Genomic DNA, 57,671 nt, shown 5'->3' with positions numbered 1-57,671 from the left:
CAATTTTTAAAACAAATGGGCATTATGATCAAAGTAATGGTATGATAGCTTAGTTAAATCTGAACGACTAGTCATGGAGTGATTATATGGGTGGAAAAAGTAAGGGTGGCGGAACCGGCAGAGGTACGGGAAGTAAAGGCTGGACACGCTGGAACAAAACGGCGAAGCCTGTAAGGAGAAAAAGCGCTGCTACCAGTGCACCAGGAAATACAGCGGCAGGAGCTGCAAAAGGCGGCGCTGCCAAGCCAATTGGTAACAGAGGCGGAAGAAGTAAGTAGGCCGAGCATGTATAGGGTTGTTTTTAAAAGGCTAACATCTGATTACGTACGCATAATCAGATGTTTTTTTAGTGGATTAAAGACGTACCGCCTGTATTGATCCATATTTCTCATACTACAACGTAAAATAGGTGAATCATGCGAATTAACAAGTACATTAGTGAGACAGGATTCTGCTCACGTCGGGAAACGAACAGGCTGATTGCAGCAGGGCGAATTACAATTAATGGCAGCGTATGTGAAGCGGGCGCGGAAGTAGAGCCACTGGATATCGTGTTGATCGATGGGATGCCTATTCCGATTAATCATAGTGAACCCGTATATTTGGCATTAAATAAACCTATCGGCATTGTATGTACGGCAGCAGAGCAAGTGGAGGGCAATATTATTCGTTATGTCAATTATCCTTCACGTATTTTTGCCATTGGCAGGCTGGATAAGGCGTCAGAAGGGCTCATTTTATTAACGAACGATGGAAGCATTGTCAATCAAATGATGCGTTCCGAGCATGGTCATGAGAAGGAATATGTGGTGACTGTAGACAAACCTGTTACAGATGAATTTACACAGACCATGTCTCGTGGCGTTGAAATATTGAACGTCATTACCAAACCGTGCAAGGTTGATCGTATAAGCGAATACGAGTTCCGTATTATTTTGACACAGGGTCTAAACCTGCAAATTCGTAGAATGTGCAAGGCTTTGGGCTACAGGGTGCTTAAGCTGGAGCGTGTTCGAATTATGAATATTACATTGGATCATCTGGAGCGTGGGCAATGGAGACATCTTGAGAAGGAGGAACTGGAGCTACTTCTCGCTAAATTGCAATAATGAGTATAACAAAAGTTTATTTGAAGGCAATATGTTCATACAGCCAACGCAACTTAGTGATACTTTTTACGTAATTTCAACGAGCCGCCTAATTTACCCACCAGCCATAGCACAATAGGAAACACAATACCGAAAATCATGGCGTAAAAAGGCCATACTGAAAAAAACTTGTTTATAAATTGCATGTTTGGCCAAATAGAATGAACCATTGCTATTGCGATTAGGATCAAAGGAACTAAGAGAGAGTTAGCGTTTCGAAGGCGAAAAGCATCTGCAAGCCCTTGTGCTGAAACATATAAAAGCAGTGCGAGTCGGAAAAAAATAGTGACAAACCAGAACACTGCAACGAAAATTTCAAACCGTTGAAGAAACTCTCCGCTACTGATTGTTCGGTTAATAAAAAAAGTAGGAAATGTTAAATTAGATACAACACCTTCACTCATCACGGCGATTATTTGTAGAACCATGAGAAAATACATGCCGCCGCTAATCAGAGCAGATGTTATCACTGTCTTTCTCCACTTTTTTGGATCAGGGATGTACTGTGCAAAAAAAAGATACAGAAATGCCTCAAGATAGGGAAAGGCAAACAAATTGAACGAAGCGAGAAGGATAGGGTTCAAACCATACTCAAAAATAGGGAGCACATTATCTATTTTGCTCTCAGGAAGAAGGGTAATCCTGACTAAAAGATACAGAACAAGAAGGAAAAAAAACAGGATTTCCCCACAACGGCCAATTACAGCTGGGCCTGATCGAACGGCGAAATAAATGACTATAAGCATGATGAAATATATGGCGTCGGGGGGAGTTTCAGGCATAATAGCTATCGTGATAAAGTCGCCTAGATTTCGAAGCGTCATGATGAACACAAGAAAGGGAAAGAAAAAAATGAAAACGATACTGATCGTTCCGCCCAAGGGTCCGAAGAGGCAACGGAGATACTCTACGAAAGATTTCCCCTGTATTTGCCTAGCGATGGAGGTATATAAAGGTATCAATAACAGATAAAACCCTAAGGAGACTGGGATGGAGAGCCAGGCATCTTGTTTAGCGGCAGCGGTAATTGCCGCTGGGAGTACCAGATATGCGCTTCCTATTTGATATAATGCAAACCACATAATAGCTTGTCGAACGGTCAAGTTGGAATTCACCCTAATACCTCCTTAAGATAACATTTCTGTAAGTAACCGACTTATCGGTTGAAATAGGATTTGAATGCCCGTTAGTGGAGTTGGCAGTTTAATGCTGGCGATCCGTAGGATAATCAATATAACGCCTATAATCAACAATATTGAGCTGAATACAATTTCACGTACATATTGTTTCTCTTTAAATTTTTTAAACTCATACAACGATGTTAAAATGGAAGTTACGAGAATCACATAAAGCATATGCATTCACTCCTGATTGTGTATTCCCATATCAATTGGACTAGTGATGTCTCCGAACCGAACTAAACGATAATTGAGCTGAATATCCACTTTAAGTGTTTGGAATTTTTGTGGCCAATCCTCTTTCCATCTATGCCATTCACGCGGGAATTTGCGGTGAAAAGCTTCTCCAAACCCGAATATATCGGAACCGATTTGTTGTGCGTGCGAAATGCCTTTCTTCAAAGACTGTTGCAGATGCTCTTTAGCTGATTCTTGAAGATCTCTAAATGTCTCTTCATTCTTAGGGTTGGCATTACACGAGATTGTTCCGATATTGGATTCTGTATCCACAATAAGAGAAATACGCGGCTCATGGTCTATTATTTCTGGATGTATTTTTACTTTGGAACGGATTACTTCAACAACAAATTTTCCTTTGGAATTCGGACAATCGATGGAAGCTACGGTACTGGAAACACGGTTGGATATATAGGTAAATGCTTTACTTTGTGAATCATCCATCCAATCGATAAGTCGATCGCCCTTGAAAACACCAATTCCAGTGAAAAAATATTTAACATGTTGAGGCGACTTTGTCACATTATCAATAGTCAGACCTTTTTCTACGTTTGTCAGTCGAATACCGGTGAGAACTGGTTCAATGCCATCCTCCGTAAATTTCTGCAAAAGATCTTTTACATTGACCGCGGAAGTTGGAGCCCATGCTTTTTCAGAAATCTTTAATGCTTTATACATATCCATTGCAGGCAAAACCTCGGTTGGAGCTACAAAAGTAACGGCCTCCTTTGCCGAGTTTTCTCTGACAACGGCCAAATAGAAATCAGGCCGAACTTCATGATCACGGAATAGAAAGTCCAGCGGCTCCTTGATTCCTTTTTTTGCGGTTTTCTCATCAAAAATGACAAACTTTAAGTGAGACATATACATTTTGCGGGACGATTCCGTTGTTAATTTTCGAATAGCCTCAAATATGGTATCGGCGCGTTTGGAAAAAACGATCGTTGGCGTCCGTTCCGTGGGGGAATTCTGAGACATTTTCGATGGGTCAACCACCTGTAAACTGACTTCATATTGGTCATCAACAGCATCAATGCCCAGAGCCATCACGACGGAAATTGCGCTCAATTCCTTACTATTCCAACAACCCGTAAGAAACACCATTAGCCAGATGCACATAAACAGTAATAAAATGGTGGATCGATACGAATTCATGATGGTCTACTCCTTTAGTTTTTGCGATGTTTTTTTGTCCTATATGGAAAACGCAATATTGCGTCCCTCTGCTCTGACGATTTGTAATTGGCAAAGGGGCTCAAATACGGTACACCGAATGAATGAAGCCCATTCAGATGTACAAAGAGCATAAGAATACCAACAGTCAACCCGTACACACCAAACATAGCGGCTATGCCTATGAAGGCGAAACGTAATATCCGGATTGGAATGGCAAAGGTGTACGAGGGAATGACAAAGCTGGAAATGGCCGTTATTGCAACAACAATGACCATAACAGCCGAAACGATGTTTGCTTCTACAGCTGCCTGGCCGATCACGATGGACCCGACAATAGAAACGGCTTGACCAACCGTCCGTGGCATACGAAGGCCTGCCTCCCTCAGAATTTCAAAAACCACTTCCATGATCATCGCCTCAACAAATGCGGGAAACGGTACTCCTTCACGTTGCGCGGATAAGCTTAATAATAAAACGGTTGGAATCATATCCTGATGGAATGTCGTTAATGCGACATAAATGGCCGGAGCCAACATACAGATTGCCAGGCAGATGTACCTTAATATTCGAATGATACTACTGTAAACAAAGGATTGATAATAATCTTCTGCGGATTGAAGGAAATCTGCAAACACCGCAGGTGCAAGGATGGCGAAGGGAGATCCATCCACAAATATCGCTATTTTCCCCTCCATAATTCCTGCTGCAATGGAGTCTGGGCGATCTGAATTGTAAAAGAGCGGAAATATCGTGAGTTGTTTATCATGGAGACATTCTTCCAAATATTCGCTTTCAAGCACGCCTTCTACATGCATGTTCTTTAACTTGGATATCATGTCCTGCACCTTTTTGGGGTCAGCGACCCCATGTAAATACATGACGGATATATCGGTCTTAGTTTTTTCGCCAACTTTCATGGTAGTTAGACGTACTCTTGTATCCTTCACCCTTCGGCGAACCATAGTCGTATTCGTACGTAAAGTTTCTGTAAACGCTTCTTGCGGACCTCTGACCACTGGCTGCGTCTTCGAGTCCGAAATGCTGCGTTCTTCCCATCCAGGCAAAGAAATGACCAATCCTTCATCCGTATCGTCCAGTAGGAGGAGAAGACCACCTGAGAGAATTTGATCCAAGGCATCTTCAAAGTTTTGAGTGAAGCTTGCTTCACCAATGTCCAAAATTGCGTTTTTCAATAACGGTAAAGTGATCTCGTCAGAGGAGACACGATCATGCAACGGACGGATCACATTGTCCTGTACCTTTTGCATGTCAGTCATTCCGTCCAAATAAAAAAGAGCGGCGTGTTTATGACCAGCTGTGATTTCACGAACAACAAAATCCGAACTGTTACCCATGAAGTCACAAATGAGCTCGATATTCCGGCATAATTGTCTTGAAAATTTGGTATGTAACTTCATTGTTACCCTCCTCAGATTCGTAGTATTAACAATAATCCGAAATAATACCACAATAATCCATGATTAATTATTCAAACAGGCTACAGATGACTATCCTTTTTTGGAATAGTTTACTTGTGTAGTATAATATTTTTGACGGATATTCTTTACTGTCAATTCATTTAAACATCCAGATAGAGAGGGATTTGATCATGCTATTCATTACAAAAAAATTGATCGACAAGCTAGCAGAACCTCATAGAGAATCTGACATGCTCATCTGCTATTCAACTCCACAGAGCTTTTCGGCTTATACAAGTCGAGCCATATTACTCTTAAATAATGATCGGATTATTATCCTTTTCCTCAATCTATTTTCCACAAAAGTAGTACAAAAAGTTGAATATGAAATAGCTGATTTACAAGAACAAAAATATCATTCTGGACACCTGTCTTCTGCAGTATGGTCATTTAAAATCAAAGGCCAGCACAGTAGGTTCAGGATAATCAAAAAAATTCTTACGCTTGGCTCTATGCAAAGAGATTTTCTAAATTTCTTGCAACAAAATATCTTAAACTAGCGACCGAGTAGATCGGTAATTCCTGTCTGTCTAAGGCAGAGGCACTGGAAGTACTTAATAAGGATAAGTGATGAAGGTAATATTCGGTGTTTTTTTGTTATATATCATTGAAGGGAGGAATTCTACATGAATGAACTACATATAAAAAGCGATGGAATAGAAATCTGTAGTGAGAGTTTCGGCGAGCGAGTTCATCCAGCAATATTACTGATTATGGGCGCTCAATCCTCACTGATCTGGTGGGAGGAAGAATTCTGCCAGCGTTTAGCTGATACAGGTCGTTTTGTCGTTCGTTATGATAACCGAGATGTCGGATGTTCTACAACTTATGAACCGGGTCAACCTGACTATACTTTCGAAGACATGGCAGATGATGCGATTCGAGTTTTGGATGCTTATAAGATTGAACAAGCGCATATCGTAGGGATGTCTATGGGCGGAATGCTGACTCAGATGGAATAAAATGAATATATTAAGAAAAATGGAAGAAGGAAAATGTTCAATAGATGAGTTAGAAAATTTGTTGGAAGAGAAAAACCCCATAGTTTTATATCATGCAATGGCACATATCGGAAAAGAAGGCATTCGTACAGAGAAAATAATAAAAAAATTAAGTGAATTATCTTTAAAAAGGGAACCTCAATGTAAGCTGATAGGCCATTACAAGGTGGGAGACTTAGCAATAGCTACTATGATAAAACTTGGAGAAAAAGAGAATGAAATATCTGGATTTAAAATTTTAGATGATTTTGAAAAAAAGATGGTTTTCCGTTTTTTTGATGAAGTTGAATGGTAAGGACTCCTATTCATCTGGATAAATGTACTCAGTTCAAAACTTATTTCACCTCAAACGAAGAGGAGAAATAAGTTTTTTTATATTTAAATGGAGAAAAAACAAATGAACAGGATGCTTAATCAAGCAGTAGTTACATTAGACTTGTACTCTCAAACGTTTGCCAGGGCAAAAGATACGTGAGCGAACTGATCGTTCATAACGACTAGGGAACTTAGTACCAAAATAGCAACTGTTTATTAAATATTTGAAATTTCTATTCAGTATTATAGTCACCATGTTGACTATAATACTGAATGTTGTTATTATGATTATAGTCACCATGGTGACTATAATCATAATAAGAGGATATAATCATGGAATATGCTAAAGCAATTAGAGAGTTACATTTAATGCAGCAAACTTACACTGCTTTTTTTTCCGTTACTAACAAATTGCAAATACAAGGCGATAACTATTTTGAGAAATTAACATCACGACAGTACATGATCATGCTGGCAATAGCTCATTTGTCAGAGGATGAAACGACACTTGTTAATATTGCAAGAAAGTTAGAAACAAGCAAACAAAGTGCACAAAAGCTTATAGTTAATTTAGAGAATAAAGGATACTTGATTACGACACCGAGCAAACGGGATAAACGTGCCATTAACGTAGAAATCACGGAATTAGGGAAAAGAGTCATGCTGGAATGTGGTGAGAAAGCAATATGCCTAATGGCAGATATTTTTAATGAATTCACAACTGAAGAATTAGAAGTGTTATGGAGTTTATTGAAAAGAATATATGGTACTCACAACGAAGAGTACGTTGGTTTTGAGGAAGATGTAAATTATAAATTTGAAGACTTGGAAGAGTTTCAAGAAGCACAACTTCGAGCTTTAGATAGTTTTATTTTACGAAGAAAACATATTTAAGCGTGGAATTGAAATAGATAACATTTTTCCATCAAAATTCTTTACTACTTTTGGAGGTTGCGAGATGAAATTACAAGTACAACCGAGAATTTCACTAATTGATGAAAAAATCGATTTTTGTGTCACAGGGTTACCACCAGAGAGTAAAATAAAAATAACTGCATCCATGCATTTTCCTTGGGCAGTTAGTGAAAAGTTTCAGTCATTTGCTTGGTTTACTGTGGATTCAAACGGTAGTGTTGATTTATCGAAACACAAACCTGATTCTGGAACTTATGATTATATAGACAGTATGGGGCTTGTTGCTTCTTTACAGAAGATTAATAGTGAGGGAGGAAATATCGCTCATAATATTTCAATAGATGATAGTTTATTTATTGACATAGTATGTGAAAATGGACAAGATCGAGAATGCATGAGACTAGAGCGTATGTTTAAGTTACCGGAAGTGAAAAGACATCAGATTACTGATGAATTCGTGGGAGAGTTGTTTTATACTGAAAACTCAAATTATAAAACGATTGTAGTATTGGGTGGATCTGATGGTGAACGAAGGGGTCTTTCGCTTTTGTCAGGACCATTGGCATCTAGAGGTTTTAATGTTTTAACCGTTGGATATTTCAATGAAAAGGGATTGCCTAAAAAGCTTGAGGAAATTCCTCTTGAATATTTTGAAAAGGTGTTCTCTTGGCTTAAAAGGAATCCATTAACACGTACTAATGAAATATATGTACATGGTACATCTAAAGGTGGAGAATTGGCGTTACTTTTGGCATCACGCTATAATTTCATTGCTAAAGTTGTGGCTTCTGCGCCTCATGCATATTGTTTTCAAGCGTTGGATGGTTTGATGAGTGGTAAAAATGTTTCATCATGGTCATATGAAGGGAGATCATTACCATTTATACCAGTTGATAATGACATTTTTTATGAGCATCATCGTCATTGCTTAGATAAGAATATCCCTTTTGGGTTTACTACTACATATAGAAAAAGTGTGGAAAGGGCAAGAAATAAAGAGGAGGCTCGAATAAAAATAGAGAATGCAAATGCAAATTTATTGCTGATTTCAGGTCAGCAAGACAATATATGGAATACTCACGATGCATGTGTAGAAATAATGAGTATTTTGAAAAAAAACAATTATAAATACAAATATAATCTTTTAGACTATAACGATTTAGGTCACTCATTACCAATACCGTTTATTATACCTTTAAGCGAAACGTTGAACTTAAAAATGGGTGGAGGCGTTTTTACTTGTGGTGGTACTTTAAAAGGAAATTCTTTTGGTCAATCAGATTCTTGGCAGAAAACAATAGAATTTTTCATGAATTAGGGCGTGTCTTCAAACTCAGGCAAGCCAAACCATAATAGTGATCATATTTTAGGATGAATTAGCGAATTTTCTTTCCGGGAATCATCGGAATAGCCTGTTGTTCCTTCAAAAACATGCGAATAGCATGGATAGCATACGCGCGGTCGGCGAACACTTGGGATGAACATTCCGGGATTATTCGTTCTAGGCTCCATGTTTTTTTCGATAAATGCTAATAATGGAAGGAGAACGGTGTTTTATCCCAGTCAGAATATTGATTTTCGATACAAAAGCCGTGGCTCATTAATAAACGCTGAAGCGTGTCATTATCAGTAAAGCGACATGCAATCAATCATGGAACGTGACCCAGTGCATGATCTGGTTACTTGAATCATACGACTGTGTCCCAGATACCTTGACTTTAATTCCATCCTTATCGATAAATTTTCCCCAGATACTTTCCTCTTGGTTGGATAAATCGGTTCCCAAGGGGGTTCGTGTTTCAAAAACAAACAACCCATTTGGCTCTAGGTGCTTGTAGACGGTTTCGAATAAGGCTCGTTGATCCTCCTCCCTCAAAAATGCCTGGAATGCATTTCCTGCCAAATATATCATGGGAAAACGCTTTTCGAAATCGAGTGTACGAGCATCAGCTTCAATAAAATCCACAGGCAAACCTTGAGCTTTAACCCGCGCATATTCAAGCATCGATGAATAAATATCAAGACCTGTTATATGTATCCCCGATTTTGATAAATGAATGGTTGTTAATCCTGTACCACATGCAAGTTCCCAAACTTCGCCTGGATTCAATCTAGCAATATCAAGATAGAAATTGTATTTATTAGTCTCGCCACCAAATTCAAGATCATAATTAATCGGGTCTCGATACTCTTCAAGATTATCGTGATCTATCAATACAAATCATCCCTTCACACAATGCAGATTTATTTAAATCATCCTTCATTGCACCGTTTATTTATCGGTCTTGCGATATATAGAAACCTTGATGAAGTTCTACGAAAACGTACTGACGAGCCAGCATTTTTAAATCAAATTAAGCCGCTAATTTAGCAGATCGGATGAGGCAATCTTATCGTCTTTTCATATGAAAGGTTTACCATTATCTTGACTGAAATCATAGTTTTATAGTTTGAAGACACGCTCTAGTATAAGAGCCGAAAAGTTCGCTCCCGATTTACCATCAATAGAAAGGAATGACACTACTGAGGGATGCCATAACCCGATTAAAAAGTGCTGATTTGCGTATACGTGATGTAAAGGGAGAGCTTTATATTGAAGAGAGATAAAAGGAGATAGTTTGAAATATGAAAAATATAATGGATGTTAGTTTGGCTTTTGAGTTAAAAGATGAAGGAACAATCATAGTAGGAACAAACAAAGAATTGGATCATTTAACCTACCCAGAGATAAAAAAAATCATAGGAAATAAAATTCTTATTAAAAATACAGATCAAAATGAGACGGTATTAAACGTTAGCTCTATTCAAATTTCAACTTCAATGGCTGAAAGGAAAAATATTGGCATATGTATTGGTAAGTTAGTATCTCCTGATCTTGTTCAAGTGGGGGCAAGTATTTATAGTTTGGAAGATTAATAGAGAAATTAACACTATGCATGTTTTGGTCAATACTTTCGTAAAAAGGCGGTTTCCCCTTTTGGGGAAACCATACATTATACATAATTGATTTAAATATTTATGCAATATCAGCATTAACAATACTCTGAATTTTTTTATGTGAAATACTTTTAGTGTTTATCCATCTTTGTTATATGAACTTCTTCGTTTCATTAAATGCTAACTCCCTGTGGCCTGCTTCGCAGTGTTGCTCACCCTCCGTTTCTTTAGTAAATACTGTTAAACTGTAACTTTATAATTCTTGGGTAAGTCCTAATATCTGATCATGTATATCTACATTACTTAATCCCCCGTGATAACAAACCACCGATGCAATGTCGAGACCTAAGTACTTTTTCAATGAGAGACAAGCTGCATTCATATCCGGTGTGGTCGGAGCATGAATTCCTCTGAGAATCCCGTTTTCACTGTACATCGAATCCCCGGCAATGAGAATCTTACTTTGCTTTAAATAAAGGCTGATATGACCAGGGGTATGTCCAGGAGTATGGATGACTCGAATTGTTCCGCAAAACGGCAGCTCCTGACCGTCTATTAAGGTAGCATCCACTTGGCCCTTTGGAGGATTCTCAAGGTGACTATCTTTGAAAAGAGGGATCTCCCCCTGAATATATGGCTTATCCAGCTCATGTGCATATGCTTTAATATTGTTGCCACACTCCTGCAAAATCTCAGGAAGACAACCTATATGATCCACATCCTGATGTGTCAAAATCACAGCTTTTAGTTTGTCGAACGATACGCCTACCTTTTCCATAGCCATGCGTAACTCTTCAATTTGTCCAGGGAATCCTGTATCTATTAAAACAGCCATTTCTTGATCCCACAAAAGAATGGGGTGAATCCTATGCCCACGAAAATCTAGCTGAAGCATTTCTACTCCCTGTGAAATTTCCATAATATCGGGCCTCCGTAAAACGAAATTACCACCCATGAAAATAGGTTCAAGGGGCGAATCCAACTCTGTGGCGTTGCCGTTCCTTAATGTCAATGGATACGGTGCGAATAGATGTAATAGGAATAACAAATGTCTGATATTGCGTAAGGTATTTTACGAACTTGTCGTCAATCTGATCCAATATTCCGTCGCATACATTTGTCCCATCTATAAAATGAATAGTTACTTCCTTACCTTGTAAGCTTGCTAACATGATATCACCTCGTTTGTTTTCTTGAAGTTTCTTGCCGGATCATTGAAATCTTGAACATACTCTACAAAGAAGTTATCACTTGATTAATAACACCATATTCGAGTGCCTCCTGTGCGGACATGTAAAAATCCCGGTCCATATCTTTTTCGACTTTTTCAAAAGATTGCCCGGTCCGTTCAGCTGTGATACGGGTTGCCTTTTCACGAGTCCATAAAATTCGTTTTGCGCTGATCGCAATATCGCTGGCCTGGCCTTGTGCGCCGCCGTGCGGCTGATGGATCATAATTTCACTGTTCGGCAGTGCAGAACGTTTTCCTTTGGCACCAGCCAGCAAGAGGATGGCGCCAAACGAAGCAGCAAATCCCGTACATATCGTATGCACCTCGGGTTTGATGTACTGCATCGTATCATAAATGGCAAATCCTGCGGAAGTAGAGCCACCTGGGCTGTTGATATACATGTAAATATCTTTTTCCGGATCTTCTGCCGCCAGGAACAACAATTGAGCAATAATACTGTTAGCCAATTGATCGTCGATGGTTGCCCCTACAAATACAATACGATCCTTTAACAATCTGGAATAGATATCGTACGATCTTTCACCTTGAGCAGTTTGCTCCACAACATAAGGAACATAAACACTCATTTTTCATACCCCCATTTTCTTGGTTCAGTTGATTTCTTCTTGTAAACGAACCGAGACCGTAAAAAGATACGGAGTTTTAATGGGAAAAATGATTTGCGTATATGGTGTAACTTCTATAACCCCTTGTTCGTTTACAATGAAGGTAGCAAATGGCTTTGCTTTAGCAGAGGGCAGAATATGACCGTAGAGGAGAAGGCCTATGAACATAGAAGATTCTGTACAGATGACAGACAATTCAGTGAACATCCACAACTTTGATGAATTACAGGCGGTCCTGAAAAGTTACTGTCTGTCGCTTACGAAATCAAATTGGGATGCGGAAGAATTGGCGCAGGACACTTGGGTAAAAGCATTAGGAAAGTTAAATAAATTCGAGCATACAAATCCCAAGGCACTGTTGATGCGGATTGCTAAAAACACCTGGATTGATGATATACGGAGAAAAGCAGTCTACACTCGAATATTGAATAGGGAACAAGCGAAAGTAACTGTACCGGATCATGGATCTTTTGAAATCGAGATCGCGTTGCAGTCCTTAATGAATCATTTATCTCCGCTTCAGAGAACTGTTTTTTTGCTGCGAGATGTGTTTGGATATTCGATTCGTGAGACATCCGACATGCTTGAAACAACGGAGGGAGCGGTAAAAGTTGCACTTCATCGGGCACGAAAATCGCTAGGAGCAGTTCAGGAGGAACTCTTAAAAGGCGAATTATCCTTATCAGAAAGTGAAAAATCGAAAACTTTTCTAAGGGCATTAACGGCTGCATATCAGATGGGAGATATTGCAACTTTGGTTATGCTTTCCTACCAGGATGTAATAGAACCAGAAGTTATGATCAGTATCGTCAATAATAAGTTGCTCTGGAGTCACGTCTCAGCAAAACAAGCGAATTTCGATACCATAAGTATGATGGCGGCGTAGTTTTTCTTACCATCGTAGTATCATAGGATAGAATCACAAAGAATATTTTCATAAGGAAGACAACAACAAGCTGTTTTAAGCGAGGATAAAGTAATGATAAAGCAAAAATTGAAAATCGAGGGCATTCCGGCAATTTTGTGGGGTGGTGAATCAGATAAGATATTTATAGCTATCCACGGTAATATGTCAAACAAGGCAGATGATGTGATCGTTATATTTGCAGAAGAAGCAACGGCACAAGGGTATCAAGTCATTAGTTTTGATTTGCCTGAACATGGTGACCGCAAAGAAGAAACCTACGTCTGTAAAGTTCAAAATTGTGTTCATGATCTTGACATCATCATGCGTTACACACAAAAGCAATGGCATGAAATTAGTATTTTCGCTTGTAGCATGGGTGCGTATTTTAGTTTACTTGCTTATCATCATCTCCCACTAAAACAATGTCTGTTTCTTTCTCCAGTGCTAGATATGGAGAGAATAATGAAAAATATGATGACATGGTTCAGTGTAAGTGAGGATAGATTAAAAGTTGAAAAAGAAATATCTACACCCATTGGGCAAACACTTTATTGGGATTATTACTGCTATGTTAAATCGCATCCAATTGATACATGGAATAAGCCAACTGCCATACTTTATGGCTCTGAAGATGACTTGTGTGAATATGACGTCATATCTACGTTTGCAAGCCGATTTCATTGCCAGCTAAAAGTGATGGAACGTGGAAAGCATTATTTTCACACCAAAGAGCAACTACAGTTTTATAGACAGTGGTTGAAAGAACATTTAACCGCAAAATAAGCATATGGGAAGCAAGGAGTTGATCTCGCTGCTTCCCATTTAACGTACCTTCCAGCGCCGTATTTATCTTCAAAAGGTTACAAATAAGTAGCTGGTAAGTGAGTGTTTGAGATTGGAAAAAAGTTAAACCATGAGAAAGAGAATGATTTAGTATTATTGATAACGATGCAAGAAGCCATCAACTAATTTGGCATTTGTCATCTGAATTACAGACTGATCTTCCAGTTCCTCGGCCATATCATCATCTGTCATGGACACGAAAAAAATAATATCTTCTTTGGATTGGCCGAATTGAGTAAAAAGTACATCGTCGGTTTCTTTAACTACCTTGGCTATAATTTTTATCATTTCATCTTTATAGTCCAACACATTGTCGGTTGCATACAGAAATTTGCTAATATGATTGAGGTGTGCTGTATCGCCATATTGATATTCGCTTAATCCCCATCTGTAATAAATTTCATCTTCCTTGCTGTTGCACAGGTCTTGGGCTTTCATGTTTGTGATATGTCTAACAAGTGATTCCTCCGTATTAACAGCTAGAAACAAGGTGACAAAATCGCTGTCTGTGCCAAACGCGCAAGCGTAAACTTTTTCATCCTTCACTTCTTCCAGTATGCTTTTGAGATCTTCCAAAAATCCTGCTCTAAATCTTTCCTCAAATTCACTCAGAAAATTGCTCATCTGGTTCATATACTCCTTTATGAGTTTTATGCTTGATTATACTTTACTATTATTAGCACGACTCGTGTAGCCTACCACAATTATAGGAACTTGGATTGGTACGAAACAAATAAGCCTAGAACCTTTCCAGCAGTTGGTTTAGAAATTTTGGTGTAGCATTTTGGATTGAGCTATTGGTTGCTCAGCCAATAGCAAGATTTACAATGAAAAAAATATATGCAAGATAGGCGTTCGTCTTTATTCTTACTGGGCCGTTAAAATCAGTGGGCCGTCCTGCGTAACTGCAATCGTATGCTCATATTGCGCCGACAACTTGCCGTCGGCCGTTCTCGCCGTCCACTGATCGTCGTCGATCGTGATACGGAACGTACCTTCGTTGATCATTGGTTCAATCGTAAACACCATGCCTTCCTTTAACCGAGTGCCTTTGCCAGCTACGCCGATATGCTCGTAGCTCGGCTCCTCGTGCAGGCTCCGCCCGATCCCGTGCGCGAGCAGATCGCGTACGACCGAAAAACCATTTGCTTCCGCATGCTGTTGAATCGCCGAAGTTATGTCGCCGAGCCGTCCTCCGGGGAGTGCTCGGGCGATCCCCAGATCCAAGCATTCCTTTGTCACCCTCATTAATTTTTGCGCCTCCGGCCGGATATTGCCCACCGCATAGCACCAGCACGAATCGCCGAACCATCCGCCGTATTCCACAACGATGTCGAGCTTCAGCAAGTCGCCGTCCATAAGCACCTGGTTCGAAGGAATGCCGTGGGCCACCACATCGTTGACAGAAATGCAGGTTTCGGCGGGGAAACCGTTGTATCCTTTTGTAAACTGCTTGCCGCCCAGCTTGGTGATATGTCTGGCAACAAAGTCATTGATTTCCCGGGTGGTGATCCCAGGCTCGATCAGTTTAACCACCTCGCGGTAGCAGTCCGCAACGATTTGGCTCGCCGGTTTCATCTCTTCGATTTCCCTGGGTGATTTTAAAATGATCATCTTTGTCTATTCGCTCCTTATTAATTCTATAATTTTAAAAAACGGACGATATCTCTGGCCTCCTCGTGCAGCTTTCCTCGGCGAAGCGAAAGCGAGGCGCAGCCGACCAAGGCAGCCAGTAGCATTTCCGTGCGCTGTAGCCGATACGGCGGCTCCGCCGCGTTTCCGCCGGAAGCGGTAGTCCCGTCCGCCGCACGATCGGTTTCCAGCAGCGCGGCAAGTGGCGCGAGCACTTCCCGGCGAAAGGCGGCCGAGAGCGGGGCCGAGCGCCCTTCAGGCAGCGAGGCAAAGCCCTCACCGGCCAACTTATGCAGCAGGTACAGGGCGTGGTCCTCCGCCCAAAGCTGCAGCAGCCGGACGCCAGCGGCGGCGACGGGGCCAAGCTCTGTGGCAGCGGCCGTTTCGCGGCTTCCGCTTTGGGAATCCGCGACAGCCGAGTTCCCGGTGTCCGCCGCCGCAGCCAAGCCGAAATGCCCGCCTGCCGGCATCTTCTCCGAAGCCGAAGCGGGCGGGGCTTTCGGTTGAGCCTCAAGCGGGGTCTCCAGCCATCCCCCGGCCCGCTCCAATGCGTCCCATAGCAGATCGTGGAGCAAATTGCCCTTATTGCTGTAATAATGGTATACCGTGCCATAGCCGAGTCCTGCCTGCACGGCGACATCGCGGATTTCCAGTAAAGGCCCTTTATTCAAAAACACATCGGCAGCGGCTTTCCGGATTTGCGCCAGACGCCGCAGCCGGATCTCTTCGTTTTGTTCCTTTGTTCGTGGAGACATCTTGTCCGTTCACCTCTTTTATTTTTGACCTACTATTATGTCAATATAAAACATTAGCTTGCGAATAACAAGAGTGAGCAAACAAACGTCCCGGCAACACCTCGTAAACGGATGAAGATCAGGTGAGTAGAGTTATGCTATACTTGCGAAGTAAAAGGGGGTGCCTACTGATGGAGAATCTATTGGGATTGTCTGTGACTTCTTACACTCATGCAAAGCCAATTATTAGGAAAGCGTTACTTTGTATGGGGCGAAACAATTTTTTAACGCTGAATAAGCTTTTTTAATATTTTTGGCTTTGCACCTTATTTTAAAAAGAATCAAAATAAGGAGCGAGCAAAATTGAGATATACGAATGCTACAAAAGTTTTACCTCAAAAACTAATTACGGAAATTCAAAAATATGTTCAAGGAGAGACTCTGTATATTCCTAAACCAAAAACGGAGTATATGAATTGGGGCAGTTTGAGTGGCGGGAGAAGGTTGCTTGAACAGCGAAATACCGAAATCAGAAATGCTTTTCAAAATCGCAGCAGTATCGAGCAATTAGCTAAGGAGTTTTTCCTTTCTACCGAAACCATTAAGAAAATTGTGTATTCACATAAAAAGTAGGGGATACACTGGTGAATATCGATCGATATTCAATTAAGTGAACATAAATAATACCTAATTTACAAAGTGGCGTGGTACTATACTCGCGTCAATGAATTTAATTTTGGCCTCATCCAGATTCCCAAATACTTTTTTGCATTTCAATTTCTATTTCAAAGGCTGTACTTCATTTTTACATTTATTATTTTTATGTCAAAAATGATTCTAACTCGTTGTTTTCATTTATAGAGCTTATTTTAATCTTTAAAATATGAATATAAACGACAGCAACAACGGATTTGGAACGGTGCCGATTCTGAATAAATGAAGGGAAACATGTGTTGATTCATTATCGTTGAAACAAGAAAGTGGGGAAGATTTATGGGGGCGCAAAAAAGTAGAAGCAGACATCTGATTGATCCAGAAATTATCAGTGCAGTTGATTTAATACCAACAACCGACCTTACCAAATCTACACTAATGGAATCACGTAAAAACCAATCTCAAATGATGCAACAATTAGATGTAACACAGATGTTCCCTGTTACATTGGAAAAAAGGGTTGTGCCAAGTTATTTTAACGGTCCAGATATTCAAATAGAAATCATTAAGCCCAAACAATCAAAGCATAATAAGATGCCTCTATATTATTCGATACATGGAGGCGGGATGGTCTTAGGAAGTCCAGTCGTGGATCGTCCTGCTAATGCAGCTCTTGCTGCAGAACATGGTTTCTGTTGTGTATCTGTGTACTATCGCCTAGCGCCAGAGCATGTACAGCCAAGTCAGTTACAGGATTGTTATTCGGGCCTAAAATGGTGTATTGAACATGCGGAAGAGTTAGGGATAGATACTGAGAAAGTTGCCGTCGGGGGCAGTAGCGCTGGTGGCGGTTTGGCGGCTGGCTTAGCTTTGTACATTCGTGATCAAAAGGAATTCGAAATCCATCATCTAAGATTAATGAGGCCAATGCTAGATGACCGCACAAGTATCGCACCGGAGCATCCATACGCAGGAGAGTTTATTTGGACAAAACAAAGCAATTATTTTGGCTGGAAATCTGTATTGGGGGTTGAACCGGGTTCCGAGGAGGTAAGTGAATATTATGTGCCGGCCCGTGCCAAGTCTTGGGCCGGGTTGCCACCGACTTATATAAATATAGGTACCGTTGATTTATTCATTGATGAAGCCTTATTTTTTGCTAAACAACTGGTATTTGATGGTGTCTTAGTGGAATTACATGTCTATCCCGGGTACCATCATATGTCTCCCGCTTTTCCAAATGCGCATTTTTCAAAAGAAGGAGCTAGAACAAGTGAATACGCCTTACTGAAAGCTCTGAAGATATTTGATACAAATTCTAATGAGTATAATACTAAACGCTAATAAGGTACGATTGCAGTAAACAAAGCACTGTTGGAGAATATCCATCAGTGCTTTTTCATACCTACTTATGACCTGAACACATAATTTATTGATAGATTCGGTTGAGAGTCATTATATTTTTTCTACTCTTCCGACTTTTACCACCCATTTAGGGTAAAATAATACCAAGCATAAAATCCAACTATGGAAGTGGTGATGCCCCATGTCAACGAGCAGCAAACCGAATAGATTAGCCAAGGAAAAATCACCGTACCTATTACAACATGCTTACAATCCGGTAAACTGGTTCCCTTGGTCAGATGAGGCTTTTGAAATTGCCAAGCGTGATAACAAGCCAATTTTCTTGTCGATTGGCTATTCGACTTGTCATTGGTGTCATGTGATGGAGAGAGAATCTTTTGAGGATCAAGAGGTAGCTGAGGTATTAAATCAGGATTACGTATCCATTAAAGTGGATCGAGAGGAACGTCCGGACGTGGATCATATTTATATGTCCATCTGTGAGACGATGACGGGGCATGGGGGCTGGCCGCTGACGATTATGATGACGCCGGATCAGAAGCCTTTTTTTGCGGGTACGTATTTGCCAAAGGAGCAGAAGTTTGGGCGTGTCGGACTTTTGGAGTTGCTGGGTAAGGTGGGAATCCGATGGAAAGAACAGCCGGATGAGCTGATGGAGCTGAGTGAGCAGGTACTTACCGAGCATGAACGACAGAACTTGCTTGCTGGTTATCGCGGAGAACTGGATGATCAATGCTTGAATAAAGCTTATCATGAATACAGTCACACCTTCGATCATGAATATGGTGGCTTCGGAGAAGCACCGAAGTTTCCTTCTCCACATAACTTGTCTTTTCTGCTGCGATATGCACAACATACGGGGAACCAGCAGGCACTGGAAATGGTAGAGAAGACGCTGGATGCGATGTCACGGGGCGGAATCTACGACCATGTAGGCATGGGATTCTCAAGGTACTCAGTGGACGAGAAATGGTTGGTGCCGCATTTTGAAAAAATGCTGTATGATAACGCTTTGTTGGCCATCACGTATACAGAAGCTTGGCAGATGACAGGCAAAAGACTGTACCGACAGATCACTGAACAAATTTTTACATATATCGCAAGAGACATGACGGATGCAGGAGGTGCCTTTTATTCAGCAGAGGACGCGGATTCTGAAGGAGAAGAGGGGAGATTTTACGTCTGGAGCGACTCTGAGATAAAGGCTGTACTGGGCGATGAGGATGCCTCTTTTTTCAACGACTTGTACGGAATCACACCTTACGGTAATTTTGAAGGTCACAACATTCCAAACCTGATTGATATCAATTTAGAAGCCTACGGGAACAAGCATGACTTGACCGAGCCAGAACTGGAGCAGCGGGTCAGTGAGCTAAAGGCCAAGCTATTTACTGCCAGGGAGCAGCGGGTTCATCCTCAGAAGGATGACAAGATTTTGACCTCGTGGAACGGGTTGATGATTGCTGCTTTGGCCAAGGCGGGGCAAGCTTTTGGAGATACCAGATATACAGAGCAAGCTCGAAAGGCAGAGACGTTCTTGTGGAACCATTTGAGACGGGAAGACGGACGCCTATTGGCACGGTATCGGGATGGTCAGGCAGCTTACCTCGGCTACGTAGATGATTATGCTTTTTATGTGTGGGGTTTGATTGAGTTGTACCAGGCGACCTTCGATGTACAATATCTGCAGCGGGCACTGACGCTTAATCAGAATATGATTGATCTGTTTTGGGATGAAGGACGGGACGGGTTATTCTTTACCGGATCAGATAGCGAACAATTGATATCCAGACCCAAAGAAATTTATGATGGTGCGATTCCGTCGGGTAACAGCATTGCGGCCCATAATTTTGTGCGACTTGCGCGGCTAACGGGGGAAACTCGATTGGAAGACTATGCTGCCAAGCAGTTTAAGGCTTTTGGCGGGATGGTTGCTCATTACCCCTCAGGCCACTCAGCGCTGCTCAGCGCGTTGTTGTATGCGACGGGAAAGACGAGTGAGATTGTCATTGTAGGTCAAAGGAATGATCCGCAGACTGCCCAGTTCGTTCAGGAGGTTCAAGCTGGTTTTAGGCCAAATATGGTTGTTATTTTTAAGGATAAAGGACAGCCAGAGATTGCAGAAATAGCTCCTTATATCCATGATTACGATCTTGTGGATGGCAAACCAGCCGTATATGTGTGTGAACATTTTGCCTGTCAGGCACCTGTCACCCATATCGACGACCTTAAGGCTATGCTGGATAGAATAGAATAGAATAAAGCGAATTTAATCCCCTTGCGGGTGGAGCATATGGTGATTTTCGATCAATGACCTTATGTGTGCCACCTTCAAGGGGATTATTTTATGTAAAGAGGTAGGTATAGTGTAGTGAAACTAACATTTTCTTAACATCTACATTGCATTTTTTTTAATAATTTTTAGGTATATTATATCAAAGAACCGGTTCCGTTTAGCCTTGTGGTGTTCAAAAATAAGTACATATACCTATTCATTTAGCGTGTTTATATCTTTTTATATCCAAGCATTTCAGCAGGAGATGTGAAAAAACGTGAAAGGGAATCTGTCGGGTGACTGCCATCATAGACAAGACGAAGCGGCTCACCATAGGTTACGAAATTCAGGCGATGAAATGGAGATGCTAAGTAATGAAGAAGTTTTCAGGGGAAAAATGGAAGATAACAAGGGTACTCAGCAAAAATTTTAAAACAAAGCTAATGGTGGCCTTTATTGCCTTTCTGATCATACCATCCATGATTGTGGGGGCTCTTTCGTTTGAGAGCGCTAGTCAGCAGATTCGAAACCAGATCGAAGAAAGTGCCGAGCAGGCTATAATTCGTACTAATTTTATTATTGATAGTACTATTGAACCCAAGCTACATGATGCAGAATATTTTGCAGAAAGACTAAAAGGCAATCGGGTAGAGACCGAGGAACAAGCGGCTAAACTGAAAGAGTTGTTTAAGCAATATGCTGCACTTCACCCAGAAGCAGAATCCATCTATTATGGTACGAAAGACGCTAAACTTACAACCTATCCACCAAAGCAATTACCAGATAATTATGATCCACGTATTAGACCTTGGTATGATGAAGCGATAAAGGGAAATACAAAGACAGCGATTAGTTCACCTTATCTTTCGGCAGACTCAAAGCAGATGACGGTTACGGTGTCGAGAGCAACGACAGATGGATCCGGTGTTATTGGTATTGACCTGAAAATTAGTGGTATTAAAGAGACATTGAACAATATTAAAGTAGGTCATGAAGGTTATGCCATATTGCTGGATAGCAACCATACTTACATTGTTCATCCAACGAAGGCAGCAGGCGCCAAAATTACAGATATTGAATCACGCATGTTTCAGAGCGACACAGGTGAATACGAATATAAATATGAAGGTCAGCCCAAGTATATGAACTATGCGACCAATAAGCTGACAGGCTGGAAGATAGGCGGAACGCTATATTTATCTGAAGTTGATGAAGCAGCTCAGCCGATTTTGTTCAGCACTTTGCTTACTATTGTCGGTTGTCTTGTGATTGGTGTTATTATTGTTTATTTCCTAATCCGTTCCATCATCAAACCGATTTTAAAGCTTAAAGAACAGGCGGTAAATGTGAGCGCAGGAGATCTGACACAGGACATTCAAGTCATGAGCAAGGATGAGATTGGAGAATTAGGAGCAGCTTTTCAGAATATGCAGCACAACTTGCGATCCGTTATTCAGAACGTAGGAAACAGTGCGGATCACGTCGCTCTTTCTTCGAATGAGCTGACGATAAGTGCGGAACAAACCAGCGCTGCAAGTGAGCAGGTATCCCAGGCTGTGCAAGAAATTGCTAGCGGTGCGGAGAAGCAGACTACGGGGCTGGAAAATAATTCGGTTGCACTGGATGAAATAGCACAAGGAATCACCCGAATTGCTGAACGCTCGACTTCAGTAGCGGAATTGGCCAGACGTTCTGCCTTGCAAGCTGAGGAAGGACGAAAATCTGTGGAGCAGACAGGCGAGCAGATGAATTCCATTCACCAGTCAGTAGAGCGTTCCAACCGGATGATTCAGACCTTGCAAGCCCGCTCTCATGAAATTGGAGAAATTACGAAGGTCATTGGCGATATCTCCAATCAGACGAACCTGTTGGCCTTGAATGCAGCTATTGAGGCTGCCAGAGCAGGTGATCATGGTAAAGGCTTTGCCATCGTTGCGGATGAGGTGCGCAAGCTGGCAGAACAGTCTCAGAGTTCTGCCACCCAGATTGCCAACTTGATTGGCGAAATTCAGCATGAAACCGAAACTACGGTGGAAACGATGGATAGGGTCACGACTGAGGTGAAGGACGGACTACAGATTTCCAAAGAGACCATTGTGAAGCTGAATCATGCGATGGAAGGCATTCGGGAGACTACGCCTCAGATAGATGATGTTGCCTCGATTGCCCAGCAAATATCAGCTAGTGTACAAGAGATTGCAGCAACAGCCAGTGAGCTAGCGACGATTGCAACCGGTAATGCCGCCACATCTGAAGAAGTTGCCGCCTCCTCACAAGAGCAATTGGCTTCTATGGAGGAAATTTCGGCTTCTGCTCAGTTGCTTTCCAATATGGCTGCTGATTTGAAGGTGATGGTCAGTCGTTTCAAATATTAAATACGAGCTTGAACCTTATGGAATCTATAGTACAATGAATGCTCGGGACAGTTCTTTAAGCCTTATGGCATAAGGAATCTGTCCTGAGTTTTTTTATATTTCCGATACAGCTTCTGGCAACATATGAGAGATTACAAGGAGGACGAACACTTGGTTCGAGATTTATTGCTATATACGATCGTGATATTATTGTTAGTTTTGATTTTTCAGCGTCAGCTCATTCGTCAGGCGATCACAGGCGTATTTTATGGACTGGCAGGAATTCTGTTCTTTTATTTTGGCATAAGTGATAGAACACTGCTGACCTGTGTGTTGGAAATAGGGATTGGTCTATTGTTCATGACTCTGTTTGGGCAGGCCCTAACCCCCACCAATTATACATATGGACAGCGATTGTTGGACAAAAATCATGATCTGCTAACTTTACTTCGAGTTCAACCTGGCTTTACCTTCAGGCTGGAGAAAAGGGGTGATGAATTTTATTATATGCTGCTTGATGGTGAATTGCTGGAGCGTATGGATCTGAATCTGCAAGTCAATTTCAATAAATGGGAGCATGTGAAGCGTATTGGGGATATTTTGGAGCTTTCCTCTGAAACACTGGAGCAGCTTACCGAATACTACAAACAGGCTTGGTTCGGGGATCGGACCGTATTTGAATTGGAGTTTTGGGAATATTTAGCTTTAATTACCTTGCATCCTGTCAGGGTCGACGGGTTCACCAGATATGTCATCGGTCATGTATTGGATATTACGGAGTATAAAGCTTCCGAGCAGAAAAGAAAGGAGATGAGTGAATCTAACCATGCAAAAAGCATTTTTCTAGCTCATATGAGCCACGAAATTCGAACGCCGCTGAATGGCATCATCGGGCTCTCAAAACTGTTGAGTAAGACTCAACTGACTGACGTTCAAAAAGATTACCTCCACAAGCTGCTCGCCTCCTCGCGTACTCTTTTAGACATGCTCAATAATGTATTGGATTTTTCCAAGATAGAGGCTTGTAAGCTGGAACTGGAAAGGGTCGAATTTGAGTTGGAAAACATGCTTCGGCATCTCGCAGATACTATTGGGACTTTGCTGGAACATAAAGAAATAGAGGTCGTTTTTATAACAGACCCGGAATTGCCGAAAAGCTTCAAGGGAGACCCGCTTCGAATGGAGCAAGTACTTTTAAATCTTATGACCAACGCCATTAAATTCACGGATCAAGGGCATGTTTTGTTACAGGTAAAAATGGTAGGCCAGCAGGACGGACGAGTGAGTGTCACTTTTATGGTAGAAGATACGGGCATAGGCATTTCCAAGACGGAAATGGACAAGCTATTTGTCCCTTTTACCCAAGTGAGTACATCAACCCACAGATATGGGGGTTCCGGGCTGGGTTTGGCTATTAGCAAGCAATTGGCTGAAGCTATGGGCGGTAGCGTAGAAGTAAAGAGCTGTTTAGGAGAGTATAGTCAATTTTACTTTAATGTGGAGTTGGATATCGGGGATTTAAATGCAAGAAGCACGCAGCTAGAGAAACCAAACGGCAAAGCCTTAATCATTGCACAGCATAAACTGGTGAGCCACAGCCTAAACGAATTACTGCAAGATTTGGGACTACAAACACTCACCGTTTCATCCTTTCAGGAATATGCAGATGCTTTTCAAAAGGGCGAACATTTTGATTTTGTTATGATTGATATGGGGATGGAAGGCTTTAGAGAACTTGAATCATGGAGGCATTGGTTTCATATACTGGATAAGCAAATGACTCAGGTCATTGGGCTTACAACCGTGTTCCAGTTGGAAGAAGTAGCCGCTGAAGCTACAGAACATGGGGTGGATGCCTTTTTGTCTAAGCCAGTAACTCGGAACGCTCTTCTGGAGGTGCTCCGCTTTAGCCACGAGCAGGAAAAGTCAGTGTCGGTAGATCATCATAGTCTGGAAGTTGTTGCAACCATGAATTTGCAATATGAAGTAGGGGTCTCAACACAAAAGTATCAAATCCTCATAGCGGAGGATAACGAGATTAGCCAAGTAGTGATAACCGAGTTTTTGGCAGAGCGCGGTTTTGAGGTAACGATAGTCACAAATGGAAGAGAAGTAATAGAGTTACTGGAGCGATGTTCCTGGGATATGGTGCTGCTTGATCTACATATGCCGGAAATGGATGGTTTTGAGACGGCCAGACATATTCGAAGAAACAGGGCTTTTAACAGACTCCCCGTTATCGCTTTTACCGCGGATGCTGTGCAGACTCAACAGGAAATTTGTCTTCGTGCAGGCATTAATGACGTACTGCTCAAGCCTGTACATAAATTGACCGCAACAAGAATATTAAATAGCTGGATCCATTTAGCGTGGCTGCAAGAATTACATGGCATTCACGCGGAGAAGGCGATAGCCAGTATGGATGGCAAGGTGTATATTTTTCAATTTGCCCTACATAAATGGATACAGGAATACCAGTATCTTGATAAGAGAGTTGTGAGAAAAATGGATAATGGTCAGTTATCCTCTGCTCTTCGATTAATTCACTCGCTGAAGGGAGGAACGGGGAATCTGTGTGCGACTGAGCTGCTGGCAAAGGTGATAAAGTTGGAGAAAGCATTGAAGCGCAGCAATGAAACCTCAGGGGGAGAACTGTATCCAGACTGGAGAGAGCAACTGAGTATAGTTCAAAAGGAGATTAATCAAATTAAATCATCCATTCCCTGGATCTAACTGTGTTATTGCATAAATTTGTAGCCGATTCCCCAGATGGTCTTAATCAATTGTGGTTTCTTGGGGTCTTTTTCGATTTTTCTGCGTAAATGGTTAATATGTACGTCCACTGCCCTCTCATTAATAAAGGAGTCTGTGCCACGGAGAGCCTGAATCAAGGCATATCTACTAAATACAATTCCTCGGTTCGAATAAAAAAGCTTCATCAGCTCAAATTCCGAATAGGTCATCTCTACCATCTGGCCATTAACGATAACCATTCTTCTCGCCAGATCCAAAGAAATGCCGTTTTCAGGTTCAGCTTCAGGTGAAATTTTTCTTCCTTGCAAGCGTGTGATTTTAATCCGACGGAAAAGAGCCTCGATCCTTGCTTTGAGCTCCTGCATACTAAAAGGCTTGCAAATATAATCATCTGCTCCCAACGTAAGTGTACGAATGCGCTCTGAAATGTTGTTTTCTGTCGAAATCACGATGATTGGCACGTCCGTATGCTTGCGTATCAGCGGGCAGGGATTCACGCCATCCAAATCTGGAAGCAACAGATCTAGCAGAATAATATCGGGCTGTTCTTTATCGAGTAGGGCAATTCCCTCAGTTGCTAGTTCCACTCGAGTAACGTTGTAGCCTTCCCCTGTTAAATATAAGGAGAGAGTGTCACCCAGCATATTATCATCTTCAATAATCAAAACATTAGACATGATATGTTTCCTTATCTATTTTTAAATTTTAGCAAGTTCTTTTGATAGAGTAAACTCCTTTGGACAGTCTGTCAAAAACTCAGTTTTACTCTGGAAACCCAGTAGCCAGACAGTTTTGATATATATCTATTTGATATGAAAATGTACTTTTTTTGAGATTTATCACTATAATACGACATTTTTCATATCTATTTAACAATATACTGCAAGAACATAACCTTAAATTACAAAAAATTAACAAAAGATCTCAGAAACATGCATTGACTTTAAAGAAAATTATGGTATTTTATTACATAGGAGTTGACATCCTCTGACAGACCCCTTAGAAAAACCCACTATATTAATCTTCCATTTATCTGCTCTTAATATGCATCTCTGTATTCTTTTGTACTCTATATGTTCTTGTGATCGTACTCATGATTTTGTGGTGTGGATATCCCATTGTGAGTTCAGACTGTCTACTCATTTTAGATTACATATTTACACTCTTTTGCATTTTTTTGCTTTCCATGCTTGTGTTTTTCAAAAATCAGGTCAGCGGGAGGACGAATTATTATGAACACATTCGAAACACTGGAGTCCAATGTAAGATCCTATTGCAGAAGTTTTCCAGTTGTTTTCAACAAAGCGAAAAATGATGTTTTGTACACGGAGGCAGGAGAGGGATATATTGACTTTTTTGCCGGAGCAGGGGCTCTAAATTACGGGCATAATAATGACTTTATGAAAAACCGGTTACTAGATTATTTAACCTCCGATCGGATCATGCATGGTCTGGATATGTACACCACGGCCAAGCAAGAGTTTATGGAGTCTTTTTCCGAGCGTATTCTCCAGCCTAAGGGCTTGAATTATAAGCTTCAATTTTGCGGGCCAACGGGAACCAATGCGGTGGAAGCAGCACTGAAACTTGCGCGTAAGGTGAAAAAAAGAAATGGCGTTTTTGCTTTTATGGGCGGTTTCCACGGTATGTCGCTGGGTAGTTTATCTATTACCAGCAACAATTCCATGCGAGAGAGCGCAGGAGTCCCACTGAATAATGTTACCTTTATACCTTATAACAGCACGTTTAACGGAATGGATACGATTTTGTACATGGAACAGCTTTTAACAGACACTCATTCTGGTGTGGAAAAGCCTGCTGCGATTATTTTGGAAACGGTACAGGCTGAGGGTGGTATTAATATCGCAGATAACGAATGGCTGCGTGAGTTGCGACAGCTGTGCGATGATCACGATATTTTGCTCATTGTTGATGATATTCAGGTCGGTTGCGGCCGAGTTGGTTCGTTCTTCTCGTTTGAGCGAGCAGGAATTGTTCCTGATATGGTTGTCTTGTCCAAGTCGATCAGTGGATACGGTCTGCCAATGTCTTTGTTGCTACTTAAGCCAGAACTGGACATTTGGAGTCCAGGTGAACATAACGGCACTTTCCGTGGGAATCAGCTAGCGTTTGTCGGAGCCAAGGCAGCGCTGGAGTTCAGAGACACGGTAGGGCTAGAAGCACAAGTGAAGGAAAAAGAGGCTTTTGTTCAGCAGTTCTTGCGTGAACATATCCAAAAGATTGATCCACTCATTGAAATTCGCGGCTTGGGACTGATCTGGGGAATTGATGTGACCCATCTGGGAGAAGCCTTCGCCAAGGAGGTAGCAACTCTCTGCTTTAGTAAGGGACTTATTATTGAGCGAGCTGGGCGTAACGATACGGTGCTCAAAATTATGCCTGCATTAACGATAAGTATGGAGAACTTGAGCAAGGGTTGCAACATTATTAAAGAAAGCATGGCACAGATAACCAGTAACTTGGTTACGCTGTAAATGTAATTCCATTAGCAAAACCCCTTGGTTGGAGCAGCCGTCTGCTGTAAGGTAAGCAGGTGTGTGCCACCTTCCAAGGGGTTTTTTGTGAAAATTAAGAAATAACCGCCTGCGCGTATTTTAGTGCAGATTGCTCCAACTGCTCATCTGTCAAAGTTGCGGCACCATACTGCACGAAATAAGGAAGCAATTTAACACCAATCATATGGCCTGTAGCTTCAAAAGGTCTCAACAGTTCTTCGATCGTGTATCTGTTTCGTCCGCCATGTTGATAGTTTTCCTCCACGCTGGCAGCGGACAAGGCGATCAACAACTCTTTGCCCTGTAGCTTGCCACCTTCGCTTCCATAAGCCCACCCGTAAGTTAAAACCTTATCCAGCCATTTTTTCAGCAGGGGAGGACTGCTATACCAGTAAAAGGGGAATTGCAGAACGATACGATCATGCTGCTCTAGCAGTTTCTGCTCATGGGCAACGTTGATTTGCTCATCCGGATATACTTCATACAGGTTGTGAACGGTCACGCTGGATTGCTTCTTGAGTTCTTGCATCCATCTTTTGTTAATACGAGATTCCGCAAGATCAGGATGAACAACAATAACGAGTGTTGACATGTAAAACCATCTCCTCAAAGCTTATTTTTCGTAAGTAAATAACCATTACGCATGTAACGATTTTAGATTCAACCCACAAAATTGTCAACTCTTCTCAATTTTGAGTTCTACATACAAAAAACTCCGACAATCTATGCCGGAGTTGCATTAAATGCATTTTTTACATTAAGCGATATGGTCAAGAGCAACAATTTTATTTTTACCGGAGCGCTTGGCTTGATACAGATAGTCGTCTGTCTCCTGAAAAAATACATCTTTGTCTTTGTTCATATCCTCGGTATAGCTTTTTAATCCAATGCTTACGGTTACAGAAACGATTTGCATTTTCTCCTGAAAGGTCATTTTCTCCACTTCACGCCGAATGTTCTCCACAATCTGATAAGCTTCCTCAAAAGTATGCTCGAACATTAAAATAGCAAACTCCTCGCCGCCATAGCGGGCCGGAATGTCATTCGCTGTAATTTGCTCTGTGATGATTTGCGAGATGCCTTCCAAAATTTTATCTCCAAACTGATGTCCGTAAGTGTCATTGATCTTCTTGAAATTATCAATATCCACTAACGCCAGATGGATGATCGCTCCTTGTTCGGCATATTCGAGTGCTTTTTCATAAAAGTTTTGAAAAGACAAATGATTATAAAGCTTCGTCAAACCATCGGTCATAGACATTTTGCTGATAATCGCGTTGCTGATCATTAATTCCTGCTGGGCGCGCTTTGTCTTGTATAAATCCACTAACAAATCGCGGCCGCTGGCCTGAATAATAAGGGCAAGAAAAGTAGACATAATTAAAAATGTTGGAATCGCCACGATATCAAAGTCTGACAAATAGCTGCGGAATGATCCATCTATTGCTAGCAATAGAAAAAAGACGATCACTTGCAGTGCAAAAGAAAGCCATATCAAGCGACGATTGAAAAACAGAATCGAAGAAAAAATAGGCAACAAGCACAACGCTGGAATAATCCGGATATCATAGTTTAGGCGAATAATCATCCAACAAATAACGGTGCTTGCCATAAATAGAATCGCGAAAGAATACCTACTAAATTTAAAATGTGCCAGCTCTGCAAGTAAGTTGGATCCACTCATGATTAGTGTGGGAACAATAAGGACCCCAACGTAAAATTCATAAGGCGAAGCGGGATAATCAAGGAATAAGTAGCTGCCCAGCTGGACGATAAAATGTACGGTTATAATCATCCAGTAAAGTAATAACATTTTGCGCACCCAGCGGGCTTGCTTTGTTCTGTAATCCATGGTTTGAGTAAGCCGTTTTGTCTTGTTCATGATGTCACCACACTTAATGTATCTATAGCCATTCTCGTATTATAAGATACTATGTGGTGAAGTTGAAGCTAATTTTTTTGAAGGGCATGAACTCGTTTAGCCCAGCAACACTTTTACCTGGTGAATAGTTCCATCTCCTGCAACCGGCAGAATATTATTCGTTAGAACAGTGCCATCTACGGTAACTGTAGCTACACCTTTGGAGACGTGTTGCGGATTCGTGATATGAATCACATAGGTGTCGCCACGGAAGACGCGGGTGACTGTGAATTCTCCCCAAGATTTGGGGATGCACGGATCAATACGCAGACCGTCCCATTCCGGCTGAATACCGAGGATGGATTGAGTAATAGCTATAAAATTCCATGCCGCAGTACCTGTCAGCCAGGAATTTTTGGCTTCACCTTCACGAACCGCATCCTTACCCGCGATCATTTGAGCATACACATATGGCTCGGTACGATGAATGTCGCTGATGTCCTCTAGATAAGCGGGAGCAATTTTGCTATACAGCTCGAAAGCGCGATCCCCGCGTCCTATGACAGCTTCTGCCATCATAATCCAGGGGTTATTGTGACAGAAAATACCTGAATTTTCCTTGTAGCCAGGAGGGTAAGAAGAGATTTCACCTAGGTTCATATAGTAGCGGGAATAAGGCGGATGTTGTAGTACAATGCCGTAGGGAGTTTCCAGTCGATCACGTGTAGAGTCGAGAGCTTTATGAGCGAGACCTTCTTTAACGCCAATTCCTGCCATTACACAGAAGCCCTGAGGTTCTATGAAAATTTGCCCTTCTTCACAATCCTTGCTCCCTATTTTGTTACCATAATGGTCGTACGCACGTAAGAACCATTCCCCGTCAAACCCATGCTCCAATGTGGCTGTTCGCATACGATCCACATGTGCTTGAGCTGTGGCTGCTTCTTCATTCAAACCTCTGCGCTTGCAAAGCTCAATAAAATCCGGCCCAGTATATACGAATAGTCCGGCGATAAACACAGATTCGGCTATTCGGCCCTCCAAATTCTGTGTCGTCTGATAGGACTCATCTGGTGTAGCGGAAAAACAGTTGAGATTGAGACAGTCGTTCCAGTCAGCCCGGCCAATGAGCGGAAGACCATGGGGACCTAGATTGTCTACAACATGGTAAAAAGAACGCTTCAAGTGTTCAAACAGCGAAGCGGCACGATCTACATTGCCGTCAAAGGGAACTTGTTCATCCAGAATGCCAAAGTCTCCAGTTTCTTTAATATACGCTGAGGTACCGACGATAAGCCACAACGGATCATCGTTAAAGCCACCGCCAACCTCGTGATTTCCTTTTTTGGTCAACGGTTGGTACTGATGATATGCTCCGCCGTTTTCAAACTGAGTAGAAGCAATGTCGATAATCCGCTCCCTTGCCCGCTCCGGTATTTGGTGGACGAAGCCGAGCAAGTCTTGATTTGAATCCCGAAAACCCATACCACGTCCAATACCGGATTCAAAATACGAGGCCGAACGTGACAAATTGAATGTAACCATACATTGATATGGGTTCCATATGTTCACCATTCGGTTCAGTTTGTCGTCATGACTTTGAAGGGTATACTTGGACAACAGATCGTTCCAATAACTTCGTAGCTCACTCAATGCTCGTTCCACATCGGTTTCATCCGCAAACTGCGCGATCATGGCATGAGCCCGTTTTTTGTTAATAATACCCGGAGACTCCCATTTCTCTTCCTCTGGGTTTTCCACATAACCGAGTACAAAGTTACAGCTTGTTTCTTCGCCAGACTCCAGTGTGATCTCAATGCAATGCGATCCGATAGGGGACCAGCCGCTGGCTATCGAGTTAGACGCTTGCCCTGCGGTGATGGTTTGGGGCTGATCCAGTCCATTGTAGAGACCCAAAAATGCTTCACGGTCTGTATCATAGCCCGCCAGCGGACGATTCGCAGAGAAAAAAGCATAGTGATTGCGGCGTTCGCGGTATTCCGTCTTGTGATAAATGACAGAATCCTGTATTTCAACTTCGCCTGTGTTCAAGTTACGCTGAAAATTGGTCATATCGTCATAGGCGTTCCACAGGCAAAATTCAACGAATGAAAAGAGTTTGATCTTTTTAGTTTGTAACGATGTGTTCTGAAGCTTGACCTGGTGGACCTCGCCGTCAAAGGAAAGGGGCACAAAAGCTAGTTGAGTAGCCCGAATACCTCTGCGTTCACCCATAATTGAGGTATAGCCAAGCCCATGACGGCATTCATACTGCTCCAACTCTCTTTTAACCGGCATCCAGCCCGGAGTCCAATAATCTCCATCATCATAAATATAAAAATAGCGACCGCCATTATCAACAGGAATATTGTTGTACCGATAACGTGTTAAACGACGTAAGCGAGCGTCTCGGTAAAATGCATAGCCGCCGCCTGTATTGGAGATCAGTCCAAAAAATCGTTCATTACCTAAATAATTTATCCAGGGATATGGGGTTTGAGGGGTGTGGATAACATATTCTTGGTTGGCATCATCGAAGAAACCATACTTCATGGCGCAGGACTCCTCTCAAATTGGAAAATAAAAGACCCAACACATGATTATATTCAAACATTCAGCAGTTCTTCCTGAAAGAAGACATTTCCTGCCTTAAACAAAATGTGCTTGAATTCGTCAACCTTCTTTTTCGAATTTGCAAAATATTTGAAATGGGTAAATATACCTTTTTGTGCTAAACTAAAAAAGTTAGGATTTAGCAAGACAGGAGGTTGCAAGAATGGCACCTATCACATTATTTTTCATCCCGTATGCAGGTGGATCGGCATCAGTCAGCTTCAAGTGGAAAAAGCTGCTGCTCCCACAGATTAAACTTGTCCCTTTGGAATTGGCGGGCAGAGGTATTCGTTCTGGTGAACCGCTAAAGGATAGCATTGAGGAGATGAGCGAGGATCTGCTGCACCAAATCAGCCAAGAGTTAGTTCCTGGCGATCCTTATGCCATATACGGTCACAGCATGGGAACAATGATTGCGTTCGAGCTGTATTATAAGCTGGTGGCCGGAAGATATGGGAAGCCGGCTCATCTATTTGTTTCGGGTGGACGAGCACCGCATGTCCCGAGAAATGTCCCGTGGTTACATGATCTGCCCGCAGATCAATTTAGAACACATTTGCGACGGTACGGTCAGCTTTCGGAAGCCATTTTTGACAATCAGGAATTGTATGACTATTTTATGCCAGTATTAAGAGCAGATTTCAAAGCTGTCGAGATGTATAAGTATATGGATAAAGATACGCCTTTACATTGCCCTATCACCGCCCTGACAGGACTGACCGACAACACGGTGACCCTACAAGATGCGGAGGCGTGGGCACAGCATACGGATCAGCAATTTCGTGTGTTTACCTTTGAAGGAGGACACTTTTTTATTCATGATGAAGTAGAACGAATTACAAACATTATCAATGAGTCTTTGGAGCTGAGTACAGTGACTAGTAGAATACAAAATTAAAAAAGAGGTGATTTTTAGTGACAGTAGGTGTATTGGCACATTTGTTTGGCAAGTTGCCTTATCGTGAGTTGGCTGCAAAGGTAGGTGAAGCGGGCTTTACTCATGTTCAGCTTGCTCCATGGAGAGCGATCAGCGATGTCGATTTTAATAAACCTGGCAAGTTCAGTCCAGGATTAGCATCGTCTATCGCAGAGGAATTTCGTAAGCATGGGGTATCCATATCAGTGCTCGGTTGTTATTTGCATTTTTTTGTACAGGATGAGGAATTGTTACGTGAGAATGTAGAGCGTTTCAAAGAGCTGATCCGATATGCGGGTCTGTTAGGAGCACCAATGGTCGCAGCTGAAGTCGGACGCAATGAGGACGGGACCCCTTATTCGGAACGGGACTGGAGAGTTGTAAAAGAAGTTGTACGAGAATTAGCAGATGAGGCGGAAAAATGGGGGGTATTCGTAGGATTGGAAGCTGCTAACGATCACTTGGTCGGAACAGCAGCAGAGCTTGCTACCTTCTTGGAAGAAGTGCCCTCTTCACACATTGGCGTTGTGATTGATCCGGGTAATTTGCTAAAAACGGAAAATCTGGCCCGACAGGATGAGATCATCCGCGAAGCTTTTCAGCTGCTGGGACCTCGGATTATCGCAGCGCATGCCAAAGACCGGCGTCTGTCACCATCAGGTGAGATCGAGACCGTACCGCCGGGTTTTGGTGACATGAACTATGGTCTATATATGGAACTGCTGGAGCAGTACAAGCCAGGGGTCCATATTATTATGGAAGCTGCTCAGGAGCATGAGATGGCTCAATCCAAACGCTATATCGAAGGTCATCGGATTGCGGCTCAGAAAGAACAACAAGTGCAAACGAAATCATAGACACTTTCATATTCATCAATAATTCGGCCATGATTCAGGAGACTTGGAAGCGCCTACTTTTCCAAGTCTCTGTTCATTTGTTTAGCCTTGCATTACCGCCACCATCACCATCACCCAGCTTGCCAAAAAAGCCAGCCCGCCAATCGGGGTGATGGCTCCAAGCTTTTTCACACCAGACACACTAAGAACATACAGACTGCCGGAAAACAGGAGAATGCCCACCAGCATAACCCAACCAGCGATTACAATAAGAGAAGAATGGGCCAGGTTGCCTGCAAGAACTCCCAGCAGTAACAAACCCAAACCGTGAGCAATTTGATATTGAATTCCTGTCTGGAATATGCTCATCATGTCTGCAGAAAGTCTTTTTTTCAACGCATGCGCCCCGAATGCTCCCAGAGCTACAGCTAAAAACATCACAATACAGCCAAGCAACAGCAACACTTTCATGATTTAACGCCTCCTTGTGAAATAGTACCGATTCCTATCGATTTCGTCAATTTTCCTTGTGCAACTCTAAACATATAGAATTTTTCGACTCTCATTTGGCAACTAGTGTGGTATATTCTTGCCAGGGCCAATGTGAAGCATTTGGAGCTATGGACAGCGTGTCCTCCACCTTTATTACGGGAAAGTGAGGTGATGGCGCTGTCTTTTTATGCTGTCGTTTTTCGGAACCAAATTTTGAGTAAAGCCAAAATTGATAATGGAGAGGATGAATGCAAAAGTGATCAGTAGAAAATCAGTGTTCAGAAAATCTGTCTCTATGGTCATGTCAGCCATTTTGGTACTTCCGTTAAGCTTGGGCTTATTTCAGGCCGAACCCGACCGTGCATCAGCCGCAACCCCTGAATCGACACGCTTTCTGCAAATGTATAAACAGCTAAAGGACCCGGCTAGCGGTTACTTTTCAAAAGAAGGTATCCCTTATCATTCCGTTGAAACACTCATGAGCGAGGCTCCTGACTATGGACACTTAACGACCTCGGAAGCATACAGCTACTGGATGTGGCTGGAAGTTCTCTATGGTCATTATACCGGGGATTGGGGTCATTTGGAATCAGCCTGGGACAACATGGAGAAATATATCATTCCTGTTAATGAGGGTGACGGTAAGGAAGAGCAGCCTACAATGAGTAACTATAACCCGAACAGCCCTGCCACTTATGCCGCAGAATATCCGCAGCCCGATCAGTACCCAAGCCGTCTGAGTGGTCAGTATGGTGCTGGCAAGGACCCGCTGGACTCTGAGCTGAAGGCAACCTATGGCAACAATCAGACCTACCTGATGCATTGGCTGCTGGATGTAGACAATTGGTACGGTTTTGGCAATCTGCTGAATCCGTCGCATACGGCGACCTATGTGAACACTTTCCAGCGTGGAGAACAGGAATCGGTCTGGGAGGCCGTACCGCATCCATCGCAGGATAATCACAAGTTTGGCAAGCCTAATGAAGGCTTTATGAGCCTGTTCACCAAGGAAAATAATGCTCCTGCACAGCAATGGCGCTACACGAATGCCACGGATGCGGACGCACGGGCGGTTCAAGCCATGTACTGGGCGAAAGAACTGGGTTACGACAACCAGGTATATTTGGACAAAGCGAAAAAGATGGGAGACTTCTTGCGTTACGGCATGTACGATAAATACTTCCAGAAAGTAGGAAGCGCTTCCAACGGAAGTCCGATTGCTGGTACGGGCAAGGATGCCAGTCTTTATCTAATGGCATGGTATACGGCTTGGGGCGGCGGGCTAGGCCAAAGCGGCAACTGGGCTTGGCGTATTGGTGCAAGCCATGCGCATCAGGGCTACCAGAATGTCGTTGCTGCATATGCGTTATCCGATAAGGATAGCGGATTGATTCCAAATTCACCTACGGCAGGACAGGACTGGGCGACCTCGCTCAAGCGCCAATTGGAATTTTATACTTGGCTGCAATCTGATGAGGGGGCCATTGCAGGTGGAGCAACGAATAGCTGGGATGGCGCCTACAAGGCGTATCCCTCTGGTACGAGCACTTTTTATGGCATGGCTTATACAGGGGCTCCTGTATACCAAGATCCACCGTCCAACAACTGGTTTGGAATGCAGGCTTGGCCTGTCGAGCGGATTGCGGAGCTGTACTATATTTTAGCCAAGAAAGGCGACACTTCGTCTGAGCAGTTTAAAATGGCTAAACAAGTGACTGAAAACTGGATCGAATGGTCCAAGAGCTATGTATTTGCCGACGAACGGCCTGTAACTGACGCGCAGGGATACTATTTGGATGCACAAGGCAAGCGTATTCTGGGTGGCAAAAATCCGAAGGTAGCCACTACAGCAGCTAAAGGTGAGTTCTGGCTGCCGAGCAATCTGGAATGGAGTGGCAAGCCTGAGACTTGGAGCGGATTTGCCAATCATAAAGGGAATGCCAATCTTCATGTAGTAACAAAAAATCCAGGACAGGATGCAGGAGTGTTGGGCAGTTATGTGAAAGCGCTGACCTTCTTTGCTGCCGGAACAAAAGCTGAAAAAGGAGACTACACCGAGTTAGGCAAGGAAGCCAAAGATCTGTCCAAAGCCTTGCTTGATGCAGCATGGGGCTATAACGACGGCATAGGAATTACAACGAAGGAAGCACGTGAGGATTATTATCGTTATTTTACTAAAGAAGTATATATCCCGAGCGGATGGAGTGGCAAGACGGGGCAAGGAAACACGATCCCAGGCACAGACGCTACACCGTCTGATTCGGCCAAGGGCGGCAATGGTACGTATTCCAGCTATAGCGACATCCGTCCTAATATCACCAAAGATCCGCAATGGTCCTATCTTAAAGACAAATACACGAGTTCATGGAACAAACAGACCAAGAAATGGGATAAAGGTGCACCAGAATTTACGTATCACCGTTTCTGGTCCCAAGTAGATATGGCAACTGCTTATGCAGAGTATGACCGTCTCATTAATGATAGTGGACCAGCCGAACCTACAGCTCCTAAAGCTCCGTCAAATGTGAAGGCAAGTGCAGGGGATGCACAAGTTACACTAACTTGGAGCAAAGCGACAGGTGCTGATAGCTACACGGTTAAGCGCTCCACAACCAGTGGTGGCCCGTATACCACGGTAGCAACGGTAACTGACGCCACTTACAAGGATACAGGGGTGGTGAATGAAACCATTTATTATTATGTAACAACTGCAACAAACTCCTTAGGAACCAGCCCGGATTCTGCTGAGGTCAGCGCCAAGCCAACAGCAGCGCCGATTCCGGCAAAGGGAGATGTAATTGCCCAATACCGTGTGGGCGACACCAACCCGGGAGATAACCAGATTCGACCACTCTTCCGTGTCGTAAATAAGGGGAAAGAGGCTCTGGATCTGAAAAACGTTAAGCTGAGATACTACTATACCGTAGATGGCGATAAGGCGCAGGAGTTCCACTGTGATTATGCGCAATTAGGCAGTAGCAACATTCAGGGACGTTTTGTGAAACTGGATAAGGCCGTTAATGGGGCAGACTACTATCTGGAAATTTCCTTTGGAGCCGGTGCGGGAAGCCTGGCAGCTGGAGAAAATACGGGAGATATCCAGATTCGTATGAACAAGTCAGATTGGAGCAACTATAACGAAAGCGATGATTTTTCCTATGATTCAACCAAGACCTCTTATACAGATTGGGAGAAAGCACCTCTGTATATAAACGATAAACGTGTCTGGGGTCTGGAGCCTTGATTGTGAACTAAATGCTGAGCACGACGGGCGGAACGTGAGTATGCTTGAATTCACTTCCGTCCGTTTTTTTGTGATCGGATTCGTGGTACACTATGATCGTTACATTATTACATATCTGACCGAGGTGACCTGAGACATGAATGACAATTTGGCACAGGCTCTGAATGAGCAAATGAACTTTGAATTTTACTCCGCTCACGTATATCTGGCGATGGCTGCTTATTGCTCCAGTGAAAGTCTGGATGGGTTTGCAAACTTCTTCCTGGTACAAGCGGAGGAGGAACGGTTTCATGCCATGAAACTGTATAGATACATTAATGACCGTCGAGGACGCGCCACATTGGCAGCATTACCGGAGCCCAAAAATAGCTATGATTCCATGCTGGATGTATTTGAACATGGCTACAAGCATGAGCAGCAAAACACACAAAAATTTTATCACTTGGCTGACTTGGCCCTCGATGCACGTGAGCATGCGACGATCCATTTCCTGAAATGGTTTATTGATGAGCAAGTCGAAGAGGAAGCTCTGTTCGATAGTGTTATCCAGAAGCTTAAGCGTATTGAAAGAGACAGCAATGCCTTTTATATGCTGGACAGCGAATTTGCCAAACGCAGCTTCGTTGCCCCTGCGGAATAACACAGCGTACAGGTTCGTTTAAATGCCCCAGAGACAGGGATAGCATTCTTTGGGTTTACAAAGTAAAAAAGCCCGGTTTTCGGGCTTTTTTTGCGTTATTTTTAATTAATGAGGTTTCAACCCTCAAGGGATATTGTTATTTTAAATGAAGGTATAGAAAAAATTAATTTGTCGCTGAATGGTGAGCATGCTACAGTTATGTTAACTTTTATTTCTGATTAAAAAGATAGGATTAGTAGAAAAAATTATGCTCATTATTACAATACTATAGGGAGGCGGGGAACTATGAGCGAGATCTATCGTCTGGCACGTCAAGAGGATGCAGAAAGATTGCAGTATATAACGTATGAGGCGTATGAAACAATTCGGCAGTTGGAGCTTAAATGGCCTGCCGCTCAGGCAGACGTCGCTCTCATTCAAGAAAACATTAAAAATAATGATTGCTATGTGCTGGAAGTCGATGGTGTCATCCAGGCTACCGTTAGTCATTTAAAAAATAGAGCCCTTAATTTTATAACCGATCTTCCGTTTGTGATGTGGTTTGCCGTAGATCCGGCTGCTCAGGGCAAAGGATATGGAAAAAAACTGCTGAACTGGGTAGAACAAACGATTATTCGTGATCAGGTTGGAGCTCCTGCAGTGACATTAGCCACTGCGGAAAAACATCCCTATTTATTATCCATGTACGAGCGTTGGGGATATGAACGTATCCATGCTTTTGACCATGGAACAGGGGACGGGACAATGCATTTACTGCGTAAAGTAGTGAATCCTGAGTTATTCTCCACCTACATCCATGAAAAGAATGAAGCCGAGACTGCTAACCGAAATTAGACACGATCACTGGAGAAGCCTGAGTTCACAGTAGAAATTCCAAAATATCGTCAGGCAGGCTGTGCTTGCAGAGGAGCTTGCCTTTAATGTGTATGGTGTGGAAGAGCGATAACAGATCATGACCTTCTCTCAAGAAAGCAACCGAAGCGGCGGTGTTTTCGAGTCATTGCGACTGAGAGAGGGTTATTTGAGCTGTGGACAAATTGACAGAGATACATAAAAAGAGTAACGTAATTGTATATTTATTTAATCCATATAAAATTAATCGGATTAATCGAATCTAAAGTTGTAGAAATCTGGCCATATTAAGGAGGAACTTATTTGAGCAACTCGCAATCTGGCACGACCAAACGCCGTATAATAGCTGAGGATTTATATCGATTTCACTGGGTTAGTGATCCGGCTGTTCATCCCACGAGTGGCGAAATCGCTTACGTAGAGCAGTGTATTAATAAAGAACGGACAGACTATAACTCGGCAATTTGGCTGTTGCCGTTTGAAGGTGAAGCTCCGATACCCTTTACATACGGACCGAAAGATGAAACACCTGTCTGGTCACCGGACGGATCACAACTTGCTTTTCTCCGTTCGACAGACGGCAAGCGCCAGGTATGGATTATCCCAGCACGCGGGGGAGAAGCCCGACGACTTACGCACATAGAGAACAATGTTCGTTCATTATCCTGGTCGCCGGATGGAGCCTACATATCGTTTGTAGCAAAAACTGCTGAGAACCAGTCAAGTTCTACATGCGATGTAGGTGAGCAGGAGACACATCTTGAGGGACGAGTGGTTAATCGAACAAAAGCTAAATCCGACGGCTATGGGCTGTGGGATGATACTCGTGATCACTTGTACGTAACTGATGTCACTTCAGGGCACACGGTTCAACTGACGTCCGGCGCTTATGATGTGGCGGAGCCCGTCTGGTCACCGAATGGCCAACTGATTTTATTTGTCGCTAGAATAGCGGAGCATTCCAAAGAGGATACGGATTTACGCAAGCAAAATGATTTGTTTACGATAGCTCCTGCGTCTTCTAATGGCAATGCGGCAGCACCGTTTAAGTTGACTCATTCCGAACTTCAAATCGAGAGTGCTGCTTTCTCTCCCGACGGCACAATGATTGCCTTTTACGGTCATGATCGCCATGCCAAAGGCGCTACTCAGACTCGGCTGTATACGGTTGCCTCCAGTGGTGGGACGGCAGTATGTGTTAGTGAGACGCTTGATGCTCACCTCGGTAATGCGGGTATGAGCGACATGCGTTCACATCTTCATGTAGGACCACCACGCTTCAGTGCGGACGGTCAATCCCTGTACACGCTGGTAACCATTGAAGGAAATGTGCACGTATATCAGTTTGCCCTTGATGGAACTTTTAAAATTTTAACCCAAGGAGAACGGGAAATTTATCAATTTGAGCTTACTTCAGATGAACAGCATATCATTGCCGCTTCCACTGACGTCGCTTTGCCAGGTGATTTGTTCCGAATTGCAATCCATTCGGGAAACGAAGAACGGCTGACACGAGTGAATGATTCTCTGCTTGATGAGATTGAGATCAGTGTGCCTGAGAGCTTCTGGACTGAGGTTGAGGATGGTCGACGCGTGCAGGGATGGGTGATGAAGCCAGCTGGTTTTAAGGAGGGAGGATCTTATCCTGCCATTTTGGAAATTCACGGCGGTCCCCATGCCATGTATTCCAATTCTTTTTTTCATGAGTTTCAGTTGCTGGCCGCTCAGGGGTATGCAGTCATCTATACGAATCCGGGAGGAAGCCGAGGGTACGGACAGTCTTTTACCAATGTTGTCCTTGGAGATTACGGCGGACGTGACTACACCGATCTACTGAGCGCCGTGGACGAGGCTATACGCCAATTCCCACTCATTGATCCGGAAAGACTGGGTGTCACAGGAGGCAGCTATGGTGGCTTTATGACAAACTGGATTGTCGGGCATACGGATCGTTTCCGAGCAGCTGTGACCCAGCGCTCCATATCTAATTGGCTGTCGATGTATGGGGTGAGTGATATCGGATACTCGTTTACTGAAGATGAAGTTGGCGGAAATCCATGGGATGATTTCGAACTTTTGTGGAGGCAGTCCCCGCTGGCTTATGTGCAGCAAATCAATACACCGCTGCTCATATTGCATGGAGAGCAGGATCTACGTTGTCCTATTGAGCAGGGGGAGCAGCTGTTTACAGCATTACGTCGTTTGGGAAAACCTACTCAATTTGTCCGTTTCCCAGCTTCAAGTCACGAGCTTTCACGAAAAGGGCACCCACAGCTTCGCGTGGAACGACTGCAACGTATTACCGACTGGTTTGTCCAACACAAAATTTAAGTCTCATTCGATTTGTAGTGTTTATGGAAAAATGTCAGGTCCTAATCTTAGGACTTGGCATTTTTTAATGTGTCTTGCATCCATTCTCTTAACCTCATTTAATGCTGGTGTTGGGTCACGATTTACGGTTATCATAGACGAAGATATTATTCGTTCATCGCTTCTTGCTTACATTCATATTCAAAAGGAGATATACAATGGCTGAGCCCTTAAAAAATATGTACACGGAGGAATTCCTTCGTCTATTCGGTGAAAGAGTACAGGCTGCATACAGTCCATTCGACATTGAAGGATTTATCCATCAAGTTATGGACCAAAAATGGGATGAGCTAGAGCTAAAAGAACGAATACGGCGTATTTCGTTAACATTAGGAGCGTTTTTGCCTAGTAGTTATGAAGAAGCTCTTTTTATTTTATTTGCCATAGATGAGTACTGTAGCGGGTTTCCGTACTTGTTTTTCCCCGATTTCATAGAGGTATATGGGCAGGGAGAAGAGCATTGGGACCTGTCCATGAATGCACTGGAGCGATTTACATCAAAATCCTCTGCGGAGTTTGCTGTGAGGCCCTTCCTTCTGCGTGAACCAGAACGGACGATGCGGCAGATGACGAGCTGGGCGGCACACCCCAGTGAACACGTCCGCCGTCTTGCCAGCGAAGGATGTCGTCCACGGCTACCCTGGGGACAGGCGCTGCCTGTCTTCAAACGTGACCCTGCTCCGGTATTGGCCGTATTGGAACTACTGAAGGCCGATCCATCATTATATGTACGTAAAAGTGTAGCCAACAACCTGAACGATATTGCCAAGGACCATCCCGATATCGTCATCGCAACGGCTCAACGGTGGAAGGGGGCACATCCTGACACCGACTGGATTGTGCGCCATGGCTGTCGATCCCTGATTCGCAAATCCATCCCTGAAGTGATGGCCATGTTCGGCTATGCGAATGATACGGATGGGGTGCCGCTGGTTGCAGCTGCCTCTCTCAACACAGACCCTATCGTGTTAAAGATCGGTGATCACTGTGAGTTAAGCTATGTGCTTCAGCTTCGAGAAGGTGAATCCGTACGAGTCCGCATCGAGTATGGCATCGACTTTGTTAAGGCGAGAGGACAGGTCTCACGTAAACTGTTTTTGCTTTCTGACAAAACCGTCTCCGGAGGAACCCGTTTAACGGGTACACGAACACACCGGTTTGCAGACCTGACAACTCGTCGCCATTATGCGGGAGCGCACCGAATTGTCCTGCTCGTAAACGGGCAGGAAGTGGCTTCTACAATGATAGACATTGAGATGTAGATTACAATAATAGTAAAGAAAAGAGTCTGTATTCAGGCTCTTTTTTGTCGTTTGCGTTACAAATTTTATTTTTTCCAAATAAATTAATTCTGGTATTAGAACCTGGTACTAAGACGTGTTATACTACTTAAAGGAAGTTGCTCTTATCTTATGTATAAAGGGGTAGGTATGATTTGACTGATCAGCAACAATGGCTTGCGCCTGAATATTACAATATGACTTCGGAAATGGAGCACCATGAGGCTGGTAAGACAGCACTCAAGTGGTTAAGTGAGACAGGAGAATACGAAGAAATCACATACGGAGAGCTGTTGAAAAAAGCAAACCGGCTGGCTGGAGGACTTGCAAGTCTGGGATTTAACAAAGGGGACAGAGTTCTGGTCGTAGTACCACGGCGTATTATTGCATATGTCATTTACCTGGCATGCTTGAAGCTGGGGCTTGCTGTCATTCCATCTTCAGAAATGCTGCGGGCCAAGGATATTGCATATCGGCTTCGCCATTCGGAAGCGCGCGCAGTCATTGCCTGGACCGACGTAACAAGTGAAGTAGACAAAATCAGCGATGATTTGCCTGCTTTGGATTATCGCATTGTAGTCCCTGGGGACCGAACAGTAGGTGCGCAAGGCTGGCTCGTGCTGGATGAGCTGATGGAGGGACAGGAAGATATTTTTGAAGCTGTGAAGACACACCGTGATGACATGGCCATTCTGGCCTATACTTCGGGCACCACAGGCAATCCTAAAGGTGTTGTACACAGCCATGGCTGGGGATATGCCCATCTGCGGATAACATCACCATGGTTGGATATTCGAGCTTCAGACATCGTATGGGCTACTGCCGCACCTGGCTGGCAAAAATGGATTTGGAGTCCGTTTTTATCAGTACTGGGAAATGGAGCGACCGGATTCGTATATAATGGTCCGTTTCGTCCGGGGCGCTATTTGCAGTTGCTGCAGCAATATGGAGTTCAAGTGTTGTGCTGTACACCGACGGAATATCGGATTATGGCAAAAACGGCTGGTTTGGATCAATATGATCTATCCCGATTGCGAAGTGCTGTTTCTGCGGGAGAACCGCTCAATCAGGAGGTTATTAACAAGTTTCAGGAGCAATTCAACATTACGATTCGCGACGGTTACGGTCAAACAGAAAGTACATTAATTATTGGTAATCTAAGAGACGTACCTCTGCGCACAGGTTCGATGGGCAAATCCATTGCACCGGGACTTGTTGAGGTCGTAGACGAGGATGGTATTCCGCTGGCTCCAGGGCAAGTGGGCGATATTGCAGTGCGTGCTGATCTGCCGGCATTGTTTCATACGTACTATCATGATCCAGAGCGCAAATTAGCGAGTGTACACGGAGATTATTTTGTAACGGGCGACCGGGCTCGGAAGGACGAGGATGGATATTTTTGGTTTGAAGGACGTGGTGATGATATCATTATCAGTTCTGGCTACACCATTGGTCCTTTTGAAGTAGAAGAAGCGCTGATGAAGCATGATTCTGTGCAGGAATGTGCAGCGGTAGCCAGCCCGGATGAAATCCGTGGACATGTTGTAAAAGCCTTCGTCGTGCTCAAAGCCGGAGTAGAAGGGTCACCAGAGTTAGTGAAGGAACTGCAGCATCATGTGAAAAAGTGGACGGCACCTTACAAATATCCACGAAAAATAGAGTTTATTCAAGAGCTTCCTAAAACCAGCTCAGGCAAAATACGAAGAGTGGAGCTGCGTGAACTGGAGAAACAGTCCTCACTGTAGTGATGAAATCATTCAACATAACCAAACGGGAACAGGAGCGTGGAAAAATGAGTACATTTGAATCATTGTTGGAGCAATATGCAGAACTGGTCGTTAGAGTAGGAGTCAACATTCAGCCCGGACAGGCGTTGTTGGTAACTGCACCACTGGAAACTGTTGAATTCACACGCCTGATTGTCAGCAAAGCCTATGAAGCAGGCGCTAAATATGTACAGGTAGAGTTTGAGGACGATTCCATTACACGCAGTCGTTTTGAGCATGGTGACGAAGCCAGCTTTGATTACTACCCTGCTTGGAAGGCAGAAATGATGGAGAAATTCGCCGAAGAGGGTGGAGCCACATTAACGATTAAAGTGCCGAACCCGGATTTATATCAAGGTATTGATCCGCAAAAAGTTTCTCGTGCGACAAAAGCGGCAGCTACGGCGAGAGAAGGCTTTTCCAAATATACCCGCAATCACAAAATTAGCTGGTGTTTGATTAAAGCTCCGACGAAAGCCTGGGCCGATAAAGTGTTTGCGGATGTAGCAGAAGAAGACCGCATTCGTGTTATGTGGGATACGATTTTCCAAATGAATCGTGTAGACGGCTCTGATCCCATTCAGAATTGGCAAAATCATTTGAAAAATCTTGAACAGGTACAAGATAAGCTGAACCATAAAAAATATAAAAGCCTGCACTATCGTGCGCCCGGAACAGATTTGAGAATTGAGTTGGCTGACGGACATATTTGGCGCAGTGGTGGTGGTGAAAACGGGCGCGGAGATTATTTTGTCGCGAATATGCCGACAGAAGAAGTATTCACGATGCCTAAGCGTACTGGTGTCAATGGTCACATTACAAGTACCATGCCGCTTAATTTAAATGGGCAGCTGGTAGATCGCATTACATTTACCTTTAAGGACGGTAAAGTCACCGAATATACAGCAGAATCCGGTGAGCAGCATCTCACTCATTTGCTCGCTACAGATGAAGGAGCCAGCTACCTGGGGGAAGTTGCCTTGGTGCCGCATGATTCACCGATTTCTAATCTCAACCGCATCTTTTATAATACAGGTATCGACGAAAATGCTTCCTGCCACCTGGCTTTAGGCAGTGCGTATCCATTTAACATCGAAAATGGGACACAAATGAACCGGGAGGAACTACTCCAGAACGGTGCCAATGTCAGCCTGACTCATGTTGACTTCATGATCGGCTCAGCTGAGCTGGATATTGACGGTGAACTGCAAGACGGAAGCAAAGAGGTTGTGTTCCGCAAAGGAAATTGGGCTATTTAGTTTTGCCTTTTCTTAATCTCTATTCAATCAACCCGCAAACGATCTGATTCGTTTGCGGTTTTTTTTAGCCTAATTTTCATATCTTTACTTGTTTTGTGAAATGTAAAGTGCTAGGATAAGTTCAAACAATAATTTAAACAACGTTTTAAATATAGTTTGAATTTTTGTTTGTTTTGCTTAAGCGGCCCGTTTCATTTGCCCGTTTGGATTAAACTAAATAGGAGGAGGAAAAACATGAGTCACCCAGACAAAAAACAACAGACCAAAGAAAAAATTCTACAGTCTACGCTGAAATTTATTCAAAAGGAAGGTTTCGAGGCGGTTACAATCAGAAAAATTGCTGATCTGTCTAGCACTAATATTTCTTTAGTTAATTATTATTTTGGCTCCAAAGAAAATTTGCTCAGTGAAGCTATTGAAGTGATCCTAAACAGCTTTCAGCACACATTTTCCGTTTTGGACAATACAGCGATGCCTCCGCAAGATAGACTGAAACAATTTTTACTTAACTATTTACAGGTCATTCGCCAATATCCAGAGCTACTGTCGCGAATTATTGTGATGGGCAGCACACCCTTTACATCTCAACAGGAATACGGAAGATTTTTAAACATGATGGGGTTTCCAAAGGTCCAGAACACGATCAAGGAGCTGACAGGTGAGCAACAGCCGGAGCGGTCGTTAGCAATGATGCTGCAAATATTCGGAGCTATTTTTCTGCCTGCACTGATGAGTCCGATTCTTGAGTCTGGAGCAGTTGTGGAAATGCCCACAATAGAGGAACAATTAAACCTGCTATTTGAAAGATATTTCGATCAAAAATAAATCTCAGGGGTGAATACCATGGAATTTTTGAGAAAATATTGGCAAGATGCAGGAGCCATCATTGGAGTGGCTGTATGTATTGTTTTGTTTTTGAATCCCGCCATGTTTTCTGATATATCAGGAATATTATGGTTGAGCTTTGTGAATATATTGTTTCACCAATTTGAGGAATACCGCTGGCCTGGATATTTTGCGGGTTTATTTAACAATATTTTGTTTAAAAGTGAAGCCCCAGATCGTTACCCCTTGAACCCTAATTCAGCGATGATCATTAATGTGGCCATTGCCTATGTATTTTATCTGCTCCCCGTATGGTTCCCCCACGTAATCTGGCTCGGACTCGCACCAGTTTTGATGGGATTCTTCCAGGTCGTCTGGCACGGTATTGTTGTCAATCTCAAAGCAAAAACGGTATATAACCCTGGTTTGTGTACGGCACTTCTCCTGCATGTCCCTATAGGAATCTGGTATATTCATGAAATCGTAAAGAGAGACATCCCAACGGCAATAGACTGGATTGCAGGCACAATCTACTTTGTTTTTGCTGTATACATCTTCATTATCAAAGGGAATATATGGTTGAAGGAGAGTGACTCCCCTTACGCCTTTTCTAAACAACAGCTAGGAATTTATGATCGCAGGTAGGATATGTTAGAAAATCACAAATGTGCTTGTTTACAAGTTGGATACAAGTAGAGGTATTCTCGAAACGAGGTTCGGTTACACTTGGTTTGTACCCAAGAACAAGGAAAGAGTGATCTTACAATGAAACCTACACATCAATCTCGTAATCGTAAAAAGTTAGCTTGCAAGCTGGTCACCACCAGCGCTTTATTGGCTATAGGTTTTGCTGTAATGACAGGATGCGGCAATAGCGGAGAAGCAAACTCAACTGCTCCCTCTACAACGAAATCAGCCACACCATCTGCCAGTAATTCAACAGATCAGAACACAGACATCCATACCAACGAGCAAGATACTCACACTAACAAGACGAGTACAGATCTCAGCAAGCCTAGTGTGGATGCGGGAAGTTCCAAGGGAAGTTCCAAAAATACTGGAAAAGAGTTTGATCAAGGTTCAACCTCGACACAGCATAAACCTGCTAGTAGTACAGCCTCACCTGACAGTAAATACAGCTCTGCAGCTGCTATATTGAGTGCAGCCAAGCAGGGGACGTTACCCAATCTGCCTAAAGGTCTTGGTTTGGGAACTAGCAGCGATCTTTTGTTTGAGCTTTGGGGGAAATCCGATTCTGGTTCTACAGGCCCTATGAGAAGTTACGCTAAATATCATACAGATCTCGTACTGGATGGAAATGATAAAGTTACAGAAATTACTTCTTCCGATTCAAAATATAAGAAGTTGCTTATCAAACAAGTTATTGACGAACTGGGCCAGCCCACAGAAACAGTTGACACCTCTAGAGACATATCCGGCACAGCAGAAGCTAATTATAAAATCAACAACACATCAGGTCTTAGTTATTATTTAGTATTTTCCTATCAAACCAAAACGCAAAAGGTCAGTTATGTTCGATTATATTTTAACTCGATGACGCCATAATTAGATTTAGATGTATAAAAAAGAGAGTCGTTTCCATTACGATCATGGAGGCGACTTTTTCGGTTCATTGCATTTTTAGAGGATGACATTTATAATGTTAAGTGATTGATTAATCACTAATCAGAAAATTTGTGATAAATAAAAGGATGAGAAAATATGGCTAAAGCAACATCAACATCAATAAATCGCCAAAAGGAAATCATATCTGCTGCTATTGAAGTCTTTGCGGAGATGGGCTACTATCGAGCTACAACGGCCAAAGTTGCGGAACGGGCTAATATTTCTCAGCCCTATGTTTTTCGCTTTTTCGCTACTAAAGAAGCCTTGCTTATTGAAGCCCTAAAGGTATCATTTGCACGTATCATAGACTCTTTTCACCGGGTCATTCAATCCGCTTCGTCGGAACAGTTAGAGCAAGAACTGATTGCAGCCTATTCGCAGATTATGACGGAATATCGAAATGAAATACTTTTGCAAATGCAGGCACAGACAATCCGTGAGGATGTGGTTGTAACCGTGATGCAGCAGGGGTTACGTGAGATCCATACGACAGTTTATGACGCTTTCTGCCAGGCTGGTATTGAACAAGCCTTGGAAAGAACAATGCTTTTTCTCGCCAGAGGAATGCTATGTAATATTTCAATGTCGCTGGATCTGCCAGAACTGATGAAAACAGACGATTAATTGGTATGTATGCAGTAGAGTCGCGCTTTTGCGCGGCTTTTTTGTGTGCTTTTAATTGTACAAGACATGAATTGTTAGTTTGAATGAAAATGACTAGCTAAGTTGACAAGAGAAGTGGGCCTCGCTATTCTTATACCTATAGGAGTATATGTATTTAAAATTAAAATTATACTAAGCCCCACAAAAAAAGGCGGAGGTACCACTATGTCATTAACTAGTCATATCGAAGCAGATCAGATTCTTGATTGCAAAGGGCTTGCTTGTCCTATGCCAATTGTAAAAACAAAAAAAACTATGGATGAGCTTCTTGCCGGGCAGATTATGGAGGTTCAAGTGACTGACAAAGGTTCGTTAGCAGATTTTCAGAGCTGGGCCCAAGGCACCGGACATCAGTATTTGGGCACTTTTCAAGAAGGAGTTGTCATGCGACATTATCTACGCAAAGCAAATCCGACTGATGTGAAGGAGGAGCAAGCATTCCCTTCCACGATAAGTCATAAAGAGCTGCAAGCAAAATGGTTTGCAAAGGAGAACTTCATTTTGCTGGATGTTCGTGAACCCGCCGAATTTGCTCTTCAACACATCCCAGGATCTAAGCACATCCCCCTCGGAGAACTGGAGAACAGACTCGCTGAGCTAAATCTGGAAGATGAAATCGCAGTGATCTGCCAAGCTGGAGCACGCAGTGAAAGGGCTTGCCGGTTATTGGCAGACAAAGGCGCTAAAAACGTCAAATCTGTGCTTTCAGGCATGTCCGGCTGGGCAGGAGAAATGATGGGGTACGATTCTATATGAGTACAGCCAAAACAACGATTATTTTATTCAGCGGTGAGCTGGATAAAGCGATTGCTGCATTCATTATTGCGAATGGAGCGGCAGCATATGATCATGAAGTAACTATTTTCTTCACATTTTGGGGACTAAATATATTGCGTAAGGATGAGCTCATGCGCACCCATAAGGGAATGCTCGAAAAAGCCTTTGGCTGGATCATGCCTCGTGGACCGAAAAAGTTAGCACTCTCCAAAATGAATTTCGTCGGACTGGGACCACAGATGATCAAGCATGTCATGAAAAAGCATAATGCGCTCTCTCTTCCAGAGCTTATAGAGTTAGCACAAGAGCAGGGGATCAAGCTCGTCGCTTGCACCATGACCATGGATTTGTTAGGACTTCAACAAGAAGAGCTAATAGATGGTGTGGAATATGCTGGAGTAGCTGCTTACTTGGGAGATGCATCGCAAGGACAGGTGAATCTATTTATTTAGGGTATCCTATTTACTTTTTTGGTTTATAATATACCTATACATGTATATGGTAAGTCAAAAAAGGAGTGCATTGCTTATGGATTACAATTACAGTGATGAACTGAAAACGCGCTTGAGAAGGATTGAGGGCCAGGTACGTGGAGTACTTCGTTTAATGGATGAGGGCAAGTCGTGCAAGGATGTAGTCAGCCAGCTATCAGCTGTACGCAATGCATCAGATAAAGCAATCGCCCAGATTGTAGCAGAAAATCTGCAACGTTGCATATTGGAAGAGCAGGAAGCTGGAGGAGATACGGATAAGCTGGTTAAAGAAGCAATTCAGCTGCTGGTGAAAAGTAGATAATTTATAGTGAATACACGAAAGACTAAGATTAAATAATAGCCGAATTAAAAAGTTCGCTGCCCTAGTTGGTAGCGGGCTTTTTTTCGGACAACTTTAGGAATGAAATAAGCCTCTGTTTATACAGAAGTATAGGAGTGTAAATAACCCATAAGAAAAATAACTTCTTTCGGAGGGCATAGGTATGGAGGTATTTGTCACGATTGGTGTCAAATTGATCATCAGCTTTTTTGGCCTATGGCTTATTACTTTTATTACAGGTCGGAAAACACTCAGTCAGTTAACACCGCTCGATTTTCTGACATCATTGGTATTGAGCGAAATTGTAGGGAATACGTTATATGACGATAAGGTGACCATTTGGCATCTTTTGTTTGCTTTGGCACTATGGTGCGCGCTGGCCTACTTTTTCGAAAAAGCGACGACCCATTTTGTGAAATTTGGATATATGGCAGAAGGTCGAACAGTGCTGCTCGTGGATAAAGGGCAGGTTAATCAAGAATTGCTGGAGAAATATGATATAGAATTTACACAGCTACTCTCCATGCTACGCCAGCAAAATATTTTTTCTCTGCGTGAGGTCTTGTACGCTACGTTAGAGACGAACGGCTCATTGTCAGTCATGCGCAAACCCGAATATGAGCCACCCGCTGCTCAGGATATGGGAATAGATGCACAGCCTGATTTTTTTTCTGTTACTGTCATTGATAAGGGAAGGTTGCTAAATGAATCTATGCGCGGGAAAACAATTGATGTAGAGCTGATAAAAGCAAAGGCGCGAGAGCAGGGATATGACAGCATCAATGAGATTGCCTATGCAGAGCTTAGCGAGGATGGAACGCTCCATGTAGTGCCGATGAAAGAGAATAAAAATCAAAAAAGTGGTGGATCTATTTAAATGAATGATCATCTCCTCATGAAGAGGACTGTTTATTTGTCTTTTTTCTTTTTTTAATAACAATAAAGGTGAATAGTAACAAAGGGAGAAAAATTTGAAAAATAGGAAACCAGGAATTAAGAACAAATTTTCGACCGATTACCATGTGATGAATATAGTTGGGCGACAAAAAAGAAAGTCCATAAATAAGTGCTGCGAGGGGAAGAATCCATTTTTTAAATCCGACTCCGGTTATTTTTTCAAGTCCTATCACAGCACCATTAAAAAATAAAGACATTTTGATGATCAAGCCAAGAAAAAGAAGCAAGGTGAAAAGGGCATCCATTCGTTCGAACAGATCTGCTAATTCAATCAACTGAACGGCTTCCAAAAGAGGAAGTGTGCTATTTGCAGCGATCTTGGGTCCGAGAACAAAAATATCCAATTGATTAACAAATGTTAGAGCAAGTGCGGTCATTATATAGGCAAAGGAAACGGGTTTTGTGAGATTCCGGCCTTTATGTACAAGCGGATAAAATACAAGAAATAACACAGTTTGTCCGAATGGAAAGGAGATAAGCTCAGGAATAGCGGCTTTAAATATCGGTTTCCATCCTTCCTCTAAAACCGGAAGGGAATTTTCCAAGTGAAAGAGACCAGTTGCCGGAATTAATATACTAATTATGGCGTATCCAAGTACAAAAAAAGGGAAAAGGAACAAGCAAAATAAGAACAATGCTTTGTAGCCGTAACGAACCGTGTTGGATACAACCACGATTGTGATCAAGATGATGATCCACAAAGGGGTTTGGCGGAGCAGAGTCATTACGGTCACCTCGCCTAAATCGCGTATGTTCCGAGAAGCTTCATATGTAAAATACATCACAAAAAGTAAATTGATGAGTGTACCGACATATTTCCCTGTGTAACGGCGAAACAACATGAACAAATCTAATTCAGGATCTTGATGGTGAATAGCAAGATGGAGCATTAGCAGAAGAAGTCCTGCTAATGCTCCTATCAACATGACTAACCAAGCATCTTGCTTTGCTTCAGCCCCCATTAAAAACAAAGTTGTACTTCCAACTTCAAATAAAGACATACAAATGATCAGCTCGGATACTCGGATTGTATTTTGACGCATTGCTTCATTTCACCTCTCCCTGTTTATTTCATTTCAACAGTTCGTTAAAAGATTTTTCGAATAATCCTGGACGTGCAAGCTTCATTTTTACACCTATTTTTATATCCATGTTTGCGAACTCTTCAGGCCATGTCTCTTTTATTTTTTTCCAGTCTTTTGGGTACTTGTGATGAATTTTATTTCCAACACCAATAAGGTCGATATTCTTTTGCTGTAAGGCTTTCCAGCCTTCCTGAATTTGCAGTTTGATCGTTTCTGCTGCTTGCATCTGCAATTGACCTATACTTTGCATATCTTTCATTTCTCTTTGCGAAGAGGATGATAGAAGATCCCCGGTAGCTTTAACGTCAACGTTGAGGTAATAATGATTTAAATTCTTGATTGGCGTAACCTTAACCTTGGCTTTCCGGATGAGGAAAGCGGACGTAACATTCCCATCCACATAGTTTACAGTAGTGTTTTTAATCTGGTTGTTTAACCATGAAACCCCTATACTTTCCTTTTCATTTAGGAAGCCGACTCTCTTGTCTTTCTGAAAAATGCTTAAGCCCGATAATTTGAGTTTATTTTTGGCGGAGGTTTCCTTGAAAACATCAACAGAGTCTAGTTTCTCCGGCTCGGAACCCTCAAGAGATATTTCTGGAACTCCGGCTGCACTATCGGAGCTAATTTTCGAAATAAATTCATACATGGATATTGCAGGGTAAATTGATCCTAATTTGCTATCTCTTTCTATAATCTTTTCTAAAGCTTGACCAGGAATTTTCTCTGGTGGTACAAGCTTTTTTAAAAAATTACGAGCCTCTCCGTTGGCAATGAATATTTTTACAGTTTCTCGTGAATCAAGGTTGCGGAGGTAAATATCAATAATCTCTTCAATGCCTTGTTCAGCTGCTTTTTTTCCAATAACGAGTATATTATTTTGGGCAAAATACAGTTTACGTGGGTATTCCAGGCTACTCTTCGTAACGGTCTCTCTCAATGTTTTTCCATGTGTAGAAAAGGTATGTACAGCGCTTTGCGATGCCCCGGAGGAAGTACCACCTGAGCCAGTCGTCATGGCTGATGGAATGATGATTTGATAAGTATTGATCCAGTCGCCCTTATGTCCATCAATTCCAGTTGCTGTTGTGATGGCTAATTCGTTCAATTCTGTTCGATCTACGCACCCTGTAAGTAATAACCCTGCAATAAACAGAACATAACTAACTCTTAATTGCCGCACCATTGATCTCTCCTATTTTTGGGTATCAGGCTTATGACCACCTTCAGTATCATCCGAACTAGCAGGGTATTGGTGAGCTGCCTGTCTTGTCTGGTTATGGCCTGATTTTTCGCTAGGTCTGGTTTTCATAGCCCACCACGGAACTCTGATGATAAGGTCCTTCATATTAGTTTTAAAGGTGGGGCTATAGGGCACAAAATAATCAACTCCGAATGACTTGAGAGATACAAGGTGAATTAGAAGGGGGATAATTCCTATCAGAATACCAAATAAGCCTAGAGCCCCCGCCAGTAGCATAAGTGCAAAACGCAACAACCTGACCGCTGAAGCCATAGCAAAATACGGGATGACAAAGTTCGATATAGCTGTGAAGGCAACAACGATCACCATTGCACCTGAGACCAGTCCGGCTTGCACCGCCGCCTGTCCGATAACCAGAGCTCCTACAATGGAAACGGCTGGTCCGATGACCCGTGGCATTCGCACACCTGCTTCACGAATCACTTCAAACATTAATTCCATCATTAAAGCTTCCAATAATGCAGGAAAAGGAGTTCCTTCCCGTTGAGCCATTAGCGTAATCAACAGCGTGGTGGGGATCATTTCCTGTTGGAAAGTCGTCAAGGCTATAAATAGAGAGGGAAGCAACAATGAGACTAGAAAAGATACTACACGAAGAGCCCTTAAAAAAGTTGAAATGTCATATCTCTGGTAGTAGTCTTCCGCCGTTTGAAAGAAATTAAAGAAGGTTACAGGTGCAATCAGAGCGAATGGCGTCCCATCAACCAGGACAGCTACTTGTCCGTCTAAAAGGCTACCTGCGACTGTATCCGGACGCTCTGAGTTTAGCATGGTGGGAAAGAGACTAAGTGGTTCATCCTGTATAAATTCTTCGATGTAGCCACTTTCAAGTATGCTGTCTGTATCAATGGATTGAAGCCGTTTTGTAATTTCCTGTATGACTTCTGGATTAGCGACATTTTCAATGTAAGCTAACATGACTTTGGTTTGTGTATATCGCCCAATAACATGACTTTCAAATTTAAGGTCAGGTGTCCGCAATTTTCTTCTGATCAGTGTAATGTTGGTTGAGATATCCTCCGTAAATCCTTCTTTAGGACCCCGTACTACGGTCTGAGTACTGGGTTCCTGAATAGCCCGTCTTACTCCGCCTGCGATGGAAACTACCAATGCATAGTTGTTTCCGTCGATGACAATGACAGCATTCCCGGAGAGGATGGCTTGATATACTTCATTTTGCGAATGTATCATTTGAATATTTCCAGACGGAATTGTGTTTTTTAACAAAGAAGCTGCAGTATTTTCCTTAAACATAAAAGTATCTGCGGAGCCCATCTCTGTAATCAAGCTCTCCATTAAATCGGAAAGCAAGTTTTGGTCAATCAGTCCTTCAATATAACAAACGGCGAGATGGCCAGCATGTACAGGACTTTCGGAAAAATCACGAATGACAAAATCGGGACCTTGCCCAAGTTTTAATTTAAGTAAAGAAAGAGTATGGGATAACGATGAATGGATTGGATCGGTAGCGGTTTGCTGTTTGGATTTTTCGATATCCTGTGTGTACCTTTTTCCAGGTTTCAGAACACTTCTAATCCAACGTGTTAACACAAATGAACCCCCTCTTTTTTGATAAAGCATATCTTTTCCTTGCAATCCAAAAATATACGCTATTTTTATGAATTGGATACTTAGTGAAAGACATGTGGAAACCTGATCAGTTTCGAAAATTAAACAGCACAGGTCCAAAGCAATTTGACTTATAGAATATTTGAGTCCTTGATTGAGGAGACTACCTTCATGGGTTTGGAATTTTTCAGAAAGTGGTGATCAGGTTTGAGTTTCTCAGATGAGCTCATCTGTTTTGGGTTTGAGGACAGACTAGGGTATTTTGCTAAGGCTGCTGTTCCTCCTATTTATGAGACTGCTCCATTTTTCTTTGATACCTACGAGGATTATGCTGAAGCAGCTAATCATGAAAAGGAGCATTATGTCTATTCGAGAGGAACCAATCCTACCGTTCGGATTGCAGAACAAATGATTGCTGCGCTGGAAGGTGGGGAGGACTGCAAGTGCTTTGCCTCCGGAATGGCTGCTATCAGTGCCGCTCTAATGTGTAGCTTATCCGCAGGGGATCATCTGATTCTGGTCGGACACATATATGAAACTTCCGTCAGCCTAGCCAAATACTTAACGAAGTTCGATATAAACTATACCATTGTACATTCGACTTCTACGAAAGCAGTTGCTAATGCCATCCAACCGCAGACCCGTGCTATTCTTATGGAGTCTCCTACCTCGTTTACATTCGATATGGTAAATATTCAGGAAGTAGCTTCGCTTTCCAAAGCTAAGGGTATCCGCACAATCATAGATAATTCATGGGCTACACCCCTTTTCCAAAAACCATTAGAATGGGGCGTTGATATCGTCGTTCACTCCGCATCGAAGTACTTGGGGGGGCATAATGATTTAATTGCAGGGGCAGTAATCGCTTCTAAAGAGATAATAAATCGTATGTATGCTGAAGAATATGAGTTAATTGGCGGTTCGTTAGCCCCTTTTGAAGCCTGGCTACTCATTCGGGGTCTAAGAACACTCCCGCTTCGTATGGAAGCCCATCAAAGAAATGCTCTGTTGGTTGCTCGTTTTCTATCAGATCATCCGGCCATTTCTAAAGTAAATCATCCTGGACTTCCTTCTCACCCACAGCATGAGCTGGCATGTAGACAGCTTAAAGGGTATGGTGGATTATTCAGCTTTGAACTAAAAGATTCGGGTTATGAGGATATATGCAGAGTGATCAATAAACTGCGACTGATTCGGATCGGTGTATCGTGGGGGGCTATGGAGAGCCAGGTAATCTCACCAAACTACGGGTTCAATAAGCTGAGTCTAAAAAAACAACACATGCCCGAATCGCTAATCCGCTTGGCTGTGGGGCATGAACCTGCTGAACTTTTGATAGAAGATCTAGCTACAGCTTTAAGCTAAGCGTTCATTTCAGGATTTCATATAAAAAAAGGAAAGCAGCAGCTCCATCAATAAAGAGCTACTGCTTTTATGATTTATAACGTTTATATCTTCGGTTGTTATAGACAAAGCACTATGTGTAGGCGAGGTTCAGTAAAAAAATTGCACCGAGTAGAAACACAAATTATTTGCTGGTAAATATTACAACTTGTTTGTTGGGTATACACGTGATAAATTATATATCCAGCCAGTTAAACGGCTGTTGATTGATCTTTGAAAACTGAACAACGAGTGAGTACGGATTTTGTTTACAAAATCCAACGTTGAAATTTTGGTACATGCC

General features: G+C 42.7%; 51 protein-coding genes and 1 pseudogene. 34 read left to right on the top strand and 18 right to left on the bottom strand.

Annotation, left to right across the window (positions count from 1 at the left end):
* The first annotated feature begins 86 nt into the window (after window positions 1–86).
* Together KSP24_RS21765 and KSP24_RS21760 are read left to right on the top strand one after the other, a co-directional pair.
* On the top strand, window positions 87–278 hold the full coding sequence (locus tag KSP24_RS21765) for a DUF3934 family protein (protein WP_216976671.1): 192 nt from the start codon (window positions 87–89) through the stop codon (window positions 276–278).
* 138 nt (window positions 279–416) lie between these two features.
* Window positions 417–1,109 (top strand): pseudouridine synthase, encoded by a 693-nt coding sequence (locus tag KSP24_RS21760; RefSeq protein WP_216976669.1) that lies wholly within the window; start codon window positions 417–419, stop codon window positions 1,107–1,109.
* A 53-nt stretch (window positions 1,110–1,162) separates the two neighbouring features.
* On the opposite strand, the gene KSP24_RS21755 is transcribed toward KSP24_RS21760, so the two are convergent.
* The 3 genes from KSP24_RS21755 to KSP24_RS21745 form a co-directional block, all read right to left on the bottom strand.
* On the bottom strand, window positions 1,163–2,263 hold the full coding sequence (locus tag KSP24_RS21755; protein WP_216976667.1) for a GerAB/ArcD/ProY family transporter: 1,101 nt from the start codon (window positions 2,261–2,263) through the stop codon (window positions 1,163–1,165).
* 246 nt (window positions 2,264–2,509) lie between these two features.
* Entirely contained in the window at window positions 2,510–3,718 is a 1,209-nt protein-coding gene (locus KSP24_RS21750; RefSeq protein WP_013371061.1) for a Ger(x)C family spore germination protein, read from the bottom strand.
* Window positions 3,719–3,732: 14 nt separating this feature from the next.
* A complete protein-coding gene (locus KSP24_RS21745) occupies window positions 3,733–5,157 on the bottom strand; it encodes a spore germination protein (RefSeq protein WP_013371062.1) in 1,425 nt (474 codons plus the stop codon).
* Between the two features lie 191 nt (window positions 5,158–5,348).
* Here KSP24_RS21745 and KSP24_RS21740 point away from each other — a divergent pair, with 191 nt between their 5' ends.
* The 5 genes and pseudogenes from KSP24_RS21740 to KSP24_RS21720 all read left to right on the top strand — a co-directional run bounded on the left by KSP24_RS21740 (window position 5,349) and on the right by KSP24_RS21720 (window position 8,766).
* Entirely contained in the window at window positions 5,349–5,717 is a 369-nt protein-coding gene (locus KSP24_RS21740) for a hypothetical protein (protein ID WP_017428542.1), read from the top strand.
* 126 nt (window positions 5,718–5,843) lie between these two features.
* Window positions 5,844–6,173: pseudogene (locus KSP24_RS21735) on the top strand (alpha/beta fold hydrolase); the annotation flags it as partial.
* Between the two features lie 7 nt (window positions 6,174–6,180).
* Window positions 6,181–6,513: a hypothetical protein gene (locus tag KSP24_RS21730; RefSeq protein WP_216976665.1), complete on the top strand. Its 333-nt coding sequence runs from the start codon at window positions 6,181–6,183 to the stop codon at window positions 6,511–6,513.
* A gap of 353 nt (window positions 6,514–6,866) precedes the next feature.
* Window positions 6,867–7,427: a MarR family winged helix-turn-helix transcriptional regulator gene (locus tag KSP24_RS21725; RefSeq protein WP_165083600.1), complete on the top strand. Its 561-nt coding sequence runs from the start codon at window positions 6,867–6,869 to the stop codon at window positions 7,425–7,427.
* A 64-nt stretch (window positions 7,428–7,491) separates the two neighbouring features.
* Window positions 7,492–8,766, top strand: coding sequence for an acyl-CoA thioesterase/bile acid-CoA:amino acid N-acyltransferase family protein (locus KSP24_RS21720; RefSeq protein WP_216976663.1), 1,275 nt, complete (start codon window positions 7,492–7,494; stop codon window positions 8,764–8,766).
* Between the two features lie 327 nt (window positions 8,767–9,093).
* Here the strand turns inward: KSP24_RS21720 and KSP24_RS21715 are convergent, their stop codons facing one another.
* Window positions 9,094–9,663: a class I SAM-dependent DNA methyltransferase gene (locus tag KSP24_RS21715; RefSeq protein ID WP_254207934.1), complete on the bottom strand. Its 570-nt coding sequence runs from the start codon at window positions 9,661–9,663 to the stop codon at window positions 9,094–9,096.
* Between the two features lie 410 nt (window positions 9,664–10,073).
* Between KSP24_RS21715 and KSP24_RS21710 the strand changes: the two genes are divergently transcribed.
* Window positions 10,074–10,364, top strand: a complete 291-nt coding sequence (locus KSP24_RS21710; RefSeq protein ID WP_216976661.1) for a hypothetical protein — start codon at window positions 10,074–10,076, stop codon at window positions 10,362–10,364.
* A 274-nt stretch (window positions 10,365–10,638) separates the two neighbouring features.
* On the opposite strand, the gene KSP24_RS21705 is transcribed toward KSP24_RS21710, so the two are convergent.
* From KSP24_RS21705 to clpP, 3 genes are all read right to left on the bottom strand, one after another.
* Complete coding sequence (locus KSP24_RS21705) at window positions 10,639–11,304, bottom strand: MBL fold metallo-hydrolase (protein WP_216976658.1); 666 nt, start codon at window positions 11,302–11,304, stop codon at window positions 10,639–10,641.
* A 46-nt stretch (window positions 11,305–11,350) separates the two neighbouring features.
* A complete protein-coding gene (locus KSP24_RS21700) occupies window positions 11,351–11,557 on the bottom strand; it encodes a hypothetical protein (protein WP_043885946.1) in 207 nt (68 codons plus the stop codon).
* Between the two features lie 61 nt (window positions 11,558–11,618).
* Window positions 11,619–12,203, bottom strand: a complete 585-nt coding sequence (gene clpP, locus KSP24_RS21695; protein ID WP_216976657.1) for an ATP-dependent Clp endopeptidase proteolytic subunit ClpP — start codon at window positions 12,201–12,203, stop codon at window positions 11,619–11,621.
* Window positions 12,204–12,402: 199 nt separating this feature from the next.
* Between clpP and KSP24_RS21690 the strand changes: the two genes are divergently transcribed.
* Both KSP24_RS21690 and KSP24_RS21685 read left to right on the top strand, forming a co-directional pair.
* The gene (locus KSP24_RS21690; protein ID WP_216976655.1) at window positions 12,403–13,128 is read left to right on the top strand and encodes an RNA polymerase sigma factor; all 726 of its coding nucleotides are present in this window, start codon (window positions 12,403–12,405) and stop codon (window positions 13,126–13,128) included.
* Window positions 13,129–13,221: 93 nt separating this feature from the next.
* A complete protein-coding gene (locus KSP24_RS21685; protein ID WP_216976653.1) occupies window positions 13,222–13,932 on the top strand; it encodes an alpha/beta hydrolase in 711 nt (236 codons plus the stop codon).
* 153 nt (window positions 13,933–14,085) lie between these two features.
* Here the strand turns inward: KSP24_RS21685 and KSP24_RS21680 are convergent, their stop codons facing one another.
* The 3 genes from KSP24_RS21680 to KSP24_RS21670 form a co-directional block, all read right to left on the bottom strand.
* Window positions 14,086–14,616: a DUF4303 domain-containing protein gene (locus KSP24_RS21680; RefSeq protein WP_216976651.1), complete on the bottom strand. Its 531-nt coding sequence runs from the start codon at window positions 14,614–14,616 to the stop codon at window positions 14,086–14,088.
* Between the two features lie 243 nt (window positions 14,617–14,859).
* Window positions 14,860–15,606 carry a type I methionyl aminopeptidase gene (gene map, locus KSP24_RS21675; protein ID WP_013371089.1) on the bottom strand — a complete coding sequence of 249 codons (747 nt, stop codon included), beginning with the start codon at window positions 15,604–15,606 and terminating at the stop codon, window positions 14,860–14,862.
* Window positions 15,607–15,632: 26 nt separating this feature from the next.
* Entirely contained in the window at window positions 15,633–16,379 is a 747-nt protein-coding gene (locus tag KSP24_RS21670) for a TetR/AcrR family transcriptional regulator (protein ID WP_216976649.1), read from the bottom strand.
* A 342-nt stretch (window positions 16,380–16,721) separates the two neighbouring features.
* Between KSP24_RS21670 and KSP24_RS21665 the strand changes: the two genes are divergently transcribed.
* The 5 genes from KSP24_RS21665 (at window position 16,722) to KSP24_RS21645 (ending at window position 25,739) form a co-directional block, all read left to right on the top strand.
* Window positions 16,722–16,991, top strand: coding sequence for a CD3324 family protein (locus KSP24_RS21665; RefSeq protein WP_013371091.1), 270 nt, complete (start codon window positions 16,722–16,724; stop codon window positions 16,989–16,991).
* A 360-nt stretch (window positions 16,992–17,351) separates the two neighbouring features.
* On the top strand, window positions 17,352–18,356 hold the full coding sequence (locus KSP24_RS21660) for an alpha/beta hydrolase fold domain-containing protein (protein WP_216976647.1): 1,005 nt from the start codon (window positions 17,352–17,354) through the stop codon (window positions 18,354–18,356).
* 202 nt (window positions 18,357–18,558) lie between these two features.
* On the top strand, window positions 18,559–20,634 hold the full coding sequence (locus KSP24_RS21655) for a thioredoxin domain-containing protein (protein WP_216976645.1): 2,076 nt from the start codon (window positions 18,559–18,561) through the stop codon (window positions 20,632–20,634).
* 392 nt (window positions 20,635–21,026) lie between these two features.
* Entirely contained in the window at window positions 21,027–23,027 is a 2,001-nt protein-coding gene (locus KSP24_RS21650) for a methyl-accepting chemotaxis protein (RefSeq protein ID WP_216976643.1), read from the top strand.
* A 150-nt stretch (window positions 23,028–23,177) separates the two neighbouring features.
* Window positions 23,178–25,739, top strand: coding sequence for a hybrid sensor histidine kinase/response regulator (locus tag KSP24_RS21645; RefSeq protein ID WP_064963757.1), 2,562 nt, complete (start codon window positions 23,178–23,180; stop codon window positions 25,737–25,739).
* Between the two features lie 5 nt (window positions 25,740–25,744).
* Here the strand turns inward: KSP24_RS21645 and KSP24_RS21640 are convergent, their stop codons facing one another.
* Complete coding sequence (locus KSP24_RS21640; protein ID WP_064963758.1) at window positions 25,745–26,437, bottom strand: response regulator transcription factor; 693 nt, start codon at window positions 26,435–26,437, stop codon at window positions 25,745–25,747.
* A 555-nt stretch (window positions 26,438–26,992) separates the two neighbouring features.
* On the opposite strand from KSP24_RS21640, the gene ectB reads away from it, so the two are divergent.
* Complete coding sequence (gene ectB, locus KSP24_RS21635) at window positions 26,993–28,255, top strand: diaminobutyrate--2-oxoglutarate transaminase (RefSeq protein WP_058712083.1); 1,263 nt, start codon at window positions 26,993–26,995, stop codon at window positions 28,253–28,255.
* A 94-nt stretch (window positions 28,256–28,349) separates the two neighbouring features.
* Here ectB and KSP24_RS21630 read toward each other — a convergent pair whose 3' ends face one another.
* The 3 genes from KSP24_RS21630 to KSP24_RS21620 all read right to left on the bottom strand — a co-directional run bounded on the left by KSP24_RS21630 (window position 28,350) and on the right by KSP24_RS21620 (window position 32,690).
* Window positions 28,350–28,868: an NAD(P)H-dependent oxidoreductase gene (locus KSP24_RS21630; RefSeq protein WP_013371098.1), complete on the bottom strand. Its 519-nt coding sequence runs from the start codon at window positions 28,866–28,868 to the stop codon at window positions 28,350–28,352.
* Window positions 28,869–29,033: 165 nt separating this feature from the next.
* Window positions 29,034–30,158: a GGDEF domain-containing protein gene (locus tag KSP24_RS21625; protein WP_013371099.1), complete on the bottom strand. Its 1,125-nt coding sequence runs from the start codon at window positions 30,156–30,158 to the stop codon at window positions 29,034–29,036.
* A gap of 96 nt (window positions 30,159–30,254) precedes the next feature.
* Window positions 30,255–32,690, bottom strand: coding sequence for a glycoside hydrolase family 94 protein (locus KSP24_RS21620; protein WP_216976641.1), 2,436 nt, complete (start codon window positions 32,688–32,690; stop codon window positions 30,255–30,257).
* Window positions 32,691–32,913: 223 nt separating this feature from the next.
* Between KSP24_RS21620 and KSP24_RS21615 the strand changes: the two genes are divergently transcribed.
* Together KSP24_RS21615 and KSP24_RS21610 are read left to right on the top strand one after the other, a co-directional pair.
* Window positions 32,914–33,648: a thioesterase II family protein gene (locus KSP24_RS21615; RefSeq protein ID WP_058712081.1), complete on the top strand. Its 735-nt coding sequence runs from the start codon at window positions 32,914–32,916 to the stop codon at window positions 33,646–33,648.
* A gap of 17 nt (window positions 33,649–33,665) precedes the next feature.
* Window positions 33,666–34,523 carry a sugar phosphate isomerase/epimerase family protein gene (locus KSP24_RS21610; RefSeq protein ID WP_058712080.1) on the top strand — a complete coding sequence of 286 codons (858 nt, stop codon included), beginning with the start codon at window positions 33,666–33,668 and terminating at the stop codon, window positions 34,521–34,523.
* Between the two features lie 81 nt (window positions 34,524–34,604).
* Here the strand turns inward: KSP24_RS21610 and KSP24_RS21605 are convergent, their stop codons facing one another.
* Window positions 34,605–34,973, bottom strand: coding sequence for a DUF423 domain-containing protein (locus KSP24_RS21605; protein ID WP_216976639.1), 369 nt, complete (start codon window positions 34,971–34,973; stop codon window positions 34,605–34,607).
* Window positions 34,974–35,250: 277 nt separating this feature from the next.
* Here KSP24_RS21605 and KSP24_RS21600 point away from each other — a divergent pair, with 277 nt between their 5' ends.
* The 15 genes from KSP24_RS21600 (at window position 35,251) to KSP24_RS21530 (ending at window position 51,986) form a co-directional block, all read left to right on the top strand.
* The gene (locus KSP24_RS21600) at window positions 35,251–38,238 is read left to right on the top strand and encodes a glycoside hydrolase family 48 protein (RefSeq protein ID WP_483311491.1); all 2,988 of its coding nucleotides are present in this window, start codon (window positions 35,251–35,253) and stop codon (window positions 38,236–38,238) included.
* Window positions 38,239–38,374: 136 nt separating this feature from the next.
* The gene (locus tag KSP24_RS21595) at window positions 38,375–38,878 is read left to right on the top strand and encodes a ferritin (RefSeq protein WP_013371107.1); all 504 of its coding nucleotides are present in this window, start codon (window positions 38,375–38,377) and stop codon (window positions 38,876–38,878) included.
* 285 nt (window positions 38,879–39,163) lie between these two features.
* Window positions 39,164–39,712 (top strand): GNAT family N-acetyltransferase, encoded by a 549-nt coding sequence (locus KSP24_RS21590; RefSeq protein ID WP_031463500.1) that lies wholly within the window; start codon window positions 39,164–39,166, stop codon window positions 39,710–39,712.
* Between the two features lie 321 nt (window positions 39,713–40,033).
* A complete protein-coding gene (locus tag KSP24_RS21585; protein WP_064963765.1) occupies window positions 40,034–42,061 on the top strand; it encodes a S9 family peptidase in 2,028 nt (675 codons plus the stop codon).
* A gap of 197 nt (window positions 42,062–42,258) precedes the next feature.
* The gene (locus tag KSP24_RS21580) at window positions 42,259–43,362 is read left to right on the top strand and encodes a DNA alkylation repair protein (protein ID WP_216976637.1); all 1,104 of its coding nucleotides are present in this window, start codon (window positions 42,259–42,261) and stop codon (window positions 43,360–43,362) included.
* A gap of 173 nt (window positions 43,363–43,535) precedes the next feature.
* On the top strand, window positions 43,536–45,125 hold the full coding sequence (locus KSP24_RS21575) for an acetate--CoA ligase (RefSeq protein ID WP_216976635.1): 1,590 nt from the start codon (window positions 43,536–43,538) through the stop codon (window positions 45,123–45,125).
* A 47-nt stretch (window positions 45,126–45,172) separates the two neighbouring features.
* Window positions 45,173–46,405 carry an aminopeptidase gene (locus tag KSP24_RS21570; RefSeq protein WP_025675232.1) on the top strand — a complete coding sequence of 411 codons (1,233 nt, stop codon included), beginning with the start codon at window positions 45,173–45,175 and terminating at the stop codon, window positions 46,403–46,405.
* Window positions 46,406–46,639: 234 nt separating this feature from the next.
* On the top strand, window positions 46,640–47,230 hold the full coding sequence (locus tag KSP24_RS21565) for a TetR/AcrR family transcriptional regulator (protein ID WP_025675234.1): 591 nt from the start codon (window positions 46,640–46,642) through the stop codon (window positions 47,228–47,230).
* A gap of 18 nt (window positions 47,231–47,248) precedes the next feature.
* Window positions 47,249–47,875, top strand: coding sequence for an HXXEE domain-containing protein (locus tag KSP24_RS21560; RefSeq protein ID WP_129549248.1), 627 nt, complete (start codon window positions 47,249–47,251; stop codon window positions 47,873–47,875).
* 120 nt (window positions 47,876–47,995) lie between these two features.
* Window positions 47,996–48,796: a DUF4309 domain-containing protein gene (locus KSP24_RS21555; RefSeq protein WP_014599748.1), complete on the top strand. Its 801-nt coding sequence runs from the start codon at window positions 47,996–47,998 to the stop codon at window positions 48,794–48,796.
* A 156-nt stretch (window positions 48,797–48,952) separates the two neighbouring features.
* Window positions 48,953–49,480: a TetR/AcrR family transcriptional regulator gene (locus KSP24_RS21550; RefSeq protein WP_013371118.1), complete on the top strand. Its 528-nt coding sequence runs from the start codon at window positions 48,953–48,955 to the stop codon at window positions 49,478–49,480.
* A gap of 204 nt (window positions 49,481–49,684) precedes the next feature.
* Entirely contained in the window at window positions 49,685–50,275 is a 591-nt protein-coding gene (locus KSP24_RS21545) for a sulfurtransferase TusA family protein (protein WP_216976633.1), read from the top strand.
* Window positions 50,272–50,748 carry a DsrE/DsrF/DrsH-like family protein gene (locus tag KSP24_RS21540; protein WP_058831293.1) on the top strand — a complete coding sequence of 159 codons (477 nt, stop codon included), beginning with the start codon at window positions 50,272–50,274 and terminating at the stop codon, window positions 50,746–50,748. Before KSP24_RS21545 ends, KSP24_RS21540 begins: the two co-directional genes overlap by 4 nt.
* A 76-nt stretch (window positions 50,749–50,824) precedes the next feature.
* Entirely contained in the window at window positions 50,825–51,091 is a 267-nt protein-coding gene (locus KSP24_RS21535) for a metal-sensitive transcriptional regulator (protein WP_013310304.1), read from the top strand.
* Window positions 51,092–51,272: 181 nt separating this feature from the next.
* Window positions 51,273–51,986, top strand: a complete 714-nt coding sequence (locus tag KSP24_RS21530; RefSeq protein WP_058831292.1) for a YetF domain-containing protein — start codon at window positions 51,273–51,275, stop codon at window positions 51,984–51,986.
* 16 nt (window positions 51,987–52,002) lie between these two features.
* On the opposite strand, the gene KSP24_RS21525 is transcribed toward KSP24_RS21530, so the two are convergent.
* The 3 genes from KSP24_RS21525 to KSP24_RS21515 are packed head-to-tail and all read right to left on the bottom strand — an operon-like array spanning window position 52,003 to window position 55,966.
* Window positions 52,003–53,109, bottom strand: a complete 1,107-nt coding sequence (locus tag KSP24_RS21525; RefSeq protein ID WP_216976631.1) for a GerAB/ArcD/ProY family transporter — start codon at window positions 53,107–53,109, stop codon at window positions 52,003–52,005.
* 28 nt (window positions 53,110–53,137) lie between these two features.
* Window positions 53,138–54,337 carry a Ger(x)C family spore germination protein gene (locus KSP24_RS21520; protein WP_064963770.1) on the bottom strand — a complete coding sequence of 400 codons (1,200 nt, stop codon included), beginning with the start codon at window positions 54,335–54,337 and terminating at the stop codon, window positions 53,138–53,140.
* Window positions 54,338–54,346: 9 nt separating this feature from the next.
* Window positions 54,347–55,966, bottom strand: coding sequence for a spore germination protein (locus KSP24_RS21515; RefSeq protein ID WP_013371124.1), 1,620 nt, complete (start codon window positions 55,964–55,966; stop codon window positions 54,347–54,349).
* 225 nt (window positions 55,967–56,191) lie between these two features.
* Here KSP24_RS21515 and KSP24_RS21510 point away from each other — a divergent pair, with 225 nt between their 5' ends.
* On the top strand, window positions 56,192–57,349 hold the full coding sequence (locus KSP24_RS21510) for a trans-sulfuration enzyme family protein (RefSeq protein ID WP_017428575.1): 1,158 nt from the start codon (window positions 56,192–56,194) through the stop codon (window positions 57,347–57,349).
* Window positions 57,350–57,671: the final 322 nt, after the last annotated feature.

The sequence above is a fragment of the Paenibacillus sp. AK121 genome (assembly GCF_019042715.1).
Taxonomy (GTDB): domain Bacteria; phylum Bacillota; class Bacilli; order Paenibacillales; family Paenibacillaceae; genus Paenibacillus; species Paenibacillus polymyxa_C.
This window is presented reverse-complemented; position numbering and strand designations above follow the sequence as displayed.

What these genes read in the sequence shown, in the direction of transcription:
- KSP24_RS21765 (WP_216976671.1), top strand. Translation starts at nt 87, where the DNA reads ATGGGTGGAAAAAGTAAGGGTGGCGGAACCGGCAGAGGTACGGGAAGT.
- KSP24_RS21760 (WP_216976669.1), top strand. Translation starts at nt 417, where the DNA reads ATGCGAATTAACAAGTACATTAGTGAGACAGGATTCTGCTCACGTCGG.
- KSP24_RS21750 (WP_013371061.1), bottom strand. Translation starts at nt 3,718, where the DNA reads ATGAATTCGTATCGATCCACCATTTTATTACTGTTTATGTGCATCTGG.
- KSP24_RS21745 (WP_013371062.1), bottom strand. Translation starts at nt 5,157, where the DNA reads ATGAAGTTACATACCAAATTTTCAAGACAATTATGCCGGAATATCGAG.
- KSP24_RS21740 (WP_017428542.1), top strand. Translation starts at nt 5,349, where the DNA reads ATGCTATTCATTACAAAAAAATTGATCGACAAGCTAGCAGAACCTCAT.
- KSP24_RS21730 (WP_216976665.1), top strand. Translation starts at nt 6,181, where the DNA reads ATGAATATATTAAGAAAAATGGAAGAAGGAAAATGTTCAATAGATGAG.
- KSP24_RS21725 (WP_165083600.1), top strand. Translation starts at nt 6,867, where the DNA reads ATGGAATATGCTAAAGCAATTAGAGAGTTACATTTAATGCAGCAAACT.
- KSP24_RS21720 (WP_216976663.1), top strand. Translation starts at nt 7,492, where the DNA reads ATGAAATTACAAGTACAACCGAGAATTTCACTAATTGATGAAAAAATC.
- KSP24_RS21710 (WP_216976661.1), top strand. Translation starts at nt 10,074, where the DNA reads ATGAAAAATATAATGGATGTTAGTTTGGCTTTTGAGTTAAAAGATGAA.
- KSP24_RS21705 (WP_216976658.1), bottom strand. Translation starts at nt 11,304, where the DNA reads ATGGAAATTTCACAGGGAGTAGAAATGCTTCAGCTAGATTTTCGTGGG.
- KSP24_RS21700 (WP_043885946.1), bottom strand. Translation starts at nt 11,557, where the DNA reads ATGTTAGCAAGCTTACAAGGTAAGGAAGTAACTATTCATTTTATAGAT.
- clpP (WP_216976657.1), bottom strand. Translation starts at nt 12,203, where the DNA reads ATGAGTGTTTATGTTCCTTATGTTGTGGAGCAAACTGCTCAAGGTGAA.
- KSP24_RS21690 (WP_216976655.1), top strand. Translation starts at nt 12,403, where the DNA reads ATGAACATAGAAGATTCTGTACAGATGACAGACAATTCAGTGAACATC.
- KSP24_RS21685 (WP_216976653.1), top strand. Translation starts at nt 13,222, where the DNA reads ATGATAAAGCAAAAATTGAAAATCGAGGGCATTCCGGCAATTTTGTGG.
- KSP24_RS21680 (WP_216976651.1), bottom strand. Translation starts at nt 14,616, where the DNA reads ATGAGCAATTTTCTGAGTGAATTTGAGGAAAGATTTAGAGCAGGATTT.
- map (WP_013371089.1), bottom strand. Translation starts at nt 15,606, where the DNA reads ATGATCATTTTAAAATCACCCAGGGAAATCGAAGAGATGAAACCGGCG.
- KSP24_RS21670 (WP_216976649.1), bottom strand. Translation starts at nt 16,379, where the DNA reads ATGTCTCCACGAACAAAGGAACAAAACGAAGAGATCCGGCTGCGGCGT.
- KSP24_RS21660 (WP_216976647.1), top strand. Translation starts at nt 17,352, where the DNA reads ATGGGGGCGCAAAAAAGTAGAAGCAGACATCTGATTGATCCAGAAATT.
- KSP24_RS21655 (WP_216976645.1), top strand. Translation starts at nt 18,559, where the DNA reads ATGTCAACGAGCAGCAAACCGAATAGATTAGCCAAGGAAAAATCACCG.
- KSP24_RS21650 (WP_216976643.1), top strand. Translation starts at nt 21,027, where the DNA reads ATGAAGAAGTTTTCAGGGGAAAAATGGAAGATAACAAGGGTACTCAGC.
- KSP24_RS21640 (WP_064963758.1), bottom strand. Translation starts at nt 26,437, where the DNA reads ATGTCTAATGTTTTGATTATTGAAGATGATAATATGCTGGGTGACACT.
- ectB (WP_058712083.1), top strand. Translation starts at nt 26,993, where the DNA reads ATGAACACATTCGAAACACTGGAGTCCAATGTAAGATCCTATTGCAGA.
- KSP24_RS21630 (WP_013371098.1), bottom strand. Translation starts at nt 28,868, where the DNA reads ATGTCAACACTCGTTATTGTTGTTCATCCTGATCTTGCGGAATCTCGT.
- KSP24_RS21625 (WP_013371099.1), bottom strand. Translation starts at nt 30,158, where the DNA reads ATGAACAAGACAAAACGGCTTACTCAAACCATGGATTACAGAACAAAG.
- KSP24_RS21620 (WP_216976641.1), bottom strand. Translation starts at nt 32,690, where the DNA reads ATGAAGTATGGTTTCTTCGATGATGCCAACCAAGAATATGTTATCCAC.
- KSP24_RS21615 (WP_058712081.1), top strand. Translation starts at nt 32,914, where the DNA reads ATGGCACCTATCACATTATTTTTCATCCCGTATGCAGGTGGATCGGCA.
- KSP24_RS21605 (WP_216976639.1), bottom strand. Translation starts at nt 34,973, where the DNA reads ATGAAAGTGTTGCTGTTGCTTGGCTGTATTGTGATGTTTTTAGCTGTA.
- KSP24_RS21595 (WP_013371107.1), top strand. Translation starts at nt 38,375, where the DNA reads ATGAATGACAATTTGGCACAGGCTCTGAATGAGCAAATGAACTTTGAA.
- KSP24_RS21590 (WP_031463500.1), top strand. Translation starts at nt 39,164, where the DNA reads ATGAGCGAGATCTATCGTCTGGCACGTCAAGAGGATGCAGAAAGATTG.
- KSP24_RS21580 (WP_216976637.1), top strand. Translation starts at nt 42,259, where the DNA reads ATGGCTGAGCCCTTAAAAAATATGTACACGGAGGAATTCCTTCGTCTA.
- KSP24_RS21570 (WP_025675232.1), top strand. Translation starts at nt 45,173, where the DNA reads ATGAGTACATTTGAATCATTGTTGGAGCAATATGCAGAACTGGTCGTT.
- KSP24_RS21565 (WP_025675234.1), top strand. Translation starts at nt 46,640, where the DNA reads ATGAGTCACCCAGACAAAAAACAACAGACCAAAGAAAAAATTCTACAG.
- KSP24_RS21560 (WP_129549248.1), top strand. Translation starts at nt 47,249, where the DNA reads ATGGAATTTTTGAGAAAATATTGGCAAGATGCAGGAGCCATCATTGGA.
- KSP24_RS21555 (WP_014599748.1), top strand. Translation starts at nt 47,996, where the DNA reads ATGAAACCTACACATCAATCTCGTAATCGTAAAAAGTTAGCTTGCAAG.
- KSP24_RS21550 (WP_013371118.1), top strand. Translation starts at nt 48,953, where the DNA reads ATGGCTAAAGCAACATCAACATCAATAAATCGCCAAAAGGAAATCATA.
- KSP24_RS21545 (WP_216976633.1), top strand. Translation starts at nt 49,685, where the DNA reads ATGTCATTAACTAGTCATATCGAAGCAGATCAGATTCTTGATTGCAAA.
- KSP24_RS21540 (WP_058831293.1), top strand. Translation starts at nt 50,272, where the DNA reads ATGAGTACAGCCAAAACAACGATTATTTTATTCAGCGGTGAGCTGGAT.
- KSP24_RS21535 (WP_013310304.1), top strand. Translation starts at nt 50,825, where the DNA reads ATGGATTACAATTACAGTGATGAACTGAAAACGCGCTTGAGAAGGATT.
- KSP24_RS21530 (WP_058831292.1), top strand. Translation starts at nt 51,273, where the DNA reads ATGGAGGTATTTGTCACGATTGGTGTCAAATTGATCATCAGCTTTTTT.
- KSP24_RS21525 (WP_216976631.1), bottom strand. Translation starts at nt 53,109, where the DNA reads ATGCGTCAAAATACAATCCGAGTATCCGAGCTGATCATTTGTATGTCT.
- KSP24_RS21520 (WP_064963770.1), bottom strand. Translation starts at nt 54,337, where the DNA reads ATGGTGCGGCAATTAAGAGTTAGTTATGTTCTGTTTATTGCAGGGTTA.